Below are 54,652 nucleotides of genomic sequence, written 5' to 3'. Positions count from 1 at the left end.
ACGCAGAGAAGGGCTTCGGCTTTATCTCGCAGGACGGCGGGGGGCCCGACGTCTTCGCACACTACTCCGAGATCCAGGGGAGCGGCTTCCGCGAGCTCACCGAGGGCGAGCACGTCACCTTCCAGATCGGGCAGGGGCCGAAGGGGCCGCAGGCCCAGAACATCGTCCGTGGCTGACCGGGCGAACATGGCAGGACGAGGCGGCTGCCGTTTGGTAGCCGCCTCGCCGCTGCAGCGGACCAGGTTGGCGACGCACCCGCCCAGCAGCCGGAGAGCTGGCTGAGAGGCGTCGTCACCCTTTGAAACCGGAGTCGAACGCCAAAGTAGGACTTCGAAGTCGGCGGCAACGCGAGCCGCTCTCACCGGTGGACGCCTCCCGCGCCGACGCTGGTCGAGCTGAGCACGTCTCCCAGGACTGGAAAGCGATCGCCCGGCAATGAGCAAGGGGTGACACGCATCGTAATCGTCGTCCTGACTCTCGTCGCAGGTGTACTGGCGTCCCTGGCGGCGGCCTGGATCTCCCCATGGTGGTCGCTCGTCGCCGTACCGGTGATGCTGCTGGCTCTGCTGGGCGCGTGGGATTTGCTGCAACGCCGGCATTCGGTGCTGCGCAACTATCCGGTGCTCGGCCATGCCCGCTTCCTCATGGAGCGCATACGCCCGGAGTTGCAGCAGTACTTCATCGAGCGGAACTACGACGGACGTCCCTTCGACCGGGACGTGCGCAGCATCGTCTACGAGCGTGCCAAGGGCACGGACGCGGAGGAGCCCTACGGCACCGAACGGGACGTGTACCAGCCCGGCTACGAGTTCCTGGTCCCCTCGATGGCGCCGCGGCCGGTGCCGAAGGAACGGCCGCGCGTGCGGATCGGCGGTCCGGACTGCGGCCGGCCCTACGACATGGCACTGCTGAACGTCTCCGCGATGAGCTTCGGATCGCTCTCCGCCAACGCCGTCCTCGCCCTCAACGGGGGCGCGGCGGCAGGGGGGTTCGCCCAGGACACCGGTGAGGGCGGACTGTCCGAGTATCACCTCCGCCCGGGTGGCGACCTCGTCTGGGAGATCGGCACCGGGTACTTCGGCTGCCGCACGCCCGACGGCGACTTCGACCCCGCCGAGTTCTCCGACAAGGCCGCACACGATCACGTCAAGTGCGTGTCCCTGAAGCTGTCGCAGGGCGCCAAGCCCGGCATCGGAGGTGTCCTGCCGGGAGCCAAGGTGAACGCCGAGATCGCCCGGGTCCGCGACGTGCCCGAGGGGCGGACCGTCGTCTCGCCGCCGTACCACCGGGTCTTCTCCACCCCGCGGGAACTCGTCCGCTTCATCGCCCGCATGCGCGAGTTGTCCGGTGGCAAGCCTGCCGGGTTCAAGCTGTGCGTGGGCTCGCGGCGGCAGTTCCTGGCCGTGTGCAAGGCCATGCTGGAGGAGGGCGCGGCGCCTGACTTCATCGTCGTGGACGGTGCCGAGGGCGGGACCGGTGCGGCGCCGCTGGAGTTCGCGGACCACGTGGGTACTCCGCTCACCGAGGGTCTGCTCACCGTGCACAACGCCCTCGTGGGCACCGGCCTGCGCGACCGGATCAGGATCGGCGCGAGCGGCAAGATCGCCACCGGGACCGAACTGGTCAAGCGCATGGTGCAGGGTGCCGACTACGGCAACGCCGCGCGGGCGATGATGTTCGCCGTCGGCTGCATCCAGGCGCAGCGGTGCCACACGAACACCTGCCCCACCGGCGTCACCACCCAGGACCCCCGCCGCGCCCGCGCCCTCCACGTCCCGGACAAGACGGCCCGCGTCCAGCGCTTCCAGGAGGCGACCGTGGCCAGCGCATTGCAGATCATGGCGTCCATGGGCGTCACCGACCCCGCGCAGCTGCGTCCGCACATGCTCCGCCGGCGCGTCGACCCCTTCACCGAGCGCTCCTACGAGGAGCTGTACGAGTGGCTCCAGCCCGGGCAGTTGCTCGCCGAGCCACCGGCCTCTTGGGCGGCCGACTGGAATGCCGCCGACCCCGACCACTTCACCGTCTGAACCGGAGGACTCACGTGGCCCGTACTGTTGCCCGCGTCATCGTGGACGCGCTGAGCGAGCTCGGCGTGCGCCAGGTGTTCGGCGTCGTGGGAGACGCGCTCAATCCCCTGACGGACGCCATCCGCACCACCGAGAACCTTGAATGGGTGGGCTGCCGGCACGAGGAGGCGGCCGCGTTCGCCGCGAGCGCCCAGTCGCAGCTCACCGGAACGCTCGGGGTGTGCATGGGCACCGTCGGGCCCGGTTCCGTCCACCTCCTGAACGGCCTGTACGACGCGGCCAAGAGCCACGCCCCGGTCCTGGCGATAGCCGGCCAGGTACCCCTCGCCGAAATCGGCAGCGACTACTTCCAGGAGGTCGACAACGACGCCCTCTTCAGCGACGTGGCCGTCTTCCGCGCGACCATCACCTCGCCCGACCAGCTGCCGCAGATGCTGGAGACGGCGGTGCGCCACGCACTGGGCCGCAAGGGCGTCGCCGTCCTCACCGTGCCGGGCGACCTGGGCGATCGGGAGCTGACCGCCGACCGTCCCGCCCGGTTCTCCCTGAACCCTCCGGTGAGCCGGCCGGACGGGGCTGCCGTCCGCCGCGCCGCGGAACTCCTCGACCGGTCCGAACGGGCCACGCTGCTCGTCGGCGAGGGCGCCCGCGCCGCTCGCGAGGACGTGCTCACCCTCGCCGACCGCCTGGCCGCACCGATGGTGCTCACACTCAAGGCCAAGGCGGGCTTCGAGGGGGACACCAACCCCTTCCAGGTCGGCCAGACGGGCCTGATCGGCAACCCCGCCGCCGCGGCGGCCCTCCAGGACGCGGACACTCTTCTGCTGCTCGGCACGGACTTCCCCTACCGGGACTGGTATCCCGGGGGACGGACCGTGATCCAGGTCGACGCCGAGGCCACCCACATCGGACGCCGGGTGTCGGTCGACGTCGGACTCGTGGGGGACGCCGGCGCCACCGTCCGCGACATGCTGGACCACCTCAGCGCCACCCCCGCGGGTACCGAGGGCGCACGCGACCGTTCGCACCTGGAGAAGGCACGCGAGCACTTCGACCAGTGGCGCACCGGACAGGCCCGGCTCGCCGACCCCGCGCACGACAAGGGCCTCGTGGGCCGCATCCGCTCCGCGTTGGACAACCGCGCCCATGACATACGCCCGGAGGCGCTGGCCGCGGCCGTCGACCGTGTCGCGGCCGAGGACGCCGTCTTCACCTCCGACACGGGCATGGCCACGGTGTGGCTCTCGCGCTTCGTCGAGATGCGCGGCGAACGGCGTCTCATCGGCTCCTACAACCTCGGCTCGATGGCCAACGCCATGCCCCAGGCCCTGGGCGCCCAGAGCCTGGACCGCGAGCGGCAGGTCGTCGCCTTCTGCGGCGACGGCGGCCTGAGCATGCTCCTGGGCGACCTGATGACCCTCAAGACGTACTGCCTGCCCGTCAAGCTGGTCGTCTTCGACAACCGGCGGCTGGGCATGGTGAAACTCGAACAGGAGCAGGCCGGCCTGCCCGAGTTCGGCACCGTGCTCGACAATCCCGACTTCGCCGCCGTGGCCGAGGCCTTGGGCATCACCGGCATCCGCGTGACGGACCCGGCAGAGGTGGAGAGCGCCGTGCGACGCGCCTTCGGCAGTCCGGGCCCGGTCCTGCTCGACGTCCTCACCAACCCCGACGAGATCGCCGTCCCGGCCAAGCCGACGGTCGAGCAGGGCTGGGGGTTCGCGGTGGCCAAGGTGAAGGAAGTCGTGCGCAGCCACGGAGAGCCGAGGGGGAACTGACGACGCTCGGGGAATTGGCTTCAACTGGCCCCACGCAGGCGATGGCCCTGTGGGCAAGGACGTTGCACGGGGTCCAGCATTCCAGGACGGCTTCGAGGGCGCGGGCGCAGTGCGCGAGGCCGCGATCGGACCGGGTACGCATGCCGTTCACGCTCTGACCGCATCGGTCCTAGAGGGGCCCGGCACCATCGGCCTCGTCGTCCCGTACCAGTGGGGAAGAGCCTGAAGGGTACTCCGATGACGCAACAGCATGGCCATGGTTGATCCGCAGAATGCCCAACCGGCGGTGGAGATGCCCGTAGGCCGCCTGTACGCAGGCGCTCACCTCGTGCGCCTATGGTCTTCGGAATCCTGGGCGGGCATGGGGTCCTGGCGGGCCGTGCATGGCCCTTCATAGGTGTCGCCGTGGGTCAGGCGCGCCCGGACCGGTGGGGCCCTCGCCCACCACGCGGCAGCGCAGCCCAGGTGGGCCGAGTGACAGCGGTTGCAACCGCGCCGAGGTACCCGGAAGGGCCTTCCCGAGGCGTGTACGGGAAGGCCCTTCGGAGAAAAGAGATGTCGTCAGTGCCTGAAGGCGTCCTTGGTCTTCTCCTTGGCCTCACGGGCATCGCCCGTGCTCTTTTCCGCCTGTCCTTCGGCGGCCATGCGGTTATTTCCGATGGCGCTTCCCACGGCCTCCTTGGCCTTGCCCTCGGCCTGCTCGGTCTTGGCCTTGGCCTTTTCGCCGGCAGTCATGGAATGCGCCTCCTCATTGCTTCGGTGCTGTTTTCGCTGTAGCCCACCTGTGCCCCGGCTCTCCTTGCACAAACGAGCCAGAGCTGCGGAATGAAGGAGCAGTCGCGGGGCATACGGCGGCTCAGGAGGTCGATAACCATGGTTCCTTTGCTGCTCGTTCTGCTTCTCGTACTCGTCCTTTTCGGTGCCGGTTTCGCCGTCAAGGTGCTTTGGTGGGTGGCCCTCGCCGTCCTGGTGCTGTGGCTGCTCGGCTTCGTCATCCGCTCCACGAGCGCCGGGGGTGGCCGCGGCCGCTGGTATCGATGGTGACCTGACCGGTACTCACCCCTTCGTAGGGCCTGGCTGATACCGGCCAGGCCCTACGGGCTTGGCTGACGATTGCGCACAATGAAAGAGCGCCAGAAGAGTCCGAAGGGGAAATTGGGTTGTCCGGCCCGATCACGGGTACCTGCGCCTGGAGGTATGGGGTAGTAGAGGCGGTGCGGATGAAACGGGCCTTGGCGGGCGAGGACAGCATGACGACCCACTCAGATGGCGCCTTTCTGAGCGTCGCGGTGGCTCTGGAGGGGCAGGGCCCCTGCATCGCCGAGGCCCGCCACACGGCTGCCGGTTTCCTGACCCGGATGCGCGCCGAGTACGGTATCGCGGTCTCCCAGCGAGCTGTGGAGGTGACGCAGCTGGTGGTGAGCGAACTGGTCACCAACGCGCAGAAGTATGCCGTCGGCCCGATCCTGCTGGATCTTCGGATCGCCGGTGATCTGGTGGAGGTCCAGGTGTGGGACTCCGATCCAGTGCTGCCGGTGGCTCGGGCCGCCGATGCGGGCCGGGTGGGGCAGCATGGTCTTCAGATCGTCATGGCAGTCTGCCAGGGCTTTGAAGCCACGCGGGAGCCGGTAGGTAAGCGCATCACCGCCCGCTTGGCCTTGACGGACGATCCGCTCGGCGTCAGCGCTTGGACCAGCAGGTGAGCGACCGCCAGGCTCGACGGCCGACAGCCGAAGGAAGCCATCAGCACGTCGCGGGCCCCGGCGTTCGTGTGACGGCATTTCTCTAACATTCCTGAGTCGCTCGTCTTCTCGCGGCAGGGCCGCCGACGCGGCCGATGTACGGCCGTCGGTGTCCGCGCCGGTCGCTGGATTAGGTGGAACGACCAGTGGGGCTGTGTCCGCTGCCCGTATCTCGGTGCAACCGTGCTGGCTTGGGCGTGGCCGAGTTCGTCCTGCACGTCGGCATTCTGTGGACGATCGGGATCATCCTGCTCGTCATCGGGCTCATCCTGTTCCTCCTCGACTCCGTGGGGCACGCCGTCGGCGGCCGACGCCACTACTGGTACGCCCCCTGACGCCGCCGATCGGGGGCCCAATCCGAGGACCCCGACGCCACTGCACCCGTTACCCGCTTACTGGCCTGTGCCGACGGGGCGCCGCCCCGGTTCCGGTCGCAACCCCTGCTCCACCCGCAGCACGAGGGCCGCCAGGCCGACTCCGGAGCGCCGGCGGGTTCTCCGGCCGGACCGGGCGGGTGGCCTCTCAGTGGGGAGACGTGCCGGCTCACAGCCCTGCCCCTCGATCGCGTGGTGGCAGGCATGGGTGGAAATTGAAGGGGTAACCGAAGCATCGTCGCCCGCTTCACAGCGGGCCGTGGCACGAGTTCGAATCCGGGAGGGGACCTACATGGTGCTCATGAGCACGCTGGACACGCAGACCACCGAGCTGCCCGAAGCCGCCGACCCCACCCGGGTGGCGCCCAAGGATGCCCGCGAACTCTCCCGGTTGTTCTTCGAGCAGCTGGCAGTGCTGGAGGAGGGCACGCCCGAGTACAGCTACGCGCGCAACACGCTGATCGAGATGAACATGTCCTTGGTCCGCTACGCGGCCGGCCGGTTCCGCAGCCGCGGACCGGAGGAGATGGAGGACATCGTCCAGGTCGGCATGATCGGCCTGATCAAGGCGATCGACCGGTTCGAGCTGTCCCGCGAGGTGGAGTTCACCTCCTTCGCGATCCCCTACGTCGTCGGGGAGATCAAGCGGTTCTTCCGCGACACCACCTGGGCCGTGCACGTTCCCCGGCGGCTGCAGGAGGCCCGCGTCCAGCTCGCCCGGGCCACGGAAGAACTGCGAAGCCGGTTGGGCCGCACGCCGACGGTCAAGGAACTGTCGGAGCTGATGAGCCTGCCCGAGGACGAGGTGATGGAGGCTCGTCTGGCCGCGAACGGCTACAACTCCTCCTCCCTGGACGCCGCCATCGGCGGCAGCGAGGACGGCGAGAGCGTCCTGCAGGACTTCATCGGCGTCGAAGACACCGACCTGGAGTTGGTGGAGGACTTCCACTCCCTGGCCCCGCTGATCGCTGACCTGGATGAGCGCGACCGGCAGATCATCCACATGCGCTTCGTGGAAGAACTCACCCAGGCCCAGATCGGCGAGCGCCTGGGCGTCTCCCAGATGCACGTCTCCCGGCTCCTGTCCCGCTGCCTCGCTCGCCTGCGCGAGGGCCTGCTCACCACCGGCTGACAGCCAGCTGTCCGCACACCGCCTGATGCCCGCCACAACCGTGGCGGGCATCAGGCGTTATCTGGCGCCACGGCCCCGAGGCCAGGGGTGCAAGGCGTCGCGAACGGTGGGGTGACAGGCTCTGACGTCATCGAGACCGACGATCTGGAAGAGGCGTGCGACGGAGGCACTGCGTGCTGCCAGCCGTAGCCGGCTCCCGGCGCTTCGCGTGGCACATGCTGAGCGGGCCTGGTATCTGCCCCGGCGCGACGGTGCACAGGAACGGAACGGTGCCGGACCGGGTGGAGGGCCCCGAAGGCGAGTGTTGCGGTGCCCCGGGCGCCGCGATGGAGATGACGATCGCCTTGGCCGATGACGGAGTGAGCATCGCCGAAGCCCGCCACCGAGCCGCGCCGCTTTCCTTCAGGGTGCGGCCGGCCCCCGGGCTGGGGTCTCTGAGCGGATCGTGCGCCTGACCCAGCTGGTGATCAGCGAGCTGGTCACCAGTGCTCGCAAGTACGGGACCGGCCCCGTCCTTGTGCTCTGAACGTGGCTCATGCGCGGCCACGTCTCACAGCATCCCCCGTCGGAGAGCGGCCCGATCCGCGCCTCGGTGCGTGGGCGTATGTGCGCGGCTTGGCAGGCCGTTCAGCGTGGGCGAGCACCGGGCCGGTCTCACCGAGGACTGCTGTGCAGGAAGGGGGACCGCCATTCGAGTGGGCACTCTTCCTGGTGTACCTGCGGTAGCAGCACACGCACCCTCCATGGAGAAAAACTGTCGTGGCGACAGTAGACATTCCGCCGCTGCGGGGTTAGCGTTGTCTCCGTACCCAGAAGGTCGAAGTAGGCACAGCAGGCACGAACTGCTGTGCAGGTAGACCAGAAGGACACGGCCCCAGCGGGGCTGTGAGCAGCACCCGCGATATCCGCGCAATCGAAAGGTAAGGAGCAGAACGCCATCAGGATCGCCCGGGCGAGGAAGCAGTCCGCCCGGGTACGACGCAAGGCCCCGGATTGGAAGGTGGTCCCCGGTCACGCATTCGCGATCCCCGCAACCCCGCCCTCCCAGGCGGCACCTGCGGAAAAAGAAGGCCAGCGCGGAGCGCCGGTAGATGGTGTTGAAAGCTCGGGGCCCGGGTGCCGTACTGGCACCCGGGCCCCCCGACGCGTCCCCGAAAGAAGAGGTCTATGCCGCCTGCCGGTTCCCGTCCCGTCGGCCCTCTCGACGATGACGACTACCCCGCCTACACCATGGGCCGGGCCGCCGAGATGCTCGGCACCACCCCTGCCTTCCTCCGTGCCCTCGGTGAGCACCGCCTGATCACCCCGCTGCGCTCCGACGGCGGCCATCGCCGCTACTCCCGGTACCAGCTGCGCATCGCCGCCCGAGCCCGCGAACTCGTCGACCAGGGCACCGCCATAGAGGCCGCCTGCCGCATCGTCATCCTCGAAGACCAGCTCGAAGAGGCGCAGCGCATCAACGAGCAACTGCGCGCCGAGGGCGGCAAGCCTCAGCCGAAGACATCAGCCTGATCAGAACGCCCGAACCTGAGGGAACCGATGCACTGCCGGCGGACGAGGCCGCTGAGGGACCGCACCGCCGTTCGGCAGCTCAGACGGGCTCAACGCGTCAACCGAACTCCGCCGGAAGAGAGAACCGCGAGCGGGCGGGATGCATGTAGTGGGTGACGAAGGGCGAACCCGGGGAAGAAGGACCGGCAACCGATAGGAGGTTGCCATGGATGGCGGGGATCTGGAACTGGGGCAGCTTCTGGCCGCCGCTGAGGCGGCACCGCCCGGGGAGTCCGTCGAGGTACTTGCGGATGACCTGCGCAAGCGCTTCGGGGCGGAGCGTGTGTCGTTCCTGTTCGTCGACCTCGTGGGTCGGCGGCTGCTGCGCCTGACCACACAGGCCGAGGATGACACGGAGGGCGCTGCCGAGCGGATCGACCTGGAGGGCAGCGTCTACGACGCAGTCCTGCGCACCCAGTGCCAGCGCGTGGAACCGGACGGCCAGGGCGGGCGGCGCGTGATCTCGCCGGTCACCAACCGCGGCGACTGCATCGGTCTGCTGGAGGCTACGCTGCAGAACGCCGACGACACCGTGCTCGCGCAGATCGAAGACGCGGCGCACGCGCTGGCCTACATCATCGTCACGGACCGCCGCTTCACCGACCTGTACCACGCGGGCCGGCGCACCACCCGGACCAGCCTGGCCGCCGAGATCCAGCACCAACTGCTTCCCTCGGCCTCCTGCTGCGAGGCTCCCCAGTTCACCCTCGCGGCAGGGCTGGTGCCGGCCGACGACATCGGCGGCGACACCTACGACTACACACTCGATCGCGACACACTGCACCTGTCCATCACCGACGCCATGGGCCACGACACCAACTCCGCGCTGCTCGCCACACTCCTGGTCGGCGCTATGCGCGGCGCCCGCCGCAGCGGCTGTGACGCACTCCAGCAGGCGCAACACGCCCACGACGCCCTGCTGACCCACAGCCGCGGCCTGGCCACTGGCCAATTGCTGTGCATCGGCCTCACAACGGGGACCTGCGAACTGGTCAACGCAGGGCATCCCCGGCCCCTGCGCCTACGCAAAGGTGCCACCGAGGTCGAAGAGGTCCAGCTCGCAGTCAACCTCCCCTTCGGCGTGGCAGCCCCCACCTCCTACCATGCCCAGGAACTCCATCTTCTCCCCGGCGACCGTCTGATCCTGCTCACTGACGGCATGCAGGAACGCGGCGCCGGAGCCGTCGACCTGGCATCCCTCGTGTGGGACACCCGGACCTCACATCCCAGGGAAGCCGTGCGCAACCTGACCACCGCGGTACTGGATGCCTGTCGGGGAAGTCTCAGGGACGACGCCACTGTCCTCATCCTGGACTGGCACGGGCCGCGGCGCGAAGACGGGTAGGGTCCAGTTCGCTGATCAAGCACCACAGCTCGCTTCCCACGGCCGCGTACGGTCACGTGGTCGACGGCTGTGCGTCGCGGTAACCGCAGTCGGTCTCCGTTCGCAGCCGGCGCCGACATCGGCGCGCTTGGCGTAGACCACCTGCACGGTCAGGTCGTGGGTGGGTCGGCGGCGTAGTGGGTGAGGGCCGCGTGCAGTTCAACTCGGAGGGCCTCGGGGAGGGCTGCTCCCGGGGCCGCGCTTGAGGATGTGTTCGGCGACGGCGGACAGTTTGATGTTGGTGCGCTGGGAGACCTCGCGCAGCACGGTGAAGCCGTCATCTGGTGACATCTGGGTCATGACTGTCAGGACGCCGATGGCCTGGTCTACCACCGCGTGGGGGGGCGAGGGCCTGCTGCAGCTGCCCGTTTTCTCTGCGCAACCGCTCCACCTCCGCGCGCAGCCCGGCGGTCCGCGGTGGCGGGTGTCGCATCGGGGCGGGTGGGGGAAGCCATGTGCTCATCCAGGGAAGCAACGGGTCGCGGTCATCTTTATCGCCTGCCCGAACATTGTCTTCGGCACCCACTTCGCCGCACCAGACACAGCAGAACGCGCCCCCGGACCACAGCCCGGAGGACGCACGCGGGGGGCTTGGTTCCGGACCTCCCGCTCCCGCGCCGGGAACCCGAGCCGGGATGCTCATGCGCAAGGGGAGCGGGGTGCGGGTCCGGAGCAGGCGGGGCGCCGACGGGTCCGGGCCCGCACGAGGCTCGCGCATCCGCCGGGGGCGGATGTTCATGGCGCGATGCCGTACCCAACGACCAGCGGGTGTGTCGGTCACGCGGCTGGCGGAAGCGGACGTGAGGCGGGCCGTGCAGGGGGCGTACGGAGGGCCCGTACCCGCTTCGGCTTGAGCCCGCATCGGACCAGGACACCAGCTGCGTCGTGTGCCATGACGGGGTCCGTCGCAGGGCCCGCGTCCTTCACCGTGGCGCCGGCGCCTTGCCCGGCTTGCGCTCAACCGGGAAACGCCTTGGATGGAGGCAGGCGGCATCTGCACGCAAACCCTCGCTGACCAGGCGTGCAACGCGTCGCAGGGGGCCTGGCGTTTCGTGCAGAGCCGCGAGAAGGGACGGGCCATGCGCTGGAGCATCGTCCGCACCGAGGAGATCGCCGTCGCTTGCGACGTCGTCAACGGCTGGACCGTTGTCGAGGTCGACGGCGAGGTGGACATCCACACCCACGCCTTGATCCGCCAGGCAGTCATCCAGCTGCTGGGTGAGGGGCACCGCCACTTCGTCCTCGACCTGTGCTTCGTGCCCTTCCTGGACTCGATGTTCCTGGGCACCGTCGTGACGCTCGCCAAACGCATCCGGGAACGCGAGGGCTCGCTGCGGATCACGTGCCCCTCGGCTCGGATGCGCACCGTCTTCGCGCACGGCGGCCTGGCCGACGCCTACGAGTTCTACGACTCGCCGCAGGAGGCCACCTGCCAGTCGCCGGCCCTCGACGGCCTGGCGCACTGGCCCGGTCCCACACGCTGAGGAACCGCTGGGATGAGCCGGGGCCGGTCAGACCGCGGTGGGTACCTCGGCGTCCAGGCCCCGGGCGGCGACGAGCTGGGCGCTGCCGTCGGCGAGCCGGTAGCGCAGGCCGACCACGGCGACCCGGCCGTCGGCGACCCGCTCGGCGAGCACACGGGAGCGGTCCAGCAGCAGGTCGACGGTGTGCCTTATGTGCTCGGCGAGGACCTCGTCCGCGTCGAAGCGGCCCACGGCCCTGGCCGCGAGCACGCTGGGGGTGACGCGCTCGACGACGTCCCGGATGTACCCGGCGGGCGCCTTGCCGTGCTCCAGCGTGGCGCACGCGGCGGCGACCGCGCCACACGAGTCGTGGCCCAGGACCACCACCAGCGGGCAGTCCAGCAGGTCCACCCCGTACTCGATACTGCCCAGCGTCTCGGCACCCACGACGTGCCCGGCGGTGCGGACCACGAACAGGTCGCCCAGGCCCCGGTCGAAGATGATCTCGGCGGCCAGCCGCGAATCCGAGCACCCGAACAGCACGGCGAAGGGGTGCTGGACCGGCGCGGTCTCAGCGCGACGGGCGGCGTCCTGGTTCGGGTGCTCAGGGGCGCCCGCGGTGAAGCGCTGGTTCCCGGCAAGCAGCAGCTCGAAGGCTTCACGGGGCGTCAAAGGCTGGGTCTGGATCGTCATGGGCGGCAGCTTACGAGCCAGACCCAACCCCTTGCACCGCCTGGTCACCCCTCTCGCCGCCCTGGCTGGCCGCGCACGCAAGGTAACGGGACGACCCCGGACAGCGTTGAACCCGCCCCGAGCTGGGGGTGGTCCGGGTGGTACTCCGGTCGCTCGGGCAGCAGGACCGCGAATCGTTCCCAGAAGCGGTTCCGTCAGCCATGCCGGGCCGGCCACTGCGCCACCACCTATGCGGGCCGCCTTCTTCCCGCGTGATCACCCTGGTCGGGGAACTGGACTTCCCGGCCTGCGTGCAGGCCACGCCCTCCCTCGCTCTTCTCGCGATCGCTGGCCGGGACCTCACCTTCGACATGGCACTGGTGACGTTCATGGACGCCGCCGGTCTGAACCTGCTGCAAAGCGTGCGCCAGAAGGTCCTCGCGGGCGGCGGCACGGTGGAAGCACGCGGCATACAGCCGCCGGTTCGGCGCGTCCTGGAGCTGACGGGCACCGACGTCCAGTTCGTATTCCAACGCCGTCCGAGGGAACATTTCGGTCACCCTCGAAGGGACGGCCTGAGCCGGGGCTGAACTTCTTGCGGGAGATCAGCGGGCTACCCCCGAGGTGGAAGGCCCCGAATTCCGTGAGCACTGGGGCCTGCGGGAATTCAGAATCCGGACCGGGTCGAAAGTCGATTGGGCCGATCCCGCTCGGTGCCGTACAGTTCACCGTACCGACGCGGGGTGGAGCAGCTCGGTAGCTCGCTGGGCTCATAACCCAGAGGTCGCAGGTTCAAATCCTGTCCCCGCTACTCAGACGTGAAGGCCCGGTATCCACCGGGCCTTCACTACGTGTGGGCCGGTTCGGACCTGGCTCTCGGCGAACAGGGCACCGCGGTCGCAGAAGGCGTCAACGCACTGGGCCAACGCAACGGACGTACGCTCCCGGGCCCAGCTCGTAGCCGGATCCTCGACGGCACTGGCGAACGGCATCCCGATTCATCCGCCGCAGCGGCTGGTGCCCCTGTGCCGCCTTAGGCGCAGCGCCGGACCCGCGCTCCGCGTTTCGTGGCCGAGCTGCTCCACACCGTCCGCCTCACCATCAGGAACCAGACCCTCGACGCGGAGCCTTTCCTCGTCGTCGGCCTGATTGCCGGCATCCGCAGGGTGCTCATCGTGACGGCCGAGGCGGAGAAGTCCTTCGGGTGGAACGTCGAGGGGATCGAACTGCTCATCCTGGCGGGGCTGATCCTCGTGATGGCGACAGCGGTGTACGTGTGGCGGCGCTCGTCGCGGCCGGGAGACTACTTCCCGCTCCAGGAGGCGCGGCGCTCCCCGTCGCCGACTTCGTCACCCACCCCGGTGCGCGGGTCCTGATCCGTCACCTTCCGCCGCCGCGGCCGCCCGCACTCGCTGCTCCTCGCGAGCAGAGCCGACGTCCCGTTCCAGGGGTGTGCGGCTCACGGCCGTCGCGAGGTCCTCCAAGGCTTGCTTCTGCAGTTCCGCCTCGCGCCGCACGACTGGGCTCCCATTGCCGGCGGCGCCCTCCCACGCGTGGAGCGCCTCCTCCACGCGCCCCCAGTCCGGATTCCTGTGCTCGCGCACGTCGGCTGCCGCCTGCGCGGTGTCCGCCTCCAGGGCGTCGGCGAACCGCTCCGCCTCGGGGACGACACGGCTGTCGGCCCGCGGAACGTGGCTCTCCATGAGCATCGCCGCGCGGCCGAACCCCTTGAGCGCCTCCTGCGCCTCCTGCGCCTCGCGCGACGTCAGCCCCCTGGGACGGACTGGTTCCTGCCTTGCCCGGTCGTATGCCTCCTGCCAGGCGGCACGTGCCTCCCTGCTCTCCAGCAGTGCCCTGCGCATGTCGGCGTGATGCTCCCGGGTCGGTTCGGCGTAGTTGCGGAGCACCGCGGCCGCATAGCGGCCGTTGGCGGCGAGCCAGTCCGCAAGCCGGCCCGGCAGCCGGGGTGTCTCCCATGCGGGGAACACCACGTACGCCAGCATCGCCAGGATCCCGCCGAGCAGGGTGAGCACCACCCGCTCCGGGACCGTCTGCTCCCATGCCTGGCCGCCCATGCCGAGCAGGAAGACGACGTACGCGGCGGTGAAGCAGTGGGAGTAGGCGTAGCCGGTACGGATCAGCGTGTACGACAGGCCCGCCGAGACCACCGCCAGCGCGCCGAACACATGGGCATCCGGTCCCAGGGCCCGCACCATCACGGTGGCGAGCGCGACCCCCGCCAGGGTCCCGGCGAGACGGGCCACCGCACGCGCGTACGTCCGGTGGAAGTCCGGCCGCATCACCATCACCGAGGCGATGGGCGCCCAGTAGCCGTGGCCCAGGGGGAGCCGGGCGGCGATCAGATAGCCGAGCGTGGCCACCGCCGCCAGGCGGACGGCGTGCCGGAACACGGGCGAGTCCCGCCGGAGCTCACGGCGTACCGCCCGGACGATGACCGGGACCAGCCGGAACATTGTCGGGCGCACCAGGAACCGGGCGCCGGCGAGGCCGGGCGGCGTGGGCGTCCTCCCGCGCGCGCCGCCGCTCCCGGCGATCTCCAACGACTCGCCGAGCAGTTCCACGAGCCGCTCGGCGGCCTGCCGCGCGGGGCCCTCCAGCACCTCGTGCTCCTCGTCGACGCGCAGGACGTCCATGCTCTCGGGCCGCACCTCGGCGGGAGTGCCCCGGCGGATCGAACGGGCGACCGCATCCAGAACGTCGGCGGCCGCGGCGAGCAACTCCCGCGCGCGGTCCCGCCCGGGTCCCTCCGCCGGGGCGCCCACGTCCGGGTCGGCGAGCGCCGCGACGACCGGCCGAATGCGCTCGGCGAGTCCCCGGGGGCCGTGGAGGACGGGGGGACGGGTGCGAGCCTGTGACGGCGTCACGGCAGCCGCATCCCGGGCCGTCATCAACGGCTCCGGGTCGAACGGGGCGGTCGGGTCGTGCCGCAACCGGCGGGCGTAGTCCGCCACGGCGGCCAGGGCGTCGGCGAGCGCGTCACGATGCGCTCCCCAACGCCGGATCGGGAACAGCAAGATCAGCACGGCCTGCGTCACGCCCCCGAGTGCGATGACCCCGGCGTGCTCCAGGGCGCGCCCGATGCTCGTGGGCAAGGTGATGGTCACCAGCATGCTGCCCACGGTCGTCGCTGCGACGATCCCAGCGGTCGATCCGACGGCCCACGCCATCCCCGCGGCAAAGGCCCATACGGCCAGCAGCGGCAGGAACGTCACGAGCCGCCCAGCCGCCAGGTAGCCCACGAAGGTGCTGAGCGCCAGACCCGCGCCCGCGCCGAGCGCGATCACCTTGCGTGGACGCCAGGTGCGCTGGAAGGTGGCCCCACCCGCGGAGTAGGCGCCGAGGGCGGCGGACGCGGCATACGCAGGGGAGACCAGCCACAGCGTCGGCCCGATGACGATCGCCACCCCAGCGGCCGTGCGCAGCGCGAGCAGGGGCTCCAGCCGCGTCTCCTCGATCGTGAGCCCGGATCGCACGACCTCCCCGAAGGCCCGCAGCCACGTCACGGATGTGAGCCTAGCCGGAGCGCCCTGCCAGGTCGCGTCGGCCGCGCCGCCGCCTCCTGTGCGCTGCGGATAGGCGGGCGCACACCCCCTCTACCGGGCCGGACGCGGGCGATCGCCCCTGGTTCAGGTCCGACCGGAGATCAAGCGAAACGCCGTCCGTCAGTCCCGGTGGAGCCGGGGTCGATCGCCACTCGTCGGCCGGACCCATCCCCGGGAACAGGCGGACGGCGGCCTTCGGGTTTCCTTACCGCTTGTGGCCGTCCCCGTGTCCGTTCGGATGCAGGACCACCTTGGTCCAGCCCTCGTCACGGGCGTCGAAGTGCTCGTAGGCAGCGGGGGCCTCGTCCAGGCTGAGCTCGTGGGAGACGACGAAACTCGGCTTCGCCTTCCCGCCGGCGATCAGATCCCGCAGCGCCCGGTTGTACTTCTTCACCGGCGCCTGCCCGGTCCCCATGCGCTGGCCCTTGAACCACATCATCCCGAAGTCGATCGGGACCTTGCCCTGAGCTTCCAGCTCCCCCTGGGCCTCCGCGCCGCCGGGGTCCTCGGGCAGGAACACGCCCACCACGCCGATGTCGCCCGTGAACCTGACCGAGTCGATCAGGCCGTTGAGCGTGAGGCTGGCGTCCTCGTGGTGGTCCTGGGGGTCGTGTGCCTGGTAGCCGACGCATTCGCAGCCGTTGTCGGCGCCCAGACCGAGGGTGGCCTCCTTGACGACCTCCGTCGGGTTCTGCTCGGCGGTGTTGATCGGGATGGCTCCGATCTCCTCCGCCTTCCGCAGCCGGTCGGGCTGGTGGTCGGCCGTCCAGACGCGGCCGGCGCCCTTGAGGAGGGCGGAATAGGTCGCCATCAGCCCAACCGGACCGGCCCCGAAGACGATGGTCTGGTCGCCCGGTTTGACGTGGGCCATCTCGGTGGCGTGATAGCCGGTGGGGAAGATGTCGGCGAGCATCACGTAGTCGGTCTGCCGCTCGGCGGCGTCCTCGCCCAGACGCAGCGCGTTGAAGTCGCCGTAAGGCACGCGCAGCAGCTCCGCCTGGCCACCCTGGTAGGGGCCCATGTCGGCGAATCCGTAGGCGGCTCCCGCGAGGGCCGGTTCCGGCTGCATGGTCAGGCAGTAATTGGTCAGGCCCTGCTCGCACTGCTTGCAGAAGCCGCAGGCGATGTTGAAGGGCAGGACCACGTACTCGCCGACCTGGACCTTGCGGACGGCCGAGCCGACCTCCACCACCTGGCCCAGGTTCTCGTGTCCCAGGGTGCGGCCGGACTCGATCGAGGTGCGGCCCTCGTACATGTGCAGGTCCGAACCGCAGATGTTGGTGGTGGTGATCTTGACGATGATGTCGCAGGGATGTTCGATCTTCGCGTCCGGTACGTCCTTCACTGTGACCGCTCGCGGTCCTTCGTATACCGCTGCTTTCATGATGACTTCCCTTGATGTCGCGGCAGGTGGCGGTGATGGAGAGGGCGCAAAGAGCCTGACTCTCGGAAGTGCTGCGACGGGTCCGGGGCTCCGGCACGCCTCTGCGGGCCGTTCACCTGGATCAGATGGAACGGTCATTTGCCGCCGGCCCGCCAGGCGGAGCTTCGGCGCTCCGGCGGCGTTGCGTCCGGGTCCCCGTCGGCCCCCGAGGCGAAACAACCACGCACCGACCGATCAGCGGAATCTCCGGACCCGGACGACCACCAACCGACGGCACGTACGCGTCCACGATCAGCCAGCCGATCATGAGCGCGACAGACCCGACCATGGCGATCACTGGGCGTGGCGTGCTCAGGGACGTGGCCAGGTTCCAGGTGGTGGAGTTCACAGTGGCGACTGCCCCCGTGGCGAGTGCGGTCGCCAGGGCTTTCGACAAGCCCGGCAGTGTTCCCTGGAGCGTCTCATACCGGGATTCTCCGAGCGCTCGTGTGAGCGGGGCCCGGTGACGGCGCCTGTCGCGCGGTTCGCGGCGCGATCAGGTAATCAGGAACGGTGAACACGGACGCGACCGACCCCTTCGTGCATGTCCGGGGCGCCGGTGAGAACAACCTGCGGAACATCGATGTCGACATTCCGCGGGACGCGATGGTCACCTTCACCGGCGTCTCCGGTTCGGGCAAGTCCTCGCTCGCGTTCGGCACGCTCTACGCGGAGGCCCAGCGGCGCTACTTCGAGTCCGTAGCACCGTACGCCCGAAGGCTGTTGCAACAGGTCGGCGCACCGCACGTGCAGGAAATCACCGGACTGCCACCGGCCGTGGCGCTGCAGCAGCGACGCGGGTCGCCCAGCTCGCGCTCGACGGTCGGCACCCTCACCACGCTGTCCAATCTGCTGCGCATGCTGTACTCCCGCGCCGGCACCTATCCGCCCCGGGCCGCACGGCTGGAAGCCGAGTCGTTCTCACCCAACACGGCGGCCGGCGCCTGCCCGGAGTGCCACGGACTGGGCGTCGTGCACGACGTCGCCGAGGACCTGCTCGTCCCGGATCCCTCGCTGAGCATCCGAGAGGGGGCGATCGCCGCCTGGCCGGGCGCCTGGCAGGGCGCCAACCTGCGCAGTGTCGTGAGCGGCCTGGGGATCGACATCGACCGACCGTGGCGCCGGCTCAGGAAGAAGGACCGGGACTGGCTGCTGTACACGGACGAACAGCCCTCCGTGTACATCGAGCCGGAGGAGGACCGCGTCGACTACGGCTACCAGGGCAAGTTCTGGAGCGCCCGCAAGCACGTCATGCACGTCCTCGCCGACTCCAAGAGCGAGAAGATGCGCGAACGGGCGCTCCGGTTCGTCAGGAGTGTGCCCTGCCCCGCGTGTCACGGCAGCGGACTGCGGCCCGAGGCGCTCGCCGTGACCTTCGCCGGACGTTCCATCGCCGAGATCAACGCGATGCCGCTCACAGAGGTCGTGGCGCTGCTGCGGCCCGTCGCGGGGCGGTCCGAGGCCGACGCCACCACGTCGACCGCCCGGTCCGGGGAGACGACCGAGGTCGCGGTCCGGATCTGCGGCGATCTGGTCGCGCGGGTCGACGTACTGCTCGACCTGGGCCTCGGATATCTCAGCCTCGGGCGCCGCTCGACGACCCTGTCGCCAGGCGAGGCGCAGCGCCTGCGGATCGCCACCCAGCTGCGCTCGGGGCTGTTCGGTGTCGTCTACGTCCTCGACGAACCCTCCGCCGGCCTGCACCCGGCTGACGCGGAACCGCTGCTGGACGTGCTGGACCGCCTCAAGGCGGCGGGCAACTCGCTGTTCGTCGTGGAGCACGACATGGACGTCGTACGGCGGGCGGACTGGGTGGTCGACATCGGCCCCGGTGCGGGCGAGGGCGGCGGACACGTGCTGTACAGCGGCCCGGTCGCCGGGCTTGAGCGGGTCGGGGAGTCGGCCACGAGCCAGTACCTGTTCGGGCGCGCCCAGCAGCTCGATCACCGCCCGCGCACACCGCACGGCTGGCTGCACCTGAGCGGCGTCTCCCGCCACAATCTGCACGACGTGTCCGTCGACGTACCGCTCTGCGTACTGACGGCGGTGACGGGCGTGTCCGGTTCCGGAAAGTCGACTCTGGTGACGCAGGTGCTCGCCGAGGTCGTCCGCGGCCACCTCGGACTCGTACCCGAGGAACCCGACGAGGCGCAGTTGGAGGTCGACGTCCAGGACGCGTCGGGGGTCGAGTCGTTCGACCGGCTGGTCCGGGTCGACCAACGGCCCATCGGCCGAACTCCCCGGTCCAACCTGGCCACGTACACCGGGATGTTCGACGCGGTGCGCAAGCTGTACGCGGCGACGGACGAAGCCAGGGCGCGCGGCTACTCGGCCGGGCGGTTCTCCTTCAACGTGCCCGAAGGGCGGTGCGAGACCTGCCAGGGCGAAGGCTTCGTCGCGGTGGAACTGCTGTTCCTCCCCGGCACCTACGCGCCGTGCCCGACCTGCGAAGGCGCCCGGTACAACGCCGAAACGCTGGAAGTCACCTACCGCGGCAAGAACATCGCGGAAGTACTGGCGCTGTCCGTCGACGCCGCCGCCAAGTTCCTGTCCGCCGTCCCGGCCGCCTCCCGCAGTCTGGAGACGTTGCGCGAGGTGGGACTGGGGTACCTGCGGCTGGGTCAGCCCGCGACGGAACTCAGCGGCGGTGAGGCGCAACGAATCAAACTGGCGACCGAACTGCAGCGAGCCCGCCGCGGGCACGCGCTCTACCTGCTCGACGAGCCGACGGCGGGGCTGCACCCCTCGGACATCGCGCTGCTGCTGCGACAGTTGCACCGGCTCGTCGACGCCGGCAACACGGTCGTCCTCGTCGAGCACGACCTGGACACGATCGCCACCGCCGACTGGGTCATCGACCTCGGTCCTGGCGGCGGCGACGCGGGCGGACGGGTGGTCGCGGCGGGCCCGCCGGCCAAGGTGGCGAGGGCCCGCCGCAGCGCCACCGCGCCCTATCTCGCGGCCCGGCTCGCGCGCTCCTGACGACAGAATCGCGATCGCGAATCCCCGAGCACCTGCGGCGCGACCCGCTGCCCGGGTGGTCTCGCGCACCAGCGCGGTGCGCGAGTACGCCGACTTTACGGCAACCGCGGGACCGACCTGCCGCGGCAGTCCCGCAGCCCGGCGTGAGCGGTCGCGTGTGGCGAGAATGACCCCATGCACATTGTGATCGCGGGTGGACACGGAAAGATCGCGCGCCGGCTGACCCGGCTGCTCTCGGCGCGCGGCGACAACGTGACAGGGCTGATCCGCAACCCAGACCACGCCGACGACCTGCGCGCGGACGGCGCGGAACCGGTGGTGTGCGATCTGGAGCACGCCTCGGTGGACGAGGTGGCCGGCCACCTTGGCGGCGCCGACGCGGCACTGTTCGCCGCGGGCGCCGGACCGGGCAGCGGCGCGGCCCGCAAGCAGACGGTGGACCGGAACGCGGCCATCCTCCTCGCCGACGCGGCCGAGCGCGCCGGGATGCGCCGCTTCCTGGTGATCTCCGCGATGGGCGTGGACAGCCCGCCGCCGCCCGGCACCGACCCGGTGTTCGCCGCCTACCTGAAGGCCAAGGGCGAGGCGGACGCCGACATCGCCTCCCGTCCGGGACTGGACTGGACGATTCTGCGCCCGGGGATGCTGACCGACGACCCCGGTAGCGGCCGCGTCACGCTCGCCGAGCACACCGACCGCGGCCAGGTGCCGCGCGATGACGTGGCTGCGGTGCTCGCCGCCCTGCTCCACGAGCCCAGGACCGCCGGGCGCATCCTCGAGCTGATCAGCGGGTCCACCCCGGTCGAGGAGGCGGTGCGCGCCGTGGCCGGCGGCTGACGCCGCACTCCGCCCTCGCCCGGGTGCGGGTAATGACTCACACCCGGGCACTTTAAAAGGCGCAGCGCAGCGAGGCCGACACGGTGTTCCGCAAGCTGAGGGACATCGCCGCGCCGAGCGGAACACCCTTTGAGCACCAGTCGATCGGCTACGCCTTCGGGTACGTCGAGGCGATGTTGGAGAAGGGGCACGTCGAGGCGGCCCGGGACAAGCTGGACTGGCTGAAGAACGCCCTGGCGCGCACCGGGCACACCGGGGCGCGGTGTCCCCGTACGTGGGCGGCCCGTACGACGGCGGCCACAACCCCGACGGCGAGATCGACGCCATCGACATCCGCCGCGGTGGGAGCAACGAGTCGGGACGGTACGTCCTCACCGGGGTGAAGGGCGTGCGGTGTCTAGCGGTGGGAGCCGCTGATGAGTTGAGGGGCCGCGCCAGTGCAGGGGGGCGCTCTGGCGCGGCCTGTCCGCCAGGACCAAAAAGGGGCATGTTCCTGGCGTGACCTCCAGGAACGCGTGTGCCCCCGTTGTTGACGGTTACACCACCCACCCTCGCAGGCCGAGGGCGAGCGGGACGAGACGGGCGAGCGTACCGCAACGGAACAGCACCCGGACGTCCCCCGGAGCGAGCCATCCCAGGCGGAGGGCGAGCGGGGCGACGACGCCTAGCGTCACTGGACGAACCGTCGCCGGGGGCCGGGTGAGGGTGCACTTTTCCGGCGCTGTCACCGGTTCCCGGCCCGCCTGCCGTCCAGCAGTCCGTGCAGGTGCGCGGTGGCGTTCTGGATGTCCGCGTATTTCTGCTGTCCGGCGCGTACCTCGGCAGAGAGCACACCGCAGCGGTGGACGCGCTCGAAATCGCCGTAGGGGAACTTGTACCGGCCCTTGGTCTCCTCTCCCATCTCGTCATCGATGCCCAGGTACCACCTGGCGTACTCGTTGAATCCGTGCTCCTCGAGGTAGGCATTCTCGTCCGCTGCCGAAGGCCGGTGCTCGCTCCACTCGTCCCGGTCGTCCAGGACGATCCGGCCCTCTTCGGTCAGTTTCTTTGCGTGGTTGAACGCCATCGCGTTCAGTTTCACCGTCATGCCGTTTACCGCCTTATCGACAGTCGTGTTCAGATGTCGGCTGCTGCCGCCCGGATATCCTGTCGAGCCTGCCCCGTCAGCTCGTTCAAGTCGCCGACCTCAGGAGTGAGTTCCCGCGCGCGCGGCGCGATCTGCTGCAGCCATGCCGCAGTGGCCAGGGTCAGTTCGACGGCCTCCCGGGTCCACTCCTCGCCGAGCAGTTTCTCGACCTTGAAAGCAATGCTCGCGAGCGTGTCGTCATCGGTGGCAGGCACCAAGTAGGGCTCCAGGCCCGGCGGATACGGTGTCCGCTCCCGGTACTCACGCATCGCGGTCACGACCGCGGGCACCGCGCTGTACCTGTCGAGGAGGCCCATGAAGACGTACAGGCGGGCCACCAGCCGTGGCGAGCCGGGGTGCCGATCCAGCCAGGCCATCAGCTCGCGCTGATCACCGACGTGGTCCATGATCTGCGACATCTCCTCCGCGACCCGGTTGGGCCAGGTCCATTGGAAGGGCAGCAGCCGTGCCACCTGATGGGCGAGCGCCGCCTCGCTCTCCGCGTCCAGCGTGCCGGCGACGAATTCGGCGACCTGCCTGTGGTCCAGTCCGTAGTCGGCCGGCGCCGCCCGGTTCTGTGAGCTCTGTGACGAGTCGTGGCGCAGACGCAACAGCTGTGTGCCGATCTTGCTCAGTGTCCGGTTCCGCAAGGTTCCTCCCAGCTCGCGATGTGTTCTTCATCGTCCGGAGCGGCCGAGCGACCAGTTCCTGCTCGGATCCACGCGACCGCCCCACCACCCCCGCAGTTCGCCGGACCGCAGCGAACGCAGCGGACCTCCCAGGGTGGTCCGGTCGCGTCGGCGCCGGGCTTCCGGGCGGTCCTCGGTGTGCGAGACGCGCAGGCGTCTGTCGATGTCCAGTCGGTTCATGAGTCGTAGGTCGGCGAAGGTCCGGCACAGGGAGCGCAGGCCGACGCAGTGCTCGTTGGCGTCCAGACCGCTGCGCAGGACCGGCCTGGTGCCGGGTGCCGGACGTCGCAGCGGATTCAGGCGCAGGCTCTCCTCGGCCCTGGCCAGGGCCGCGTCCCCATCGGCGGTCTGGTGATCCAGTCGCCGCGCCTCCTCCGGCCAGGCCGTCACATGGCGGGCGGAGGCGCCGGGCACCAGTTCGTCGCCGATCCGCAGGAGCAGCAGCCGCAGCCGTGCCGCGAGGTCCCCGCCGGGCAGGTCAGCCTGCCGTCGCGGCCCTGCAGCGCTGGCATCCCGGCGGCCACGGCGCGGTCGTCGGGACGGGCGCGGTGGGCGGGGAACCGCGCCTGACCAGGGATCCGTCGCGCAGCAGATATGCGGCGGCGGTCAGGCGGCAGCCCGTGGCCAGCAGGCAGGACGCGCCGAGGGCGACGACATCGTCCTCCCCGGCGGACTCGAACATCAAAGTGGCGCGCGTCGACAGTTCGAACACCTCACCCAACTGCTCCGGTGCCGTCTCGCGAGAGTCCGGATTCCTGACCCATGCGCCGTGCATTGCCGGCCTTCCGAGAACCGCCCGCTCGTCCGCGGTGTCTCAGCCCGCTGGGTCGATTCCGACCGCGCGATTTGGTCACCGTGCACCGATGCCGATCGCACACCCGGCGCGCAGCATGGCATTCGTCGACCGCCGAGTACTCAAGCCGATGCCGGCCCCGGTGAGTTCATCCCGGCCCGCAACCGCGGACGGGTCGACCTGACCGTCCACGGCAGCTACTGGGTCGGGGCCGCCGTCGGGAGCCTGGGCGCTTCGTCCTGCTGAACACCGCTTGGTTCCCCGCGGACGTCGGTCGGCGGGTGGCCTTCGGCAACGGCGGCTTCCTCGGACTGGGGATCATGCTGGTCCGCCGCAGCGTTCCGGAGAGCCCTCGTTGGCTGTTCATCCATGGGCGGGAGAGGGAAGCCGAGAAGATCGTGGACCGCATCGAGTCGGAGGTGCTAGCCCGGGAAGGCATCGAACTGCCGCCGTCCAGCGGGTACCTCACCGGACGGCACCGGGCGTCGATCCCGTTCCGGGAGATCGCTCGGGTGGCGGCACAGCGCCATCCGCGCCGGGCGCTGCTGGGCCTGGGCCCTCTTCGTCGGGCAGGCGGGGGCCCTGGCCGCTTCCGCACCGCCCTGAAGGACACGGTCGAGGAGTCCCGGGCGCAGAGGCTGTCCTCCGGTGCCTATACCCCGCCGGCCCGGGCCGGCCGCTGACGGGAGGGATGTGGAAGATGTCCGACGGTACGGCCACCAGGCCCGCGGCGTTCGTCTTCGACCTGGACGGGACACTCGTCGACAGCGTCTACCAGCACGTCATCGCCTGGCAGCAGGCGTTGAGCGAGATGGGCATCGGCCTGGCGATCTGGCGGATCCACCGGAGGATCGGGATGAGCGGTGGCCTGCTCGTGCAGGCCATGATGCGCGAGACCGGCGTACGGCTGACGCCGAAGGAGGCCGATGAACTGCAGAACGCCCATCACCGCCACTTCGAAGGCTGGACGAACGCCATCCGGCCGCTGCCCGGAGCCGCCGAGCTTCTCCGGACGCTGACGGACTGCGGCGTCCCCTGGACGATCGCCACCAGCGCCCGCCGGGACGACGCCGCACCCATGTTCGTCAGACTCGCCGTGCCGCCTGACGTGCCGACGGTCACCCGCGAGGAAGTCAGCCACGCCAAACCCGACCCCGATCTGTTCCTGGCGGGCGCGGCGCGGCTCGGAATCCCCGCCCGCGACTGTGTCGTCGTCGGAGACAGTGTGTGGGATCTGCTGGCTGCGCGGCGGGCGGAGGCACTCGGAGTGGGGCTGCTGTCCGGAGGATACGGGCAGGACGAACTGGAGCGGGCTCAGGCGTTCCGGGTGTACGCCGACCCCCTCGACCTGCTGGGGCACATCGACGAACTCGGCGTCCGGGACGCGCACGGCGCCTGAGCGCGACGTACCCGTCCCCGGGCGGTCCGGCACCCGGGGACGGATGAGGATGGCGGCACTGCCCAGGAGGCCGGTGCGGTTCCGCCGCCGGCCTCGCTGGTCTTGACGCGGACCACCACGTCTGCCGCCTCTTCCAGGCTGTGGTCCAGGTCGTTGAGGAACCGCTCCTCGTCGGTGCGGATGCCCCGGAGCATGTCGGCGTCGAGGCTGTCGCCGATCTCATCGGCGAAACGCTCTGCCGCGCTGGCGGCCGCCGCCGCCTTGGCCGCGACGGCGAACTCCTCCTCGATGCCCTTCAGGAGGCGTTGCGGAGTGTGACCATCGTGTCCGGGCCGCACGGCTGACGGCAGCCCGGACATCAGCCGCCACAACACGCTGCCGGTGCTCACGGCTTGACCGCCCAGGGTGATGAAGGCCTCGGACAACGGTCCTCGGGCGGTCAGCTGCTCCAGGCGGCGATTGAGCTCGTGGATGTGGTCATCGACCTCCTGGATGTGGTCCTCCAGGGTCTGCCGGCTCCCGCAGCCGTCCGGTTGAACAGATCGTCAAACTCGGCGAGGGGGTTGCGTGTCCATGCGGTGACCCCGGGCTCCGCCAGGGCGCCGACTCGCTGTCGGCGTGCGGGTAGCGTCATCAGAACTCACCTCCACGAGTTACATCTCCGGCATTTGGATGGATCGGTGTACCCGGCGGGAGGTTGCTCACACACCTCCGGCCGGGAAGTCAGGCGGCGGCGAAAGTGTTCGATTCGCTGTCCATGGGGCGTTCCGGTGTCTGCATGCCGTGCGGGGCGGATCAGGACTGGTCGAGTTCGTCCTGGACCGACGGCTTGGGGGACGTCACGCAGGTGCTGCGATTGGCCGGGGCGGCCGCCGTGCCGGGCCTGCTCCGCGCGCTGCGCCGCGCTCAGGTCCAGGTCGGATGCCGGGCCGACGCGCACCGGCCTGGCCACCTCATCCCGGTTGCCGTACTCGTCCGGGGGACTGGCGCGAAGCGCCTTGACCACTTCCTCGGGCGCTCCGGCATTCTCGGCGGCCTGGACCAGTTCCTCTTTGCCCGCAGGGAAGTCGACGTCCTGCAGCGCGTTCAGCACGTCCCGTACGCTTGTGGAAGACATATCTCCTCCTCAGTTTTTGTCCCGGGGCACTTCGTGCTCGTGCCCTACGTGTGGCGTTCCCGGCAAAACCGGCTGCTGGCGATGTCGAAGCATTCCGGGGAATCCTGTGCCCGACGCCCGAATCCAGGGGAGATCACATGCCCGGCGATATCGAACGTGCCGCCCTGCGCGCCGCGGCTCAGGCCGCCGAGCAGATCCTGGCGAACGCCGCCGAGCGGGCCGAGCAGGCTGAGCGGGAGTACTCGCAGGACCCGTACGCCCAGCGTGTCGCCGAGGTCGGGATGCTCACCGGTGCGCTGAGGGTCCTGCTGGACGCGGTGCGCCCCTTTGCCGAGGAAGGTGAAGAGGGCGGGCAGTGACCGGCGCTTTCGGCACCGGCCGCGAGGTCCGCGTCGGCATTTCGATCGCCGTTTGGGTGTGTGCGCGGTACGGTGAGGGAGTGAGTGAGTGAGCGTGCGGGCGCCGATGAGGCCGTGGCGCGCAGGGGCGTTTCGGCGGTTTTCATGACTCTGGGAGAGGCCGTCCCCGACGCGGAGTTCCAGGATGTGATGTCGCAACTGCCGAACGAGTTCCATCGGAAGTTTCGTCACGGTCCGCCGATGGATTCGGTGGACCGTTTTCGCGCGGTGGGCTGAGGCTGGGCAGGGCCAAAGCCCAAGTCTCGCCTCGGGGTGGCGCCGGGTTCCACTGCTCCGGGTGTTGAGTTGCTGTCGTAGGGACGGGAAATTCGTTGGTCAGCCGGGGTTCGGCAGGAGCGCGAGCCGTTCGAGAGCGGCGATGACGTGGCTGGTCCAGGGCCAGTGCCGGGCGAGGCGGAGGGTCCGCCGACGGCCGGTGGTCACGAGCTGTCCGGCCGCGGTGAAAATGCGGAGCCGCAGGCGGCGGGGTTCCCAGGGTCTGGCCTTTCCGGTCAGCGCGAGCATCGGCATCCAGGCCAGCAGCTCGAGCGTGATCTGGACGATCTCCAGCCAGATCCGGTTCTGGGCGGTGCGGTGCAGGGGGAGGTTGCGCAGCCCGGTGGCCCGGGCGGCCCGGATGCGGTCCTCGGCCCGGGCCCGCAGCCGGTGACGGAGCTCGAGCTCGGCGATCGGCCGGCCCGATGTGTTGGTGGCGAAGCAGGTCAGTCGCATGCCGTCCGCGTCCGTTAGCCTCAGCTGGGCCCCGGGGTGCGGACGTTCCTTCCGAATGATCAGCCGCATCCCCTTGGGCCAGCCGTCCAGGACGTCGCCGGTGAGTTCGGCGACCCAGGCGCCGTCGCGGATCTCGCCGTCCGCCTCGACGGCCGGCGTCCAGGCCGATGCCGGAACCTTCAGCACGTGCTCGTGGATCGCCTCGGTGATCACCACGCCGACCGAGTAGGACAGTCACCGTCCCCGCCGGGCCAGCCAGGCCACGGAGTCATGGGTGCCACCCGCGGAGGCCGTGCGGATCAGGGTCTGACGTCCGCGCCGGTAGTTCTGCACTCCGCAGCGTGACGAACCGGGTGGCTCCACGCCTGCGTCTGGCGAGTCAGGAATGCACAGGTCCGGTCGCCCCACGAGTACGAGAGAAAGGATCCACACATCTCGGGTAAGCCGGCCCATGAGCGGGTACGCGACATGCCGCTCGGTTCTCTGAAGGCTTCGAGGGACGGAGTGGTCCCATGGCCGGCAGTCGGGTGCACAGCCTGTACCACCGCTACTCCCACCGGAAGGGCGGCCCCCCGCGGGGCAGCGCCGGGCGGCACCCCACGGCCGCGCGCGGAGGGCCCCGCCCGCCCGCTCGCACCCCAGTCGGCCATGCCCTCCACGAACTGCTCGCGCTCTCCCGCGCCCTGTTCGACACTCCGGACGAAGTCGAGATCCTGCGCCTGGCCATGGACCACATAGCCGCCGCGGGGCCATACAGTGCCGAGGCCGGATATCTCAATGTGGGCGGCGACCTAGTCCCCAGTCCAAGGGACGGGCAGATGCCTGCGCTGGCCGTGAGCCGGAGGGTGCGGGAGCTGGCCGGGCAGGACGGCAACGTGACCGTACCCGGCAGGCTCTGGGGCCGGGCCCTGGGGCTACGCGGACTTGAGGGACTCCACGGCTACCTCGTGGTGACGTCCCGCTCCCGGCCCACCGAGGCCGAGCGATCTCTGCTCGCCACGCTCGTCCGGCACACCGCTGCTGCGCTGTCAGTCGCTTTCGCACATCGCCGCCGGCGCGAGGACGCGCTGGAGCTGCACCGACTGAGGGACGAACGCACAGCCCTCCAGCGGCAGCTGATCTCTGTGGTGGCCGAGCTGGGCTACGAGCGAGCCGTTCACGCGCTCATGGCCGGCGTCGCTGCCTCGGGTGGCGGCGAGGAAGCTGTCACCCGCGCACTGCACGGGCTCACTGGACTTCCTGCGCTGGTCGAGGACCGCTTCGGTCGGCTGAGGACCTGGACCGGCCCCAGCCGCCCCGTCCCCTATCCCGAACCGGACCCAGTGCGCCAGGACGAAATGCTGCACGCCGTCGCCCGTCAGGCCGGGCCGGTGCGGATAAGGGACCGGCTGATCACCCTGATCCGCCCGCACGGCGAGATCCTGGGCGTGCTGGCCCTGGTCGATGCCCGGGACGAGGCCGACGAGCACACCGTGCTCGCGCTGGAACACGCTGCCGCGTCACTCGCCCCGGAGCTGACGCACCTGCGCAATCTGGCCGAAGTGGAGCTTAGGCTGCACCGCGAGCTGGTGGACGACCTCTTGGCAGGGACGGACGAGGCGAGCGCCTACGCCCGGTCCGAGGCAGTCGGACACGACCTGCACCGCAGCCACTACGTCGTCGTGGTGCAGTGGTCGAACCGGACCGCCGACGATTCCTTCGCACAGACCGTGGGGCGGGCGGCCTCTGCCGTGGGCATGCGCTCGCTGCTGACCCGGCGCTCCGACCACGTCGTCCTGGTCGCCGACGACAGGCCGCACGCCCGCGCGCTGTACGAGGCGCTCGCCCGGGCGACCGGAACACGGTCCGGGACGATCGGGGTGAGCGCCCCTTCCGACTCCCTGAACGACATCCCCCACCACTACCAGGAGGCGCAGCGCGCCCTGGACGTGCGCCGCCACTCCCGCGAGCGCTACGGCACGACGTTCTTCGACGAGCTCGGCCTCTACCGCATCCTGGGACCCGGCAACGATTACCGGGAACTGGAGACGTTCGTACAGGAGTGGCTCGGGCAGCTCATCGACTACGACTCCCGGCACCACGCGACCTTGGTGGAGACCCTGTCCCGGTACTTCGACTGCGGCGGTAACTACGACGAGACCGCAGAATCCCTCGCGATCCACCGCAGCACGCTGCGCTATCGGCTCCAGCGCATCCGCGACATCAGCGGCAACGACCTCGCGAACGTCGAGGACCGGCTGAACCTCCAGGTGGCGACCCGAGTGTGGAAGATCGTGCTGGGCGGGCCCGGCTGACGCCTCGCTGGAACTCCTGTGGGAGTGGTGTCAGCAGCGCTGCAGTGGGTGGGCCGGGCGGCGGAGGAACATCTGGGCCGCCCGGCGGATGCCGGGACGGCCGGCGACCTGGTCGAGCAGCCGGGTGTCGGCTGCGGAGTCCTGGATACCGGCCGCGGTGACCAGCACCGCCAGGAGGAGGCAGATAGGTCGGTCACGACGCGTCGCTTGCGGCCCACGATCTTCTTACCCGCATCCTTGCTCTGGTTGGCGGAGGGAACGCTGGTGGAGGTCTTCAAGTCCGTGCTCGGGCGGCAGGCGGAGGTCCAGGCGTGGCCGCGGCGCTCGAAGCCCCAGGCTGCAAGAACCGGGCTCATGTGCTGGCCTTCTTGATGCGTCTCCAGCAGACAAGGCTGCGGGCGACGGTGATGAAGGTCCATCAGGAGTTCGGCCGCGGCCTCGGAGGACAGCGGGCCGAGCGTGGTGGCGGGGTCGACCGGATCTCCCGGTTGCACCTCGCTCATCCGGTCACGCGGCCCGGTGACGAAGGCGTCGACGAGCTCAACCTGGCCGGCGAGGCCCTGCACACCACGGTGCACGGAGGCGTCAAGCTGTGGGTGGTCGTGGTCACCGCCGTCCGTGCGCGGGCGCGGGCCGGGTCGGCGTGGCAGGCTTGCAGGGGATCCGCGCTGTTCGTCGCGACACAGCAGCGAAGGAGGACGACGCATGGATGAGCAGGAATTCGTCCGTACCGTCGCCGAGCGCACCGGACTTAGCCGGCAGGAGGCGGCGGACCTGACCTGGGCCACGCTCGAGACGCTGGCCCACAGGCTGAGCCCGGGGGAGGCCAGGGACCTGATCACCGAGCTCCCCGAGGGCCTAGCGGAGGCGGTGCGCCGGGGAACCACGGACCGCATCGAGCGCTTCGGCCACCACGACAGCGTGCGGCGCGTGGCCGAACGCACGATGCTCAAGGAGGAGGAAGCCGACCGGGGTGTGCGGACCGTACTGGCCGTGCTCCGCGAGGCGATCAGCGAGAAGGAGTTCAACGACCTGATGTCGCAGCTCGGAACGGACTTCTCCCAGGCCCTCGAATCCGCCGGGTGACCCCGGGGCCTTCGGCACGGCGCCCGTGTCACGGCGCCGGCGGCCCGGACGCTGCGTGTGCGCCGGGCACGGTGGGTGACACCCGCGGATCGCCGGTCCCTCGCGGCCGCCATGGCGCGAGGCGCACACGAAGGTGTGGTCATGACCGCTGACGTGCCCGAGACCTCCTCCGGCAGATCCGTGCGCGTCGTACTGGTGGCCGACCCCGGTCTGCCCTCGGAGATCGCCCGGGCTCTCGCCCCCCGGTTGCCCGACCATCTCCGCCGGGCAGTCCGTGCTCGGGTCGGATGGCAGGTCGACACGATGACCGTCCCGCTCAGCGGGAGCGAACAGGCCGACGTCTCCGACATCGCCGAGGCCGTCAGAAACCACCTGGACGGTGCCGAATGGGACGTGGCGATCTTTCTCACCGACCTTCCGCGGCGGGCCCGGCTCTACCCGATCAGCGTCGAGGTCGACTCCGCGCTCCGTGCCGCGCTCATCTCCCTTCCCGCCCTTGGGGTCCGCCGCCTTCGGCGCCGGGTGCGGCAGGCCGTCGTGGATGTCGTCCGAGAGCTGGTCGCGCACGAGGAGACGCCCAGGCACCCGGAGGTGATCGGCCGCCCGCCGCGGGAACCGGTACCGGACACCCGTCCCGGCCCCGAGCAGCCCCGGCGCTACGTCGTGCCCGGCCTGCGCGGCCACGCCCGACTCGTCGCCGGCATGGTGTACGCCAACCGCCCCTGGCGGCTGTTCGGCTCCCTCTCCCGGGCCCTGGCGGGCGTGTTCGCCACAGCTACGGTCCTGTTCATCAACAGCGCCACCTGGAACCTCGCCACCGCACTCGGCGCCGTGCAGCATGCCGTCGTCACCGCTGTGTCCGCCGTCGCTCTCACCCTGTGGATCATCGTCGACCACCAGCTCTGGGAGCGCGGCACCCACCTCCCTGCACGGCACCACCCCCTGTACCCCTACAACCTGGTCACCCTGGTCACCATCGCGCTCGCGGTGGTGGTGCTGGCCACGGCCCTGTTCGCGACTCTGGTCGCCGTCTCCTTCCTGCTGCTGGACGCGTCCGTCCTGCGCAAGTTCATCGGACGGCAGGTCGGCGTCGGCGACTACCTCTTCCTGGCCTGGTTCATCACCGCCATCGCCATGATCGGCGGGGCCTTCGGCACCAGCCTCGAAGGGGACGAGAAGGTGTCCGACGCCGCCTATGGACGACGGCAGCGTGAGCGTCAGCGGATGCTGCGGCAGATGTCGCGGCCGGAGCCGGGCGGACGCAGGGGGCCGGACACCACCGACGGGTGACGTCCGGGCCGCGGCCCGGGGCGTCACAGTGCGATGACGTGGAGGTCGACCAGGTCGAGCAGCGCCCGCAGAGCCGAGCTGGGCCGCCGGGTCGACGACGTGCCGAGATGCATGCTCCAGCGGAGCGTGGTGTCCAGGACGTCCAGGACGTCCAGGACGTGCAGGCCGGGGGTGCGGGCGACGGCGAACGCGGGCAAGAAGGCGATGCCCAGACCGTGCCGGACCAGTGCCGCCCCCATGTCGATGTCGGGCACTTCCAGTGCCACCCGGCGTACGACGCCCGCCGCCGCGAACGCCCGGTCGACCACCTCGCGGTTGCCGTAGCCCGGCGGGAAGTCCACGAAGGGCTCCGCCGCGAGGTCCGCAAGTGCCACCTTTCCCTGCTGCGCGAGGGGATGGACGGCGCTCACCACCGGGACGAGCGGCACGGTGGCCAGCTCCCGTGCGTCGATCCCGGCGGGCTTGCGTTCGGGCAGCGACAGGAAGGCCACGTCAAGGTCCCCGCTGAGCAGCGCGTGCGCGAGTCCCGCCGAGCCGGCCGTCGCCAGCCGCAGCCGGACGTCGATCGCCGGATGCCGCGCGTGCAGCTGCCCGAGGAGCGCAGGCAGGTCCACCACCTCGACCGAGGCCATGGCCCCCACGTTCACCGTGCCGCGCAGCGTGTCCTGTGCGGCGCGCACCGCGTCCTGGGCGGCCTGGGCGGCGTTCAGGGTGGCCCGAGCCTCCGGCAGCAGCGCGGCGCCCGCCCCGGTGGTGTGTTGCTGGCTTGTTGAGGGGCGGGGTGACGCGTACTTGCCAGCCCGGTCCCTGCGCCGGGCCCGGTCTTGTTCCAAGCTCGTCGGGGCGCCCTGACGCAGTCCCGCTTTCCCGAGTTGGTCATGTCGTCCGGTCAGCGGCCCTCGTTCGAGGCGCTGCAACACCGCGCAGCTTCCTGCGGAGGGACGGCCGTACGGCTGGCCGGGGGATGCCTGCGCATTTCATGCTGCTCTGCCAGGGTAGGAGGGGGTGTTCTTTTTCGGCCTGGGGTACGGAGGCGCTCAGCAGGCGGACTCTGCGAATCTCGACCGGTAACAGCCGATGGCGGCGCTGGCGGGAGCGAACGACGCCGTCCGGTTCCCGGTGAGGAGGCGAGAGGCATGACCGTGATGGGTGTGTCGAAGTTCGAGAGGTTCTTCCGCGCCGCCGCAGGCCTCGACGTGGACAAGAACGACCTGAAGCGGTACGGCGACTTCGTCGACGCCAAGCTCTACGACCTCCTGGTTGTCGGCCAGGCGTCGGCCAAGGCCAACGGCCGGGATACCGTCGAACCGTGGGACCTACCGATCACCAAGGGCCTCCAGGAGAGCATCCACCGGTTCCGGCGGCTCGACGAGGAGGTCGAGCTGAAGCCGATCCTGGAACGGCTCGCCGCGCACCCACCCCTCGACAGGACACCCACCCAGGAGACCGAAGAGCGCTACCCCGAGATCATCGGCGGTCTCAGCGTCGCCCTCGGCGAGACGTTCAAAATCATGTATCCGGACGTCAAGAACCCGCAGACCAGCCACTGGGAAGGCGTGACCGCGGTGTTCGACCGGCTGCTGTAGCAATCGCGCCCCGGTGCATGTCACCGATCTGAACTGACATGCCGGGCGGGGGCCGGAAGGTGGAGACGGGAGCTTTCACCGAGGCCCGGGTCGCGCCGCAGATGCTCGAGGATTCACGATTGCCCTCTCAGCGCGGATGGTCTCCTGGGCCAGGGAAATCACGCCCGATTTCTCCCACGCAACGGCCTGTGACTCGGAATGCCGTTTCGGGAGGCAGAGGAGGGATTGCGCGCCGAGAGGGTGAAGGAAGTCCTCGATGCGCGTGTCGAAAGCCACACGGATGTCCTCGGGAAGATCACCACCCTCGGCCGCGCCTTGCAGTGCCCGGTCCGGAAATGGGATCCGGACGGGCCCTGCCGGGTGTCCCTGCCGCTCGCGTCGTACAACCAGCGACTCGTGAAGGGAGCCGTACCATGACACAGGAACTCCGGGGGATGCGGGTGGGGATTTTGGCCGCCGACGGCGTCGAGCGCGTGGAACTCGACCAGCCGCGCGGTGCGCTACAGGGCGCAGGGGCGAAGACCGAGATCGTCTCGCTCCATCCCGGCGAGATCCAGGCCCGCCAGTTCGACCTCAACGCGGCAGGAACCTTCCCCGTGGACCGCCTGGTCGCCGACGCCTCCGTCGACGAATACAACGCCCTGCTCCTGCCCGGCGGCACCATGAACCCCGACCAGCTGCGCATGGACCGCGACGCGGTGCAGTTCGTCAGGGACTTCATGGCCAGCGGGAAACCGGTCGCATCGATCTGCCACGGCCCGTGGGCCCTGGCGGAAGCCGACGCCGTGCGCGGCCGCCGCCTGACGTCCTGGCCCAGCATCCGCACCGATCTACGCAACGCCGGCGCGGAGGTCGTCGCCGACCAAGAGGTGGTCGTCGACGGGCAGCTCGTCACCAGCCGCGGCCCGGCCGACCTGCCCGCCTTCTGCGTCGCCGTCGTGGAGCAGTTCGCCCGGGCGCACCACCCCATGCCCGGCTGAACCCAAAGGCCTGGCTGCGGAGAGAGCAGGCGGTGCACGGTGGAGGTGGGCCTGCTGGGCCCGCTCTCCACCCCACGGGCCGGTCAGCCGGGGCGGTCGCCTGTGTACGGCCGCCGGTACGTAGCGTCGCGCAGCCGCGTCGAATGTCGCCACGCCCAGGGACAGGATCGCCGCGGTGCGCCGTACCAGCCCGGAGAGGAGGAAGGAGTCCTGCGTCCCGGGTGGGAACCAGGACCGACACCGCCAGGCGCAGATGGCGCCGCGAGAATACCCGGCGCGGTACGGCCCGAGGGCAGCGATCTGCACAGGGCAAGACCGAGGATCTCGCGCTCGTCCGCGCCGTCGAAGGTGTGTGGCACAGTGCCATCAGCCCGTGAGGGTGCGCCCCGAGCGGGGCGGCCGTTCGGGTGGGGCCGTGCCGCTGCTCGTCCGCGGGCACGGCACGGTGGTGTCCCGGGTGCCCCCCGCCTCTTGAGCGTCGAAGCGGGGAGAAAGTCCCTTGCGCCGGAACATCCGTGAGCCCCGCTACCTCATGCCGGGCCGAACCCTGAGGTACCCCGCCGCGAGCCGCGAACCCGGATCGCCGTCCCGCCTCCTGTCCTCGCAGACCGACCGCCGGTGCCACTTTTCGACCCGCTGGGCGCAGGCGGGGTGACCGGGCGAACAGCCACTCTGGCTCCTGTCGGGACCGCTCGGCGGTCCGTCGGCGGAAGGAGTGGCGATGACCGAGCAGGCCCGCAGGGCCGTTGCCTCGTATTCGACGTACCAGGAAGCCGAACGTGCCGTCGATCACCTCGCCGACCAGGGCTTTCCCGTTCAGAAGGTGGCGATCATCGGTCGGGACATACGCCTGGTCGAACGGGTGATCGGTCGAATGGGGTACGGCGAGGCCGCCCTCCACGGCGCAGCCACCGGAGCGCTGCCCGGCGTACTCGTCGGCTGGATCTTCGGGCTGCTGAACTGGCTGAATCCGGTCGTCTCCGGTCTGCTCCTCGCCCTGTACGGGCTGATCTTCGGAGCGGTCGTCGGTGCGCTGCTCGGCGTGCTGTTGCACGCGGCCCAGGGCGGCCGCCGGGACTTCGCCTCGGTCCGCTCGATGGAGCCCAGCCGGTACGACGTCGTGGCGGACGAGGACGTCGCCGATGAGGCCGTCCGGCTGGTCGCCGGGCTGGACAGCAGGGCCGGCGTGACCACGGAGAGCGCCTCCTCCAGGGGCCGGCGCCCGCGCAGCGACCCCGCCCGCAGCTGAACGAGTTTCGAAGCCGGGCGGACAGGGCCCGGAGGATGAACGGTCGCCGACGGACGTCGACCGCCGCGGAAGGAGTTCCTCATGGCCAAGGCAGTGGGCATCGACCTGGGCACCACCAACTCGGTGATCGCCGTGTGGGAGGGCGGCGAGCCGTCCGTCGTGCCCAACAGCGAGGGCAACCGCACGACACCGTCCGTGGTGGCCTTCACCGATACTGGCGAGCGCCTGGTGGGCCAGCTGGCCCGGCGCCAGGCGATCCTCAACCCCAAGGGCACCATCTACTCGGCCAAGCGGTTCATCGGTCGGCACTTCGACGAGATCCCCGACGAGGCCAAGGCCGTCGCCTACGACGTCGTCCCGGGAGACAACGGCGAGGCCCGATTCAAGGTGCGTGACAAGCTGTACGCGCCTGAGGAGATCAGCGCCCTGGTGCTGCGCAAACTCGCCGACGACGCCTCCAAGCAGCTGGGGGAACGGGTCACGGAGGCGGTCATCACGGTGCCCGCCTACTTCAACGACGCCCAGCGCACCGCGACCCGTGATGCCGGACGGATCGCGGGACTGGAGGTGTTGCGGATCATCAACGAGCCGACCGCGGCGGCCCTCGCGTACGGCATGGACAAGAAGCAGCACGAGACCGTCCTCGTCTTCGACCTGGGCGGCGGCACCTTCGACGTGAGCATCCTCGACGTCGGCGACGGCGTGGTGGAGGTGCGCTCCACCGCCGGCGACAGCCACCTGGGCGGCGACGACTTCGACCGGCGTCTGGTGGATTACCTCGCGGACGACTTCCAGAAGGAGAACGGCATCGACCTGCGCAAGGACCCGCAGGCGCTGCAGCGCCTGTTCGAGGCGGCGGAGAAGGCCAAGACCGAGCTCAGTTCGGTGACGCAGACGCAGGTGAGCCTGCCGTTCATCACCGCCGACGCCTCGGGCCCCAAGCATCTCACCGACTCGATCATGCGGTCCACGTTCGAGCAGATCACCGGCGACCTGGTGGAGCGGTGCCTGGGACCGGTCCAGCAGGCCATGGCCGACGCCAAGGTCGGCGAGAGCGACATCGACGAGGTCATCCTCGTCGGCGGTTCCACCCGCATCCCCGCCGTCCAGGCGCTGGTGCGCCGGCTGACCGGCGGCAAGGAACCCAACATGAGCGTGAACCCCGATGAGGTCGTGGCCCTGGGCGCCGCGATCCAGGCCGGGGTGCTCAAGGGCGAGGTCAAGGACGTCCTGCTGCTCGACGTCACCCCCCTGTCGCTGGGCGTGGAGACGCGCGGCGGAGTGATGACGAAGATCATCGAGCGGAACACCACCATCCCGGTGCGCCGCAGCGAGACCTTCTCCACAGCCGAGGACAACCAGCCGGCCGTCGACATCGTCGTCCTCCAGGGCGAGCGCGAGCGGGCCGCCGACAACCGGGTCCTCGGCCGGTTCCAGCTCACCGACATCCGGCCGGCGCCGCGGGGCGAACCGCAGATCGAGGTCACCTTCGACATCGACGCCAACGGCATCCTCAACGTCAGCGCGCGCGACAAGGACACCGGCAAGGAACAGGGCATCACCATCAGCGAGAGCTCCAACCTGGACCGGAGCGAGGTCGAACGCATGGTCCAGGAGGCCGAAAGCAACCGGGGCCAGGACCAGGCACTCCGCGAGGCCGTCGACGCCCGCAACGAACTCGACGCGATCGCCTACCAGGTCGAAAAGCGTCTGAACGAACTGGCCGACGCCGCGCCCGCGCACGAAAAGGCGCGAGCCGAGATGCTGGTGGCAGAGGCCCGCGACGCGGTCAAGAACGAGGCCGGAGTGGACAAGGTCAGGCCGCTGATCTCCGAACTCCAGCAGGTCTACGCCGGGCTCGCCGCCCACCAGGCCGAAGCCGCGGCGGCGAGCGGTCCGTCGGACACCACCGGGCCGGACGGCTCCGGGCAGGGCGGTGCCGGGGCCGACGAAGACGTGATCGACGCCGAGTTCGACAAGGGCTGAGGTACCCGCCATGCCGATCCCTCCCCAGGACCGATCGTCCGACCTACCGCCCGAAGGCGCCGCACAACCGCCGCAGGGCCACCTGCCCGAGCCCGCGCCGCCGACCACGGAGGCCGAACCGGGGCCCGACGCGGCCACCGGTCCGGCCGGGGTCGAGGACGAGTACGCGGCCGCGCTGAAAGAGGTCGAGGACCGCTGGCGGCGTGCTCTCGCCGATCTGGACAACCTGCGCAAGCGACACGCCAGGGAACTGGACCGGGAGCGCGCGGTCGAACGCGCCCGCACGGCCGCGGCCTTCCTTCCCGTCATCGACAACCTCGACCTGGCCCTGAACCACGCGGGCTCCGACCCCGGGGCGATCGTCGAGGGGGTTCGCGCCGTGCGCGACCAGGCCGTGTCCATCCTTGAACGCCTTGGTTACGAGCGTCACGCCGAGACCGGCGTCCCGTTCGACCCCTCCCGGCACGAGGTCGTCGGCGTGGTCCAGGACCCCGACGCCGAACCGAACACCGTGGCGCAGGTGCTGCGCCCCGGCTACGGCGAGGCCGAGCGGCAGCTGAGGCCGGCCGCCGTGACCGTCGCCAAGCGGGAGTGAGCGGCCATGGCACGCGACTTCTACGAGGTTCTCGGGGTCCCGCGAGACGCCGACAAGGACGAGATCCAGCGGGCGTATCGCAAGCTGGCCCGCAGGTACCACCCAGACGTCAACAAGGACCCCGCGGCGGAGGAGCGGTTCAAGGAGATCAATGAGGCCTTCAGTGTCCTGTCCGACCCCGACCAGCGGGCCCGTTACGACCGCTTCGGCGAGGACTTCCGGAAGGTGCCCGAGGACTGGGAGGAGCGGGTCGGTGCAGGCGCGGGACCCGGCGGCGGCTTCCGCTGGTCCACCGGGGACGGCCCCCGGGTCCGGTACGCCACCAGCGGCTTCGGCGCGGAGGGCATCGACGTCGACGACCTGTTCGGCTCGTTCTTCGGGGGCGCCGGACGGGTGCGTGTCCCCGGAGCCGACCAGGAGGCCGAACTGCCGCTCACCGTCGAGGAGGCCTACCGCGGAGGTCATCGCACCGTCACGCTCGCCGGTCCCACCGGGCAGCCGCGGCGGTACGAGGTCGACGTGCCACCGGGTGTCACCGACGGGCAGCGTATCCGGCTGGCGGGCGAGGGCGGCCGGGGCAACGGTGACGCCCCCGCGGGGGACCTGTACCTGCGGGTGCGGATCCAGCCGCACCCCCAGTTCCGCCTCGACGGCCGGGACGTGTACGTGCAGCTTCCGGTCACACCCTGGGAGGCCGCGCTGGGTGCGACAGTTCCGGTGCCCACGCCGAGCGGGGCGACGGCGAAGGTGAGCGTGCCCGCGGGCTCGTCCAGCGGCCGGCGGCTGCGGCTGCGCGGTGAGGGCATGCCGAACCCGCGCGGCACGAACGGCAACCTCTACGCCGAGCTCCGGATCATGGTGCCGTCCAGGCTCAGCGACCGGGAGCGCGCACTCTTCGAGGAGCTCGCCGCCGTCTCCTCGTTCGACCCCAGGAGGACACGATGAGTGACCCACGCGCCGGGGCGCGCCAGGCGTCTCGGCTGACAGCTCCCGCGCCGGCACGCGTCCGGTACGCGATCGTGCCGGTGCCCAGGCTCTCTCTGCAGACCGTGGCCCGACGCTCCGGCGTCCATCCCGACCTCATCCGCCGGTTCGTCGCTCTGGGCCTGGTCGAGGCCGAGCGCGACGCCTCCGGAGGGCTGGTGTTCGAACCCACGGCACCGGCCGTCCTCGCCCGCGTCCAGCGGCTGCGCACCGGACTCTGCCTCAACTACGCATCCATCGGCCTGGTGTTGGACCTGCTGGACCGCATCAGCATGCTCGAAGCCGCCCTGCGCCGCGCCGGTACGAGGAGTGAAACACCCCCATGGACATGAACCGTCTCACCCAGAAGTCCCAGGAAGCCCTCCAGGAGGCCCAGAGCGCGGCCGTCCGCATGGGGCAGACCGAGGTCGACGGGGAACACCTGCTGCTCGCGCTTCTCGATCAGGAGGACGGCCTGATCCCACGGTTGCTGCAACAGGCCGGCACCGAGCCGAAGGAGCTGCGCGCTGCCGTGCGCGAGGAACTCTCCCGCCGCCCGAAGGTCACCGGCCCCGGCGCGGCACCCGGCCAGGTCTTCGTCACTCAGCGCCTGTCCCGCCTGCTCGACGCGGCCGAGCGGCAGGCCAAACGCCTCAAGGACGAGTACGTGTCCGTGGAGCACCTCCTGCTCGCCCTGGCCGAGGAGGGCTCGGCGACCGCCGCCGGACGTCTGCTCAAGGAGTACGGCGTGACCCGGGACTCGTTCCTGAGCGCGCTCACCAAGGTCCGCGGCAACCAGCGGGTCACCTCTGCCAACCCCGAAGTGGCCTACGAGGCTCTGGAGAAGTATGGTCGCGACCTGGTCCTCGAGGCTCGGTCCGGGCGGCTGGACCCGGTCATCGGCCGGGACGCCGAGATCCGCCGCGTCACCCAGATCCTCAGCCGCAAGACCAAGAACAACCCCGTCCTCATCGGCGACCCCGGCGTCGGCAAGACCGCCATCGTCGAGGGCCTGGCCCAGCGCATCGTTCGCGGCGACGTGCCCGAGGGCCTGCGCGACAAGACGGTGTTCGCCCTCGACATGGGTTCCCTGGTCGCCGGCGCCAAGTACCGCGGTGAGTTCGAGGAACGCCTCAAGGCCGTGCTCAGCGAGGTCAAGGGCGCCCAAGGGCGCATCCTGCTCTTCGTCGACGAACTGCACACCGTCGTCGGCGCGGGCGCCGCCGAAGGGGCCATGGACGCGGGCAACATGCTCAAGCCGATGCTCGCCCGCGGCGAACTCCACATGATCGGCGCCACCACCCTCGACGAGTACCGCAAGCACATCGAGAAGGACGCCGCCCTCGAACGCCGCTTCCAGCAGGTCCTGGTGGACGAGCCGAGCGTGGAGGACACCATCTCCATCCTTCGCGGACTGCGTGAACGCCTGGAGGTCTTCCACGGCGTGAAGATCCAGGACACCGCGCTGGTCTCCGCGGCCACCCTCAGCCACCGCTACATCACCGACCGATTCCTGCCCGACAAGGCCATCGACCTCGTCGACGAGGCGTGCGCCCGGCTGCGCACCGAGATCGACTCGATGCCCGCCGAACTCGACGAGATCACCCGCCGCGTCACCCGCCTGGAGATCGAGGAGGCGGCCCTGTCCAAGGAGACCGACCCCGCCAGCAAAGCCCGCCTGGAGGAGCTGCGCAGGGAACTGGCCGACCTGCGCGGCGAGGCCGACGCCAAACACGCCCAGTGGGAGGCCGAACGGCAGGCCATCCGCCGTGTGCAGGAACTGCGCCAGGAACTGGAGCAGGTCCGCCACGAAGCCGAGGAGGCCGAACGCGCCTACGACCTCAACCGAGCCGCCGAACTGCGCTACGGCCGCCTTCAGGACCTGGAGCGCCGGCTCGCCGCAGAGGAGGAGCAACTGGCCGCCAAACAAGGACAGAACCGGCTGCTGCGGGAGGTCGTCACCGAGGAGGAGATCGCTGAGATCGTCGCCGCCTGGACCGGCATCCCCGTCGCCCGTCTCCAGGAGGGCGAACGCGAGAAACTGCTGCGCCTCGACGAGATCCTGCGCGAGCGGGTCATCGGCCAGGACGAGGCCGTCAAGCTCGTCGCCGACGCCATCATCCGCGCCCGCTCCGGCATCCGCGACCCACGCCGCCCCATCGGCTCGTTCATCTTCCTCGGCCCCACCGGCGTCGGGAAGACCGAGCTGGCCAAGACCCTCGCGGCGGCCCTGTTCGACTCCGAGGAGAACATGGTCCGCCTCGACATGAGCGAGTACCAGGAGCGGCACACCGTCAGCCGGCTCATGGGCGCACCACCCGGATACGTCGGCTACGAGGAAGGCGGCCAGCTCACCGAGGCCGTACGCCGCAAGCCGTACTCGGTCGTGCTGTTCGACGAGATCGAGAAGGCGCACACCGATGTCTTCAACACCCTGCTGCAGATCCTCGACGACGGCCGCATCACCGACGCTCAGGGCCGCACGGTCGACTTCCGCAACACCGTGATCATCATGACGTCCAACATCGGCTCCGAGCACCTCCTCGACGGCGCCACCGCCGAGGGCGAGATCAAGCCGGACGCCCTCGCCCTGGTGATGGGCGAGCTGCGCGGGCACTTCCGCCCGGAGTTCCTCAACCGCGTCGACGACATCGTGCTGTTCAAACCGCTCGGCGAGCGGCAGATCGAGCGGATCGTGGAGCTGCAGTTCGACGAACTGCGCCGTCGCCTCGCCGAACGTCGCATCACCATCGAACTCACCGATGCTGCACGCGAGTTGATCGCCCATCAGGGCTACGACCCGGTGTACGGGGCCCGCCCGCTGCGGCGTTACATCTCCCATGAGGTCGAGACGATGGTCGGGCGCGCCCTGCTGCGCGGTGACGTCCAGGACGGCGCGACGGTCCGCGTCGACGCCGAGGCGGGGGAACTGGTGGTCACCTACGACCAGCCCGAGGACGTGAAGGGAGCGCGGGCGGCATGAGCACGATGCAGGCGACGACCGTCAGTTGTCCCAACTGCGGGCGCACCAACCGGGTGCCCGTGGCCGCGGAGGGCCGCCCCAAGTGCGGGCACTGCAAGCAGCCCCTACCGTGGATGGTGGACGCGGGCGACGACGACTTCACCGAGGTCGCCGAGCGGGCCGACGTCCCCGTCGTGGTCGACCTGTGGGCCACCTGGTGCGGCCCCTGCCGCATGGTCAGCCCCGCACTGGAGAAGGTCGCCACCGATCTCGCCGGCCGAATCAAACTCGTCAAGGTCGACATCGACAAGAACCCGCGACTGTCGCAGCGTTTCGAGGTCCAGGCCGTACCGACACTGCTGATCCTCAACCAGGGCGAGACGGTCGCCCGGCAGACGGGGGCGGCGCCCGCCCCCGCTCTGCGCCAGTGGGTGGAACAGTCGATCACCGCCCGGAAAGGGTGATCCGGATGACCCTGCATGCAGACCCCCATCTCGCGCTTGTCCGGCCGGTCCAGCCGCTGACCCCAGAAGGGTGTCAGGAGTGTCTGACGCTCGGCTCCCCGTGGGTCCACCTGAGGCTCTGCCTGACCTGCGGGCACGTCGGCTGCTGCGACTCCTCGCCGAACAAGCACGCGCGCAAGCACGCAGCTGCCGTCGCCCATCCGATCGTGCAGTCGTTCCAGCCCGGCGAGGAATGGCGCTGGTGCTACGTTCACGAGGCGTTCGTCTGATGTCCGGCGACCAGTCGCTGCCGGGCGAAGAACCGGTGCCGGAGGAAGTGGACGAGGCCGCCTTCTGGGAGACCCCGGACATCTACGGCGCGTATCCGCGCCTGACGGAGGACCAGATAGCACGTCTGGCGGAGCACGGGCAACGCCGGAACATGGCTCCGAACGACGTGCTGATCCGGGAGGGGGAGCGCTGCGAGACGTTCATGGTCGTCCTCAGCGGTACCGTCGCCATCCTCGAGGACTACGGCACTCCCGAGGAGCACGTGCTGCGCGTGCACGGCCCCGGCCGCTTCATCGGCGAACTCGGCCTGCTGTACGGGCAAGTGGCCTTCTACACCGCTGTCGCCAGGGAGCCGGGCGAGGTCCTCGTCGTCTCCTTGGACCAGCTGCGCCACCTGGTGTCCCAGGACCCCAGCATCGGGGACGTCGTGCTGCGCGCCTGTCTGGGCCGTCGCGCGCTGCTCGTCGGACAGGGCGCCGGCTTCCGCATCGTCGGCTCGCGCTACTCGCCCGACACCAGACGGCTGCGCGAGTTCGCCGTCCGCAACCGGCTGCCGCACCGCTGGATCGACCTGGAGACCGACGAGGAGGCCGAGGAGCTGCTGCGCCGCTTCGGCGTCGGCCCGGCGGAGACACCACTCGTCATCTGGCGGGACACCACCCTGTTGCGCAACCCCAGCAACGCGGAACTGGCCCGGCTCATCGGCCTGCCGTCACTACCCGCCGGAAACCGTCACGGCGACGTCCTCATCGTGGGCTCCGGACCCGCCGGCCTCGCTGCCGCGGTGTACGCCGCCTCCGAGGGCCTGAGCACCACGGTGGTGGAGGCGATGGCCACCGGCGGCCAGGCCGGCACGTCGTCCCGCATCGAGAATCTGCTCGGCTTCCCCTCCGGCATCTCCGGCGCCGAACTCACCGAACGCGCGGTGCTCCAGGCCGACAAGTTCGGCGCCAGGATCAGCCTTCCGCTGGAGGCGACCGGCCTCCATGCCAAGGACGAGGAGCACTACGTGGTGGCGTTCGCCGACGGCAGCGAGATCGCCGCCCGCGCCGTCGTCCTGGCCACGGGTGCCCGCTACCGCCGGCTCCAGGTGCCCGGCATCGAACGCCTGGAGGGAACGAGCGTGCACTACTCGGCGACCGTCTACGAGGCCCAGCAGTGCCGCACCGACCCGGTGGCCGTCGTCGGCGGAGGCAACTCGGCGGGCCAGGCGGTGCTGTTCCTCGCGGGGTACGCGCCGAAGGTGCACCTGCTGGTCCGAGGAGCCAGCCTTGAGGCCAACATGTCCCGCTACCTGGTCGACCAGGTCGAGCGCCATCCGCGGGTGGAGGTCATGCTGCACACCGAGGTCACCGAGGTCATCGGCCAGGAAGTGCTGGAGGAGCTCGACGTGGTCGACAACCGCACGGGCGGGCACCGCCGGCTCGCGGTACGGAGCCTGTTCGTCTTCACCGGCGCCGAACCTCACACCGAGTGGCTCGCCGGCATCATCGCCCTCGACTCCCGCGGCTTCGTTCTCACCGGGCCGGAGGCCCAGGAAGCCTGCTCCTACCCCGAGGTGTGGCACGGCCGCGGGCGCCCGTGCATGACCCTGGAGGCCAGCCTGCCCGGGGTCTTCGCGGTAGGGGACGTCCGTAGCGGCTCGGTGAAGCGGGTGGCCTCCGCGGCCGGTGAGGGCGCGATGGCCATCCACTTCGTGCACCGGCACCTGGGGCACTCGGCCGTACCCGGCACCACGGGCACGGCAGCTGTCGCGGGCCACTCGGACGTCTCCCCACGCATACGTCACAAGGAGTCCGCATGGCTCGCATGACGAATGGCGGACGATGAGATCACGAGAAGGAAGAAGGAGGCGATGGCGATGGCCATGCCCGTCCGGCGCCACCGCGGTGGCGGCCTGCAGGAAAGGCCCGTCTGGTCACCCACCCCTGTCAATCCCCTGGTCGAGTTCGACGAACTGCTCAACCAGATGAGCGGCCTGCTGGAGTCGACGGTGGGCGCGGCACCCGCGGTTGCCTGGACGCCTCTCGCGGACGTGTCGGAGTCCGAGGACGCGTTCCACATAGAGATCGAACTCCCCGGTGTGAAGAGCAAGGACATCGACGTAGAGGCCAACGGTCCCGAACTCGTGGTCACCGGAGAGATCAAGGAGCGGGGACGCAAGGGTGTCCTGCGCCGCAGCACCCGCCGCGTGGGAGCCTTCGAGTACCGTTTGCGGCTGCCCGGAGAGTTGGACACCCACAAGATCAAGGCTGAGATGCAGGACGGAGTGCTCAGCATCACCGTTCCCAAGGCCGACGTCGCAAAGCCGCGGCACGTCGAGATCACCGAGACGAGTGGAAGCACCGAGAGCAGCGGCTGAGACGCGAGCGCCGCGGTTTCGGGCACCCATCCGGCACTGCGGCCGGGCCGGCGAGGCTCGACACCCCTCAAGGCGGCGGAGACGCGCTACGTGGCTCCCCACCGTTGGTGGTTCTTCCTGCTGGTCTCGCTGACCTTCTTCGGAGCCTACGCGGAAGCGAACTCGGCCTGTCTGACGGTGAGCGAGGTCCTGAAAATCGCCGACCGCACCGCCCGCCGCCGGGAGTAGGAGCGCGCCGGAGCCCGCCGTTACCGCCCGGGCACCGGACCGGGCAGCACCCTGTACTCGCCGAGGATGGCCGGCGCCGCGGGCACGGCAAGTCGTACGTCCGCCATGGCCGAACAACGCCTCGACGACGAGATCGAACAGATAACCCACGCGCTCCAAGAAGCCGGCCCGACGAGCGGCAACCGACTCGAACAGGCGGTGGGCGGCCGTTCCGGCCTGATCCGCCAGGCGTCCGACGAACTGCCTGAGGCCCTGGAGGCCGTTGCGGTCATCGGCGTCCTGACCGTCACCCCGCGCCCAGCTTCTCATAACTGACGTATCGTCAAGTAAGTCAGCGTCTGATCAGCATCAGTCCCCAGAGGGTCTTCCTGGCAGACGTCTGATCGGCGGCGTCACAACAGCCTGGCTCGCACGGAGGCGCAGGGAGCCTTCTTCTCATAGTGGACCGATGTTGTTCACGATCTTCGAGTCCGACGCGTGCCAGTGTAGAGTGAAGACTGCCCTTGACCTGCACAAAGCAGGCAGGGAGCCGTCTTCTAGGAGTCCAAAAGTGCTGCGTACTCTGTTCAAGTCCAAGATCCACCGCGCCACCGTCACCCAAGCCGATCTGCACTATGTAGGATCCGTGACCATCGACGCGGATCTGCTCGACGCCGCCGATTTGTTGCCCGGTGAGCTCGTGCACATCGTCGACATCACCAATGGCGCTCGCCTGGAGACGTACGTCATCGAGGGCGAGCGCGGCTCCGGCGTCATCGGGATCAACGGGGCCGCGGCCCATCTCGTCCACCCCGGTGACCTGGTGATCATCATCAGCTACGCCCAGGTCTCCGACGCCGAGGCGCGGACCCTGCGGCCGCGGGTCGTGCACGTGGACCGGGACAACAGGATCGTGGCCCTGGGCGCCGACCCGTCCGCGCCGGTACCGGGATCGGACCAGGAGCGCAGCCCCGGCGCCGTCGCGGTCTGACCACCTGACCGACGGACCGTTCGATGACCTCGTACGCGGGGCCGCTCGCCCTGCTGCACACCTCGCCCGTCCACATCCCGGTCTTCGAGTCCCTGCGCGACGAGGCCCACCCGGGGCTGGACTTGACGCACGTCGTGGCCGAGGAACTGCTGGACCGCGCCCGCGTGAAGGGCCCTGACGCGGTCGCCGACGACGTCCGGGAGATCCTCGGCACCGCCGTCGCGGCGGGGGCCCGTGCGGTCCTGTGCACCTGCTCGACCATCGGCGCGGTCGCCGAGCGCGCGGGCATCGGTGTGCCCGTGGTGCGGGTGGACCGGCCGATGGCGGCCGCCGCGGTGGCCGCGGGCCCGCGCATCGCCGTGATCGCCGCGCTGGAGAGCACCCTGGAGCCGACGGTCGCCCTCATCCGGGACGAGGCCGCGGGGCGGTCGGTCGAGGTGCGGACCCTGCTTGTCGCGGGCGCGTGGGAACGGTTCGAGGCGGGTGACACGGACGGCTACGTCCGCGCGGTGGCCGGGGCCGCCGACACGGTCACCCACGCCGACGCGATCGTCCTCGCCCAGGCGTCCATGGCCCCGGCGCGGTATCTGGCCGCGACCGACGTGCCGGTGCTCGCGAGCCCCGGACCGGGGCTGGCGGCAGCCGCGGCGGCGACTCGTGTCACGGGCCGGGCCTGATGGTCCCCGTGGACGGTGGCCCATCCGGGCCTTGCTCCTTCGCACGACGGGGTGAGTGCCGGAGCGGCGGTCGGGTACCCGGGGGACAAGTCCAGGGCCGACGCACCAATTGGCTGGAGGACATGATGACGCATCCGTTCCCCGATCCCGCGCAGCCGGGACCGCCCCCCGGACCGGGACCGACCCCGGGACCGGAGCCGACCCCCGAACCGGGCCCCGCGCCGGGACCCGAACCCGTGCCGCCCGGACCGCCCCCCACACCCCCCGCACCGGGGCCGGCCCCACCGGGACCGGGCCCCACACCCCCCGCACCGGGACCGACACCGCCAGGACCGGGGCCCGACCGTCCGCAGCCCGTTCCGGAGCCAGGACCTCCTCCGGAGCCGCAGCCGGGTCCCGAGCCGCCCCCGTCCCCGGTCCCCAAGCCCCCGGGCCCGGAGCCGGTCCCCGAGCCCGAACCGGGTCCGCCCCTGTCATGAAGGAGGCCCGCCGCCAGAACACCGGACCGGCGGAACAGGCAGAACGCAGAACGGAAGAACGCAGAACGGAAGAACGCAGAACGGAAGAACGCCGCACCGGCGGAACTCAAGGCGGCCCGGCAGCGAGGGAACTACCTCGCTGCCGGGCCGCCTTCGTCCTGCCTGCCGTACCGACTACGCCCTGCGCCTCGACCGCCCTACGCCTCGACCTCCGACCGGTCCCCGCCCCACAGCGTGTGGAACGAGCCCTCGCGGTCCGTTCGCCGATAGGTGTGCGCCCCGAAGAAGTCCCGCTGGGCCTGCGTGAGCGCGGCGGGCAGCCGCTCGGCGCGCAGGGCGTCGTAGTAGGCGAGCGCCGCGGCGAAACCGGGCGTCGGCACGCCCTGGCGGGTCGCGGCGACGAGGACCTCCCGCCAGTCGTCCTGCGCCTGCGCGATCTCCTGCGCGAAGGTCTCGTCCGACAGCAGGCTCGGCAGGTCCGGACGGGCGTCGTACGCGGCGCGGATACGGTCGAGGAAGGCTGCGCGGATGATGCACCCGCCGCGCCAGATGGAGGCGATCCTGCCGAGGTCGATGTTCCAGTCGTACTCTTCGCCGCCCGCCGTGATCTCGTGGAAGCCCTGCGTGTACGACACGATCTTGGAGGCGTACAGCGCCTGTTCCACGCGGTCCGCGAAGGCCGCCGCCTCCTCCTTGTTCAGCGGTGCGGGCTTGGGGCCGGCCAGTCCCCGCGACGCGTCGCGCAGCTGCGTGTGCCCGGACAGCGAGCGGGCGAACACCGCCTCGGCGATCCCGGAGACCGGGACGCCCAGGTCGAGCGCGATCTGCACCGTCCAGCGGCCCGTGCCCTTCTGCTCGGCCTGGTCCAGGACCACATCGACGAACGGCTTGCCGGTCGCCGCGTCCACGTGGGACAGCACCTCCGCCGTGATCTCGATCAGATACGAGTCGAGGCGGCCGGTGTTCCAGGTGCGGAAGATCTCCGCGATCTCGGCGGGGGAGTAGCCCGCGATGTCGTGCAGCAGCTGGTACGCCTCGCCGATCAACTGCATGTCGGCGTACTCGATGCCGTTGTGGACCATCTTCACGAAGTGACCGGCGCCGTCCGGACCGACGTGAGTGACGCACGGCGTCCCGTCCTTCGCCTTGGCGGCGATCTTCTCCAGCATCGGTCCGAGGGACGCGTACGACTCCTTCGAGCCGCCCGGCATGATGCTCGGGCCGTGCAGCGCGCCCTCCTCGCCGCCGGAGATGCCGGTGCCGACGAAGTGGATCCCCCGCTCGCGCAGTTCCTTCTCCCGGCGGCGGGTGTCCGCGAAGTGCGCATTCCCGCCGTCGATGATCATGTCACCGGGCTCCAGGAGCGGGGCGAACTCCTCGATCACCGCGTCGGTCGGCGCGCCCGCCTTCACCATGATGATCAGGCGCCGGGGCCGCTCCAGCGCGGCCACGAACTCCTCCGGGGTCTCGGTCGACACGAAGTCTCCCTCGTGCCCGAATTCCTTCACGAGCTCGTGCGTCCGTGATGCGGTCCGGTTGTGCAGGGCGACCGTATAGCCGTTGCGCGCGAAGTTTCGGGCGAGGTTGCGGCCCATGACCGCGAGACCCGTGACGCCGATCTGGGCGGAAGTGCTCATGACGGTTGGCTCCTAGAGGTCCTGGAATCGGCGGTGCCGGTTCGGTCCTGAAGACATCGCTGGGGTCCCTCGCCCGAGCGAAGCGCAGAGCGAGGGAGGGTGGTGCCGGTCGTGCTCGCCAGTATTGCCCGTCGACCATCCTGACGTGCCGCTACGCCCCCCGCACATCCGGGTGTGTCCCCATGGGGGTACGCACACCGTTCCCGGCGGCCTCGGCAGTTCCCGCGCGGCCACAACAGGGGGCGGTTCCCGGCCGGTTGGCGCGCCGGAGCGGCCGATAGCCGTCTTGTCATCGTCTCTTGGCAGCGCTTACTTTGGCCCCTTCCGACGCGCGTCGAGGGGGCTTTCCATGGCCGTACGCGGCCGGCACCGCCGGTATCAGCCGACAAGGATCAACCGCGCCTCGCTCACCGTCACGGCGGGCGGCGCCGGTATGGCACTCCCGCTGATCGGCACCGGTGCCGCGCACGCGGCCGACGTGGCCACCTGGAACAAGGTCGCCGCCTGCGAGTCGAGCCACAACTGGAGCATCAACACGGGCAACGGCTTCTACGGGGGGCTGCAGTTCACCCAGTCCACCTGGGAGGCCTACGGCGGACAGGCGTACGCCCGGCGTGCGGATCTGGCCACCAAGGACCAGCAGATCGCGGTGGCCGAGAAGGTCCTCAAGGGGCAGGGCCCCGGCGCCTGGCCCGTCTGCTCGGTACGCGCCGGTCTCACCCGCGGCGCCGCCACCCCGAGCCTCGACATCTCGGGCACCTCCGCCCGGACCGCCAAACGCTCCGTCCGCGATGTGAAGCCACAGACGACGCCCCAGTCGCACGCGGGCACCACCGAGATGTACACGGTCGTACGCGGTGACACGCTCTCCGGCATCGCCGACTCCCACCGCGTCCAGGGCGGCTGGCAGTGGGTCTACGAGGCCAACCGTACGACGATCGGCCCCGACCCGGACCTCATCCTGCCCGGCCAGCGGCTGAACCTCGGCTCCAAGGTCCCGACGCACACCGGGCCCTCGATCCCGACCCACCGGACGTCCCCGCACCCGCCCAAGTCGTCTCCGCACACCTCCACTTCGGGCCGGGGCACCACCGCCCACTCCTTCGTCGCCCCGGTGAACGCCGCGATGGGCACGCCGTACCACGCGGCGGGGTCCTCGTGGTCGAAGGGTTACCACACCGGCGTCGACTTCCCCGTGCCCACCGGTACCTCCGTGAAGGCGGTGGCGGCCGGGCAGGTCGTCACCGCGGGCTGGGGCGGTTCCTTCGGCTACCAGGTGGTCATCCGGCACGCCGACGGCCGCTACACGCAGTACGCCCATCTGTCGGCGATCTCCGTGAAGGACGGGCAGAGCGTGGCGGCCGGGCAGCGCATCGGCCGCTCCGGCTCCACGGGCAACAGCACGGGCCCGCATCTGCACTTCGAAGTGCGGACGGGGCCCGAGTTCGGCAGCGACATCGATCCGGTCGCCTATCTCCGGGAGGCGGGCGTCCCGATCTGAGTGCGGGGCCGACGGCGGCCACGACGCCGGGTCACGACCACCTGAGCACACCCGCCACAGCGCCGCCGGTCATCCGGTGACGCATCCGCGACGACGACAGGTGGCCCCGTCACCCGGTCACCGTCACGACTCGACACGGTCGCGGTGCCGGTCCGGGGTGGGTACCGGCGCCAGCGGGCCGCCGTAGAAGGGGCCGTACGGGCACGGCTCGACGTGGGCCGCCGGTTCCCAGTCCCGGTGCGTATTCGTGCGGACCGGCGCCGTGCGCAGCGGCACCGGTACGAGCGCATCGTCCTTCATGGCGGGCAGGGGCACTGGGACCGGCCAGTCCCCGTCGGGCTCCGGCTCGACACCGGCCGTCGAAGCATCCTCGCCGGCCGGCAGCGCCCGCTGCTCGCCACCGATCCGCTCCGTGGTCAGCAGGATCAGACCGCCCGCGGCGACGACACCGCAGCCCAGGGCGAGCACGGTGCCCGTCATTCCGTACCGGAAGGTCTCGCCGAACATGGTGATGCCCACCCCCGCCGCCACCAGCGGGTTCACGACCGTCAGCGTGGCAAGCGGCGCCGCGAGGCCCGCGCCCCGGTAGGAGGCCTGCGACAGCAGCATGCCGGCCGTCGCGAAGACGCCTATCACCGCAAGGCTCGGCAGTTCCGCGAGGGAGATGCCGTCCGTCCAGTCCACCGCGACCGTCTTCGTGAACACGGACGACATGCCGAAGGCGATACCGGACGCGACCGCCAGCAGCACGCTGCGCACCGCCGGATGCCGGTGCGCCGCGCGGGCCGCGGCCATGAGCGCCACGACACCACCGGTGGTGACCAGGGCCACCGCCACACGCTGGGCGTGACCCAGCGAGTGCGCGTCCGAGGCGCCGACCAGCGACAGCAGGCCCGCCAGGCCCACGGTCGCCATCACGGCGCCCCGCCACGCGGTCGCCCCCGGCCGGCGTCCCACGAAGAGGGCCGCCATCGGCAGCGCGAACACGATGGTCAGCGCGCCCAGCGGCTGGACCAGACTCAAAGGACCGTACGCGAGCGCCGCCACGTGCAGCACCCCGCCGAGACCGTTCAGCACCACGGCGCCCCACCAGCCGAGCCGACGCAGCGGCGCGTACGGCCGACCCGGGCAGGACACGGCCACCTGTTCCTGCACGATCGCCCCGCCCGCGTAGGCGACCGCAGACACGAGCGACAGGAGCACGGACAACGCGAGGGCGCTCATCAGCGTCTCCTCTGCGTGGATTTCGGGCAGGGGGCCCGGCGCGGCGAACGGTCTGCTTCCATGGTGAACACGATGCCGCCCGGCGCTCTTCCCGTCGTCGTCCCTGAGCACACATTGGGTCATACTGCCGGTGTAGTACCGCTCGGTTCCCCTCCTCCCCAAGAGGGGTGACTTGCTGGGCGTCCCCCCTGGTGGGAGCCCCTAGGGGCCTTGGTACTACTGGGGTTCGTGGACCTCGACCCCGAACTCACCGCGCTCGGCGCCCTGGGCGGCTTCTTCGTGCTGCGCACCGGAGCGCCGCCGCGGGACGGCCTGCCCACCCTCGCCCAGGCGTACGCCCCCGGACCGCCGGACGCCCCGTCCGATGCGCACGAGCATCCCATGACCGTTCGGGTCCGCAAGGTCGCCCGGAGCCTGCGGGCGTCCGAAGACCGTGTCGCCGCCTCGATCGCCCACCAGGGACTGGCGGCCCGGCTGTGGTCCGTCGCGCTGGGCTGCGCCACCCTGTACGGGCATGTGCCCGATCTCGACCCCCGGCTGCTGCACTGGGACCCGAACGGCAGCGCGCCGGACGACCTGTGGCTGAGCGAGGTGCGCGCACTGCCGGTCGAGGCGCTCGACACCGTCGTCCGCGCGGGGCACCTCGCGCCGCTCGCGGCCGTTCTCACCTCCCGATACCGCGTCTCCGGGCGCCTGTTGCGGGGCAACGCGGGCTCCGCGCTCGCGAGCACCGTGCGCATGGTGGAGGGGTGGGCTCGTGCGGAGGGGCGGCCGGGTGTGGCGGAGTGCGCCCGCGCACTGGCCGCGGGCCTGTTCACGCACCCCGATCTGGCCCGCACCATCGACCCCGCCACCGGCCGCCGCCGCAGCTGTTGCCTCTACTACCGGCTGCCCGGCGGCGGCCTGTGCGGCGACTGCTGCTTCGACCGCCCGCCGGGACGCGGTTGAATCACGGGCGGTCTTCCGCAACCGCCGTATCTGGGTGACCATGTGGGGACCAGTCGCTGAGACAGGGGGTACCGGGTGCGTGTGGGACTGCTGACCCGGGAGTACCCGCCGGACGTGTACGGCGGTGCGGGCGTCCACGTCGAGTTCCTCGCCCGGGAGTTGCGCTCCCTCACCGACCTGGACGTGCACTGCTGGGGCGAGGGCGGCGCCGGCGGTGTCATACGCCACCGGCCCTGGCCCGCTCTCGACACCGCCAACGACGCGCTGCGCACGTTCTCCGTGGACCTCTCCATGGCCGCCGCCCTCAAGGACTGCGAACTGGTCCACTCCCACACCTGGTACGCCAACCTGGCCGGCCACCTCGGCAAGCTGCTCCACGGCATCCCGCATGTGATGACCGCCCACTCGCTGGAGCCCCTTCGCCCCTGGAAAGCCGAGCAACTGGGCGGCGGATACGCCCTCTCCGGCTGGGCAGAGCGCACCGCGATCGAGTCGGCGGACGCCGTGATCGCCGTCTCCGGTGCCATGCGCGACGACATCCTGGGCTGCTACCCGGCCCTCGACCCGGCGCGGGTCCACGTCGTGCACAACGGCATCGACACCGCCCTCTACCAGCCGGACCCCGATACGGACGTCCTTGCCCGCGTCGGGCTCGACCCCGACCGCCCGTATGTTCTGTTCGTCGGCCGTATCACCCGCCAGAAGGGCGTGCCCCATCTGCTGCGCGCGGTACGCGACATCGACCCGGCCGCCCAGCTCGTGCTGTGCGCGGGTGCTCCGGACACCGCCGAGACGGACCGCGAATTCCGCTCTCTGTTCGAGGAGTTGAGCAGGAGCCGCGAGGGCGTTCACTGGATCCCGAAAATGCTGCCGCGCCCTGATGTGATCCAGCTCCTCACCCATGCCGCCGTGTTCGTCTGCCCGTCGGTGTACGAGCCGCTCGGCATCGTCAACCTCGAGGCCATGGCGTGCGGCACGGCCGTCGTCGCCTCGCGCACCGGCGGCATCCCGGAGGTCGTGGACGACGGCCGCACCGGTCTGCTGGTCGACGTGGACGACGACTTCGAGAGCCACCTCGCACGCGCCCTCGACTCCCTCCTCGGCGACCCGGTGGCCGCGGAGCGCATGGGTGAGGCCGGACGGAAGCGTGCCGTGGGGGAGTTCGGCTGGGACACGGTGGCCCGCCGCACGGTTCGCCTGTACGAGGAAGTCCTCGCACAGGGGTAGTCAATGAGCAGAGGGCAGCACAACCGGGCGTAGAGGGGCGGCGTCATGCGGCGAATGGGGTATCCCCTGGTCGAGCGTAGCCGGGACCTTGGGGAAGGACCTTCGGTACTGGGAATCGTACTGGCCGGCGGGGAGGGGAAGCGGCTGATGCCGCTGACCGCGGACCGCGCGAAACCGGCCGTGACCTTCGGCGGTACCTACCGCCTCGTCGACTTCGTCCTCTCCAACCTCGTCAACGCCGACATCCTGCGCATCTGCGTGCTCACGCAGTACAAGTCGCACTCGCTGGACCGGCACATCACCACGACCTGGCGGATGTCCAGCCTGCTGGGCAACTACGTCACGCCCGTTCCCGCCCAGCAGCGCCTCGGTCCCCGCTGGTACCTGGGCAGCGCCGACGCGATCCTTCAGTCGCTGAACCTCATCTACGACGAACGGCCGGAGTACGTAGCGGTGTTCGGCGCCGACCACGTCTACCGCATGGACCCC

At 70.4% G+C, this 54,652-nt stretch carries 58 protein-coding genes, 1 tRNA gene and 2 pseudogenes (2 of these 61 only partly in view); 44 read left to right on the top strand and 17 right to left on the bottom strand.

Annotated features, from left to right (window positions below; genetic code table 11):
* The 3 genes from AAW14_RS24090 to AAW14_RS24080 all read left to right on the top strand — a co-directional run.
* Positions 1 to 176 carry the 3' portion of a cold-shock protein gene (locus AAW14_RS24090; RefSeq protein ID WP_265566030.1) on the top strand. The gene continues 28 nt to the left of window position 1, outside the view, so the window shows 176 of its 204 coding nt (coding positions 29-204); its start codon lies off the left edge, out of view; the stop codon is at positions 174 to 176.
* Positions 177 to 446: 270 nt separating this feature from the next.
* The gene (locus AAW14_RS24085) at positions 447 to 2,030 is read left to right on the top strand and encodes an FMN-binding glutamate synthase family protein (protein ID WP_265566029.1); all 1,584 of its coding nucleotides are present in this window, start codon (positions 447 to 449) and stop codon (positions 2,028 to 2,030) included.
* Between the two features lie 14 nt (positions 2,031 to 2,044).
* The gene (locus tag AAW14_RS24080; RefSeq protein ID WP_265566028.1) at positions 2,045 to 3,808 is read left to right on the top strand and encodes a thiamine pyrophosphate-dependent enzyme; all 1,764 of its coding nucleotides are present in this window, start codon (positions 2,045 to 2,047) and stop codon (positions 3,806 to 3,808) included.
* A gap of 561 nt (positions 3,809 to 4,369) precedes the next feature.
* Here AAW14_RS24080 and AAW14_RS24075 read toward each other — a convergent pair.
* Entirely contained in the window at positions 4,370 to 4,543 is a 174-nt protein-coding gene (locus AAW14_RS24075) for a CsbD family protein (RefSeq protein WP_265566027.1), read from the bottom strand.
* Positions 4,544 to 4,681: 138 nt separating this feature from the next.
* Here AAW14_RS24075 and AAW14_RS24070 point away from each other — a divergent pair, with 138 nt between their 5' ends.
* From AAW14_RS24070 to AAW14_RS24045, 6 genes are all read left to right on the top strand, one after another.
* Positions 4,682 to 4,852, top strand: coding sequence for a hydrophobic protein (locus tag AAW14_RS24070; RefSeq protein WP_265566026.1), 171 nt, complete (start codon positions 4,682 to 4,684; stop codon positions 4,850 to 4,852).
* Between the two features lie 206 nt (positions 4,853 to 5,058).
* Entirely contained in the window at positions 5,059 to 5,511 is a 453-nt protein-coding gene (locus AAW14_RS24065) for an ATP-binding protein (RefSeq protein WP_265566025.1), read from the top strand.
* Positions 5,512 to 5,741: 230 nt separating this feature from the next.
* On the top strand, positions 5,742 to 5,885 hold the full coding sequence (locus tag AAW14_RS24060; protein ID WP_265566024.1) for a DUF6131 family protein: 144 nt from the start codon (positions 5,742 to 5,744) through the stop codon (positions 5,883 to 5,885).
* 331 nt (positions 5,886 to 6,216) lie between these two features.
* Positions 6,217 to 7,056: an RNA polymerase sigma factor SigF gene (locus tag AAW14_RS24055; RefSeq protein ID WP_265566023.1), complete on the top strand. Its 840-nt coding sequence runs from the start codon at positions 6,217 to 6,219 to the stop codon at positions 7,054 to 7,056.
* A 1,167-nt stretch (positions 7,057 to 8,223) separates the two neighbouring features.
* The gene (locus AAW14_RS24050) at positions 8,224 to 8,568 is read left to right on the top strand and encodes a MerR family transcriptional regulator (protein WP_265566022.1); all 345 of its coding nucleotides are present in this window, start codon (positions 8,224 to 8,226) and stop codon (positions 8,566 to 8,568) included.
* A 205-nt stretch (positions 8,569 to 8,773) separates the two neighbouring features.
* Entirely contained in the window at positions 8,774 to 9,952 is a 1,179-nt protein-coding gene (locus tag AAW14_RS24045) for a PP2C family protein-serine/threonine phosphatase (protein WP_265566021.1), read from the top strand.
* A 198-nt stretch (positions 9,953 to 10,150) separates the two neighbouring features.
* Here the strand turns inward: AAW14_RS24045 and AAW14_RS24040 are convergent, their stop codons facing one another.
* Complete coding sequence (locus AAW14_RS24040) at positions 10,151 to 10,291, bottom strand: ANTAR domain-containing protein (RefSeq protein WP_265566020.1); 141 nt, start codon at positions 10,289 to 10,291, stop codon at positions 10,151 to 10,153.
* 779 nt (positions 10,292 to 11,070) lie between these two features.
* Between AAW14_RS24040 and AAW14_RS24035 the strand changes: the two genes are divergently transcribed.
* Positions 11,071 to 11,475, top strand: coding sequence for an STAS domain-containing protein (locus AAW14_RS24035; RefSeq protein ID WP_265566019.1), 405 nt, complete (start codon positions 11,071 to 11,073; stop codon positions 11,473 to 11,475).
* Between the two features lie 27 nt (positions 11,476 to 11,502).
* On the opposite strand, the gene AAW14_RS24030 is transcribed toward AAW14_RS24035, so the two are convergent.
* Positions 11,503 to 12,147: a carbonic anhydrase gene (locus AAW14_RS24030; protein ID WP_265566018.1), complete on the bottom strand. Its 645-nt coding sequence runs from the start codon at positions 12,145 to 12,147 to the stop codon at positions 11,503 to 11,505.
* 251 nt (positions 12,148 to 12,398) lie between these two features.
* Here AAW14_RS24030 and AAW14_RS24025 point away from each other — a divergent pair, with 251 nt between their 5' ends.
* The 3 genes from AAW14_RS24025 (at position 12,399) to AAW14_RS24015 (ending at position 13,502) form a co-directional block, all read left to right on the top strand.
* The gene (locus AAW14_RS24025; RefSeq protein ID WP_265566017.1) at positions 12,399 to 12,716 is read left to right on the top strand and encodes an STAS domain-containing protein; all 318 of its coding nucleotides are present in this window, start codon (positions 12,399 to 12,401) and stop codon (positions 12,714 to 12,716) included.
* A 147-nt stretch (positions 12,717 to 12,863) separates the two neighbouring features.
* Positions 12,864 to 12,937 (top strand) — tRNA-Met (locus AAW14_RS24020).
* A 256-nt stretch (positions 12,938 to 13,193) separates the two neighbouring features.
* Complete coding sequence (locus AAW14_RS24015; protein WP_265566016.1) at positions 13,194 to 13,502, top strand: phosphate-starvation-inducible PsiE family protein; 309 nt, start codon at positions 13,194 to 13,196, stop codon at positions 13,500 to 13,502.
* Here AAW14_RS24015 and AAW14_RS24010 read toward each other — a convergent pair.
* Entirely contained in the window at positions 13,476 to 15,650 is a 2,175-nt protein-coding gene (locus AAW14_RS24010; RefSeq protein ID WP_265566015.1) for an FUSC family protein, read from the bottom strand. The two genes, AAW14_RS24015 and AAW14_RS24010, sit on opposite strands and share 27 nt — an antisense overlap.
* A gap of 244 nt (positions 15,651 to 15,894) precedes the next feature.
* Complete coding sequence (locus tag AAW14_RS24005) at positions 15,895 to 17,073, bottom strand: glutathione-independent formaldehyde dehydrogenase (protein WP_265566014.1); 1,179 nt, start codon at positions 17,071 to 17,073, stop codon at positions 15,895 to 15,897.
* A gap of 552 nt (positions 17,074 to 17,625) precedes the next feature.
* On the opposite strand from AAW14_RS24005, the gene uvrA reads away from it, so the two are divergent.
* The 3 genes from uvrA to AAW14_RS23990 all read left to right on the top strand — a co-directional run bounded on the left by uvrA (position 17,626) and on the right by AAW14_RS23990 (position 21,314).
* Complete coding sequence (uvrA, locus tag AAW14_RS24000; protein ID WP_265566013.1) at positions 17,626 to 20,094, top strand: excinuclease ABC subunit UvrA; 2,469 nt, start codon at positions 17,626 to 17,628, stop codon at positions 20,092 to 20,094.
* A gap of 174 nt (positions 20,095 to 20,268) precedes the next feature.
* Positions 20,269 to 20,931 carry an SDR family oxidoreductase gene (locus tag AAW14_RS23995; protein ID WP_265566012.1) on the top strand — a complete coding sequence of 221 codons (663 nt, stop codon included), beginning with the start codon at positions 20,269 to 20,271 and terminating at the stop codon, positions 20,929 to 20,931.
* 83 nt (positions 20,932 to 21,014) lie between these two features.
* On the top strand, positions 21,015 to 21,314 hold the full coding sequence (locus tag AAW14_RS23990; protein ID WP_265566011.1) for a hypothetical protein: 300 nt from the start codon (positions 21,015 to 21,017) through the stop codon (positions 21,312 to 21,314).
* 153 nt (positions 21,315 to 21,467) lie between these two features.
* Here AAW14_RS23990 and AAW14_RS23985 read toward each other — a convergent pair whose 3' ends face one another.
* The 5 genes from AAW14_RS23985 to AAW14_RS23965 form a co-directional block, all read right to left on the bottom strand.
* Entirely contained in the window at positions 21,468 to 21,605 is a 138-nt protein-coding gene (locus tag AAW14_RS23985) for a hypothetical protein (protein WP_265566010.1), read from the bottom strand.
* A 50-nt stretch (positions 21,606 to 21,655) separates the two neighbouring features.
* On the bottom strand, positions 21,656 to 22,018 hold the full coding sequence (locus AAW14_RS23980; RefSeq protein WP_265566009.1) for a hypothetical protein: 363 nt from the start codon (positions 22,016 to 22,018) through the stop codon (positions 21,656 to 21,658).
* 29 nt (positions 22,019 to 22,047) lie between these two features.
* Positions 22,048 to 22,707 (bottom strand): hypothetical protein, encoded by a 660-nt coding sequence (locus tag AAW14_RS23975; RefSeq protein WP_265566008.1) that lies wholly within the window; start codon positions 22,705 to 22,707, stop codon positions 22,048 to 22,050.
* A 27-nt stretch (positions 22,708 to 22,734) separates the two neighbouring features.
* On the bottom strand, positions 22,735 to 23,160 hold the full coding sequence (locus AAW14_RS23970) for a hypothetical protein (protein WP_265566007.1): 426 nt from the start codon (positions 23,158 to 23,160) through the stop codon (positions 22,735 to 22,737).
* A gap of 64 nt (positions 23,161 to 23,224) precedes the next feature.
* Positions 23,225 to 23,521: a hypothetical protein gene (locus AAW14_RS23965; protein ID WP_265566006.1), complete on the bottom strand. Its 297-nt coding sequence runs from the start codon at positions 23,519 to 23,521 to the stop codon at positions 23,225 to 23,227.
* A gap of 299 nt (positions 23,522 to 23,820) precedes the next feature.
* Here AAW14_RS23965 and AAW14_RS23960 point away from each other — a divergent pair, with 299 nt between their 5' ends.
* Both AAW14_RS23960 and AAW14_RS23955 read left to right on the top strand, forming a co-directional pair.
* Positions 23,821 to 24,222: a hypothetical protein gene (locus AAW14_RS23960; RefSeq protein WP_265566005.1), complete on the top strand. Its 402-nt coding sequence runs from the start codon at positions 23,821 to 23,823 to the stop codon at positions 24,220 to 24,222.
* Positions 24,223 to 24,239: 17 nt separating this feature from the next.
* Entirely contained in the window at positions 24,240 to 24,938 is a 699-nt protein-coding gene (locus tag AAW14_RS23955; protein ID WP_265566004.1) for an HAD family hydrolase, read from the top strand.
* Here the strand turns inward: AAW14_RS23955 and AAW14_RS23950 are convergent.
* Positions 24,854 to 25,327 (bottom strand): hypothetical protein, encoded by a 474-nt coding sequence (locus AAW14_RS23950; RefSeq protein WP_265566003.1) that lies wholly within the window; start codon positions 25,325 to 25,327, stop codon positions 24,854 to 24,856. The genes AAW14_RS23955 and AAW14_RS23950 overlap by 85 nt on opposite strands.
* 251 nt (positions 25,328 to 25,578) lie before the next feature.
* Entirely contained in the window at positions 25,579 to 26,055 is a 477-nt protein-coding gene (locus AAW14_RS23945; RefSeq protein WP_265566002.1) for a DUF2795 domain-containing protein, read from the bottom strand.
* Positions 26,056 to 26,192: 137 nt separating this feature from the next.
* Here AAW14_RS23945 and AAW14_RS23940 point away from each other — a divergent pair, with 137 nt between their 5' ends.
* Both AAW14_RS23940 and AAW14_RS23935 read left to right on the top strand, forming a co-directional pair.
* Positions 26,193 to 26,414, top strand: coding sequence for a hypothetical protein (locus AAW14_RS23940; protein ID WP_265566001.1), 222 nt, complete (start codon positions 26,193 to 26,195; stop codon positions 26,412 to 26,414).
* Between the two features lie 84 nt (positions 26,415 to 26,498).
* Positions 26,499 to 26,690 (top strand): DUF2267 domain-containing protein, encoded by a 192-nt coding sequence (locus AAW14_RS23935; protein WP_265566000.1) that lies wholly within the window; start codon positions 26,499 to 26,501, stop codon positions 26,688 to 26,690.
* A 99-nt stretch (positions 26,691 to 26,789) separates the two neighbouring features.
* Here the strand turns inward: AAW14_RS23935 and AAW14_RS23930 are convergent.
* Positions 26,790 to 27,515, bottom strand: a pseudogene (locus tag AAW14_RS23930) (transposase); the annotation flags it as partial.
* 182 nt (positions 27,516 to 27,697) lie between these two features.
* Between AAW14_RS23930 and AAW14_RS23925 the strand changes: the two are divergent.
* Complete coding sequence (locus AAW14_RS23925; RefSeq protein ID WP_265565999.1) at positions 27,698 to 29,479, top strand: PucR family transcriptional regulator; 1,782 nt, start codon at positions 27,698 to 27,700, stop codon at positions 29,477 to 29,479.
* An 81-nt stretch (positions 29,480 to 29,560) separates the two neighbouring features.
* On the opposite strand, the pseudogene AAW14_RS39515 reads toward AAW14_RS23925, so the two are convergent.
* Positions 29,561 to 29,805: pseudogene (locus tag AAW14_RS39515) on the bottom strand (IS5/IS1182 family transposase); the annotation flags it as partial.
* On the opposite strand from AAW14_RS39515, the gene AAW14_RS23915 reads away from it, so the two are divergent.
* The 3 genes from AAW14_RS23915 (at position 29,791) to AAW14_RS23905 (ending at position 31,855) form a co-directional block, all read left to right on the top strand.
* Entirely contained in the window at positions 29,791 to 30,192 is a 402-nt protein-coding gene (locus tag AAW14_RS23915; protein ID WP_265566035.1) for a hypothetical protein, read from the top strand. The pseudogene AAW14_RS39515 and the gene AAW14_RS23915 overlap by 15 nt on opposite strands.
* Entirely contained in the window at positions 30,185 to 30,565 is a 381-nt protein-coding gene (locus AAW14_RS23910; RefSeq protein WP_265565998.1) for a DUF2267 domain-containing protein, read from the top strand. The genes AAW14_RS23915 and AAW14_RS23910 overlap by 8 nt, the downstream gene beginning before the upstream one ends.
* A 141-nt stretch (positions 30,566 to 30,706) precedes the next feature.
* On the top strand, positions 30,707 to 31,855 hold the full coding sequence (locus AAW14_RS23905) for a hypothetical protein (RefSeq protein WP_265565997.1): 1,149 nt from the start codon (positions 30,707 to 30,709) through the stop codon (positions 31,853 to 31,855).
* 23 nt (positions 31,856 to 31,878) lie between these two features.
* On the opposite strand, the gene AAW14_RS23900 is transcribed toward AAW14_RS23905, so the two are convergent.
* Positions 31,879 to 32,688 carry a LysR substrate-binding domain-containing protein gene (locus AAW14_RS23900; RefSeq protein ID WP_265565996.1) on the bottom strand — a complete coding sequence of 270 codons (810 nt, stop codon included), beginning with the start codon at positions 32,686 to 32,688 and terminating at the stop codon, positions 31,879 to 31,881.
* 303 nt (positions 32,689 to 32,991) lie between these two features.
* On the opposite strand from AAW14_RS23900, the gene AAW14_RS23895 reads away from it, so the two are divergent.
* The 16 genes from AAW14_RS23895 (at position 32,992) to AAW14_RS23820 (ending at position 47,147) form a co-directional block, all read left to right on the top strand.
* The gene (locus tag AAW14_RS23895) at positions 32,992 to 33,441 is read left to right on the top strand and encodes a DUF1931 family protein (protein WP_265565995.1); all 450 of its coding nucleotides are present in this window, start codon (positions 32,992 to 32,994) and stop codon (positions 33,439 to 33,441) included.
* Positions 33,442 to 33,854: 413 nt separating this feature from the next.
* A complete protein-coding gene (locus AAW14_RS23890) occupies positions 33,855 to 34,421 on the top strand; it encodes a type 1 glutamine amidotransferase domain-containing protein (RefSeq protein WP_265565994.1) in 567 nt (188 codons plus the stop codon).
* Between the two features lie 721 nt (positions 34,422 to 35,142).
* A complete protein-coding gene (locus tag AAW14_RS23885) occupies positions 35,143 to 35,670 on the top strand; it encodes a general stress protein (RefSeq protein WP_265565993.1) in 528 nt (175 codons plus the stop codon).
* Positions 35,671 to 35,751: 81 nt separating this feature from the next.
* A complete protein-coding gene (gene dnaK, locus AAW14_RS23880; RefSeq protein WP_265565992.1) occupies positions 35,752 to 37,656 on the top strand; it encodes a molecular chaperone DnaK in 1,905 nt (634 codons plus the stop codon).
* Positions 37,657 to 37,666: 10 nt separating this feature from the next.
* Positions 37,667 to 38,251, top strand: a complete 585-nt coding sequence (locus AAW14_RS23875; protein WP_265565991.1) for a nucleotide exchange factor GrpE — start codon at positions 37,667 to 37,669, stop codon at positions 38,249 to 38,251.
* A 6-nt stretch (positions 38,252 to 38,257) separates the two neighbouring features.
* The gene (locus tag AAW14_RS23870; protein ID WP_265565990.1) at positions 38,258 to 39,196 is read left to right on the top strand and encodes a J domain-containing protein; all 939 of its coding nucleotides are present in this window, start codon (positions 38,258 to 38,260) and stop codon (positions 39,194 to 39,196) included.
* Positions 39,193 to 39,567: a chaperone modulator CbpM gene (locus tag AAW14_RS23865; protein WP_265565989.1), complete on the top strand. Its 375-nt coding sequence runs from the start codon at positions 39,193 to 39,195 to the stop codon at positions 39,565 to 39,567. Before AAW14_RS23870 ends, AAW14_RS23865 begins: the two co-directional genes overlap by 4 nt.
* Positions 39,558 to 42,197, top strand: coding sequence for an ATP-dependent chaperone ClpB (gene clpB, locus AAW14_RS23860; RefSeq protein WP_265565988.1), 2,640 nt, complete (start codon positions 39,558 to 39,560; stop codon positions 42,195 to 42,197). The genes AAW14_RS23865 and clpB overlap by 10 nt, the downstream gene beginning before the upstream one ends.
* On the top strand, positions 42,194 to 42,640 hold the full coding sequence (trxA, locus tag AAW14_RS23855; RefSeq protein ID WP_265565987.1) for a thioredoxin: 447 nt from the start codon (positions 42,194 to 42,196) through the stop codon (positions 42,638 to 42,640). Before clpB ends, trxA begins: the two co-directional genes overlap by 4 nt.
* A gap of 5 nt (positions 42,641 to 42,645) precedes the next feature.
* The gene (locus AAW14_RS23850; RefSeq protein WP_265565986.1) at positions 42,646 to 42,909 is read left to right on the top strand and encodes a UBP-type zinc finger domain-containing protein; all 264 of its coding nucleotides are present in this window, start codon (positions 42,646 to 42,648) and stop codon (positions 42,907 to 42,909) included.
* Positions 42,909 to 44,723, top strand: coding sequence for an FAD-dependent oxidoreductase (locus AAW14_RS23845; RefSeq protein ID WP_265565985.1), 1,815 nt, complete (start codon positions 42,909 to 42,911; stop codon positions 44,721 to 44,723). The genes AAW14_RS23850 and AAW14_RS23845 overlap by 1 nt, the downstream gene beginning before the upstream one ends.
* Positions 44,724 to 44,771: 48 nt before the next feature.
* Positions 44,772 to 45,272 carry an Hsp20/alpha crystallin family protein gene (locus tag AAW14_RS23840; RefSeq protein ID WP_265565984.1) on the top strand — a complete coding sequence of 167 codons (501 nt, stop codon included), beginning with the start codon at positions 44,772 to 44,774 and terminating at the stop codon, positions 45,270 to 45,272.
* 90 nt (positions 45,273 to 45,362) lie between these two features.
* Positions 45,363 to 45,500 carry a hypothetical protein gene (locus AAW14_RS23835; RefSeq protein WP_265565983.1) on the top strand — a complete coding sequence of 46 codons (138 nt, stop codon included), beginning with the start codon at positions 45,363 to 45,365 and terminating at the stop codon, positions 45,498 to 45,500.
* A 66-nt stretch (positions 45,501 to 45,566) separates the two neighbouring features.
* A complete protein-coding gene (locus AAW14_RS23830; RefSeq protein WP_265565982.1) occupies positions 45,567 to 45,815 on the top strand; it encodes a hypothetical protein in 249 nt (82 codons plus the stop codon).
* A gap of 235 nt (positions 45,816 to 46,050) precedes the next feature.
* The gene (gene panD, locus AAW14_RS23825) at positions 46,051 to 46,470 is read left to right on the top strand and encodes an aspartate 1-decarboxylase (RefSeq protein ID WP_265565981.1); all 420 of its coding nucleotides are present in this window, start codon (positions 46,051 to 46,053) and stop codon (positions 46,468 to 46,470) included.
* Between the two features lie 23 nt (positions 46,471 to 46,493).
* Complete coding sequence (locus AAW14_RS23820) at positions 46,494 to 47,147, top strand: aspartate/glutamate racemase family protein (RefSeq protein ID WP_265565980.1); 654 nt, start codon at positions 46,494 to 46,496, stop codon at positions 47,145 to 47,147.
* Positions 47,148 to 47,823: 676 nt separating this feature from the next.
* On the opposite strand, the gene gndA is transcribed toward AAW14_RS23820, so the two are convergent.
* A complete protein-coding gene (gene gndA / locus AAW14_RS23815; protein WP_265565979.1) occupies positions 47,824 to 49,263 on the bottom strand; it encodes an NADP-dependent phosphogluconate dehydrogenase in 1,440 nt (479 codons plus the stop codon).
* A 349-nt stretch (positions 49,264 to 49,612) separates the two neighbouring features.
* Between gndA and AAW14_RS23810 the strand changes: the two genes are divergently transcribed.
* The gene (locus AAW14_RS23810; RefSeq protein ID WP_265565978.1) at positions 49,613 to 50,764 is read left to right on the top strand and encodes a transglycosylase family protein; all 1,152 of its coding nucleotides are present in this window, start codon (positions 49,613 to 49,615) and stop codon (positions 50,762 to 50,764) included.
* Between the two features lie 123 nt (positions 50,765 to 50,887).
* Here the strand turns inward: AAW14_RS23810 and AAW14_RS23805 are convergent, their stop codons facing one another.
* Positions 50,888 to 51,988 carry a DMT family transporter gene (locus AAW14_RS23805; RefSeq protein ID WP_265565977.1) on the bottom strand — a complete coding sequence of 367 codons (1,101 nt, stop codon included), beginning with the start codon at positions 51,986 to 51,988 and terminating at the stop codon, positions 50,888 to 50,890.
* 228 nt (positions 51,989 to 52,216) lie between these two features.
* Here AAW14_RS23805 and AAW14_RS23800 point away from each other — a divergent pair, with 228 nt between their 5' ends.
* From AAW14_RS23800 to glgC, 3 genes are all read left to right on the top strand, one after another.
* Positions 52,217 to 52,936 carry a (2Fe-2S)-binding protein gene (locus AAW14_RS23800; RefSeq protein ID WP_265565976.1) on the top strand — a complete coding sequence of 240 codons (720 nt, stop codon included), beginning with the start codon at positions 52,217 to 52,219 and terminating at the stop codon, positions 52,934 to 52,936.
* A 75-nt stretch (positions 52,937 to 53,011) separates the two neighbouring features.
* The gene (glgA, locus tag AAW14_RS23795; protein WP_265565975.1) at positions 53,012 to 54,163 is read left to right on the top strand and encodes a glycogen synthase; all 1,152 of its coding nucleotides are present in this window, start codon (positions 53,012 to 53,014) and stop codon (positions 54,161 to 54,163) included.
* A gap of 54 nt (positions 54,164 to 54,217) precedes the next feature.
* On the top strand, positions 54,218 to 54,652 hold the start of the coding sequence (glgC, locus tag AAW14_RS23790; protein ID WP_265566034.1) for a glucose-1-phosphate adenylyltransferase. The gene runs 816 nt beyond the window's last position; the window shows 435 of its 1,251 coding nt (coding positions 1-435); it begins with the start codon at positions 54,218 to 54,220; its stop codon lies off the right edge, out of view.

This window comes from Streptomyces hygroscopicus (assembly GCF_026168105.1).
Classification (GTDB): Bacteria; Actinomycetota; Actinomycetes; order Streptomycetales; family Streptomycetaceae; genus Streptomyces; species Streptomyces hygroscopicus_D.
This window is presented reverse-complemented; position numbering and strand designations above follow the sequence as displayed.

What these genes read in the sequence shown, in the direction of transcription:
- AAW14_RS24035 (WP_265566019.1), top strand. Translation starts at nt 11,071, where the DNA reads ATGCGCTGGAGCATCGTCCGCACCGAGGAGATCGCCGTCGCTTGCGAC.
- AAW14_RS23805 (WP_265565977.1), bottom strand. Translation starts at nt 51,988, where the DNA reads ATGAGCGCCCTCGCGTTGTCCGTGCTCCTGTCGCTCGTGTCTGCGGTC.
- AAW14_RS23820 (WP_265565980.1), top strand. Translation starts at nt 46,494, where the DNA reads ATGACCTCGTACGCGGGGCCGCTCGCCCTGCTGCACACCTCGCCCGTC.
- AAW14_RS24045 (WP_265566021.1), top strand. Translation starts at nt 8,774, where the DNA reads ATGGATGGCGGGGATCTGGAACTGGGGCAGCTTCTGGCCGCCGCTGAG.
- AAW14_RS23875 (WP_265565991.1), top strand. Translation starts at nt 37,667, where the DNA reads ATGCCGATCCCTCCCCAGGACCGATCGTCCGACCTACCGCCCGAAGGC.
- gndA (WP_265565979.1), bottom strand. Translation starts at nt 49,263, where the DNA reads ATGAGCACTTCCGCCCAGATCGGCGTCACGGGTCTCGCGGTCATGGGC.
- AAW14_RS23965 (WP_265566006.1), bottom strand. Translation starts at nt 23,521, where the DNA reads ATGCACGGCGCATGGGTCAGGAATCCGGACTCTCGCGAGACGGCACCG.
- trxA (WP_265565987.1), top strand. Translation starts at nt 42,194, where the DNA reads ATGAGCACGATGCAGGCGACGACCGTCAGTTGTCCCAACTGCGGGCGC.
- AAW14_RS23955 (WP_265566004.1), top strand. Translation starts at nt 24,240, where the DNA reads ATGTCCGACGGTACGGCCACCAGGCCCGCGGCGTTCGTCTTCGACCTG.
- clpB (WP_265565988.1), top strand. Translation starts at nt 39,558, where the DNA reads ATGGACATGAACCGTCTCACCCAGAAGTCCCAGGAAGCCCTCCAGGAG.
- AAW14_RS23980 (WP_265566009.1), bottom strand. Translation starts at nt 22,018, where the DNA reads ATGACGGTGAAACTGAACGCGATGGCGTTCAACCACGCAAAGAAACTG.
- AAW14_RS24005 (WP_265566014.1), bottom strand. Translation starts at nt 17,073, where the DNA reads ATGAAAGCAGCGGTATACGAAGGACCGCGAGCGGTCACAGTGAAGGAC.
- AAW14_RS24055 (WP_265566023.1), top strand. Translation starts at nt 6,217, where the DNA reads ATGGTGCTCATGAGCACGCTGGACACGCAGACCACCGAGCTGCCCGAA.
- AAW14_RS23810 (WP_265565978.1), top strand. Translation starts at nt 49,613, where the DNA reads ATGGCCGTACGCGGCCGGCACCGCCGGTATCAGCCGACAAGGATCAAC.
- AAW14_RS24065 (WP_265566025.1), top strand. Translation starts at nt 5,059, where the DNA reads ATGACGACCCACTCAGATGGCGCCTTTCTGAGCGTCGCGGTGGCTCTG.
- AAW14_RS24030 (WP_265566018.1), bottom strand. Translation starts at nt 12,147, where the DNA reads ATGACGATCCAGACCCAGCCTTTGACGCCCCGTGAAGCCTTCGAGCTG.
- AAW14_RS24070 (WP_265566026.1), top strand. Translation starts at nt 4,682, where the DNA reads ATGGTTCCTTTGCTGCTCGTTCTGCTTCTCGTACTCGTCCTTTTCGGT.
- AAW14_RS23940 (WP_265566001.1), top strand. Translation starts at nt 26,193, where the DNA reads ATGCCCGGCGATATCGAACGTGCCGCCCTGCGCGCCGCGGCTCAGGCC.
- AAW14_RS23910 (WP_265565998.1), top strand. Translation starts at nt 30,185, where the DNA reads ATGGATGAGCAGGAATTCGTCCGTACCGTCGCCGAGCGCACCGGACTT.
- AAW14_RS23850 (WP_265565986.1), top strand. Translation starts at nt 42,646, where the DNA reads ATGACCCTGCATGCAGACCCCCATCTCGCGCTTGTCCGGCCGGTCCAG.
- AAW14_RS23830 (WP_265565982.1), top strand. Translation starts at nt 45,567, where the DNA reads ATGGCCGGCGCCGCGGGCACGGCAAGTCGTACGTCCGCCATGGCCGAA.
- AAW14_RS24050 (WP_265566022.1), top strand. Translation starts at nt 8,224, where the DNA reads ATGCCGCCTGCCGGTTCCCGTCCCGTCGGCCCTCTCGACGATGACGAC.
- AAW14_RS23845 (WP_265565985.1), top strand. Translation starts at nt 42,909, where the DNA reads ATGTCCGGCGACCAGTCGCTGCCGGGCGAAGAACCGGTGCCGGAGGAA.
- AAW14_RS23895 (WP_265565995.1), top strand. Translation starts at nt 32,992, where the DNA reads ATGACCGTGATGGGTGTGTCGAAGTTCGAGAGGTTCTTCCGCGCCGCC.
- AAW14_RS23890 (WP_265565994.1), top strand. Translation starts at nt 33,855, where the DNA reads ATGACACAGGAACTCCGGGGGATGCGGGTGGGGATTTTGGCCGCCGAC.
- AAW14_RS23905 (WP_265565997.1), top strand. Translation starts at nt 30,707, where the DNA reads ATGACCGCTGACGTGCCCGAGACCTCCTCCGGCAGATCCGTGCGCGTC.
- AAW14_RS23865 (WP_265565989.1), top strand. Translation starts at nt 39,193, where the DNA reads ATGAGTGACCCACGCGCCGGGGCGCGCCAGGCGTCTCGGCTGACAGCT.
- AAW14_RS23995 (WP_265566012.1), top strand. Translation starts at nt 20,269, where the DNA reads ATGCACATTGTGATCGCGGGTGGACACGGAAAGATCGCGCGCCGGCTG.
- dnaK (WP_265565992.1), top strand. Translation starts at nt 35,752, where the DNA reads ATGGCCAAGGCAGTGGGCATCGACCTGGGCACCACCAACTCGGTGATC.
- AAW14_RS23885 (WP_265565993.1), top strand. Translation starts at nt 35,143, where the DNA reads ATGACCGAGCAGGCCCGCAGGGCCGTTGCCTCGTATTCGACGTACCAG.
- AAW14_RS24075 (WP_265566027.1), bottom strand. Translation starts at nt 4,543, where the DNA reads ATGACTGCCGGCGAAAAGGCCAAGGCCAAGACCGAGCAGGCCGAGGGC.
- AAW14_RS23925 (WP_265565999.1), top strand. Translation starts at nt 27,698, where the DNA reads ATGGCCGGCAGTCGGGTGCACAGCCTGTACCACCGCTACTCCCACCGG.
- AAW14_RS23870 (WP_265565990.1), top strand. Translation starts at nt 38,258, where the DNA reads ATGGCACGCGACTTCTACGAGGTTCTCGGGGTCCCGCGAGACGCCGAC.
- AAW14_RS23945 (WP_265566002.1), bottom strand. Translation starts at nt 26,055, where the DNA reads ATGTCTTCCACAAGCGTACGGGACGTGCTGAACGCGCTGCAGGACGTC.
- AAW14_RS23840 (WP_265565984.1), top strand. Translation starts at nt 44,772, where the DNA reads ATGGCCATGCCCGTCCGGCGCCACCGCGGTGGCGGCCTGCAGGAAAGG.
- AAW14_RS24040 (WP_265566020.1), bottom strand. Translation starts at nt 10,291, where the DNA reads ATGACCCAGATGTCACCAGATGACGGCTTCACCGTGCTGCGCGAGGTC.